Annotated in this window: 51 protein-coding genes and 6 tRNA genes (1 of these 57 only partly in view); 31 read left to right on the top strand and 26 right to left on the bottom strand. The window is 71.1% G+C overall.

Annotated features, from left to right (window positions below):
• Window positions 1-96, bottom strand: partial view of an L-glyceraldehyde 3-phosphate reductase gene (mgrA, locus tag GB864_RS02210; protein ID WP_160422718.1) — the beginning only. 915 nt of this gene lie to the left of the window's left edge; the window shows 96 of its 1,011 coding nt (coding positions 1-96); its start codon is at window positions 94-96; its stop codon lies off the left edge, out of view.
• Window positions 97-113: 17 nt separating this feature from the next.
• Here mgrA and msrA point away from each other — a divergent pair, with 17 nt between their 5' ends.
• The 5 genes from msrA to GB864_RS02185 all read left to right on the top strand — a co-directional run bounded on the left by msrA (window position 114) and on the right by GB864_RS02185 (window position 4,278).
• Window positions 114-638: a peptide-methionine (S)-S-oxide reductase MsrA gene (msrA, locus tag GB864_RS02205; RefSeq protein WP_160422717.1), complete on the top strand. Its 525-nt coding sequence runs from the start codon at window positions 114-116 to the stop codon at window positions 636-638.
• Between the two features lie 194 nt (window positions 639-832).
• Window positions 833-1,408 carry a single-stranded DNA-binding protein gene (locus tag GB864_RS02200; protein WP_160422716.1) on the top strand — a complete coding sequence of 192 codons (576 nt, stop codon included), beginning with the start codon at window positions 833-835 and terminating at the stop codon, window positions 1,406-1,408.
• Between the two features lie 147 nt (window positions 1,409-1,555).
• Window positions 1,556-2,044 (top strand): DUF6993 domain-containing protein, encoded by a 489-nt coding sequence (locus GB864_RS02195; RefSeq protein WP_160422715.1) that lies wholly within the window; start codon window positions 1,556-1,558, stop codon window positions 2,042-2,044.
• A gap of 63 nt (window positions 2,045-2,107) precedes the next feature.
• The gene (gene ettA / locus GB864_RS02190) at window positions 2,108-3,790 is read left to right on the top strand and encodes an energy-dependent translational throttle protein EttA (RefSeq protein ID WP_160422714.1); all 1,683 of its coding nucleotides are present in this window, start codon (window positions 2,108-2,110) and stop codon (window positions 3,788-3,790) included.
• A gap of 8 nt (window positions 3,791-3,798) precedes the next feature.
• Entirely contained in the window at window positions 3,799-4,278 is a 480-nt protein-coding gene (locus GB864_RS02185; protein ID WP_160422713.1) for an acyl-CoA thioesterase, read from the top strand.
• Between the two features lie 46 nt (window positions 4,279-4,324).
• On the opposite strand, the gene GB864_RS02180 is transcribed toward GB864_RS02185, so the two are convergent.
• Together GB864_RS02180 and GB864_RS02175 are read right to left on the bottom strand one after the other, a co-directional pair.
• Window positions 4,325-4,762, bottom strand: a complete 438-nt coding sequence (locus GB864_RS02180) for a Rieske (2Fe-2S) protein (RefSeq protein WP_160422712.1) — start codon at window positions 4,760-4,762, stop codon at window positions 4,325-4,327.
• 38 nt (window positions 4,763-4,800) lie between these two features.
• Window positions 4,801-5,679, bottom strand: coding sequence for an acyl-CoA thioesterase (locus tag GB864_RS02175; RefSeq protein WP_160422711.1), 879 nt, complete (start codon window positions 5,677-5,679; stop codon window positions 4,801-4,803).
• A gap of 78 nt (window positions 5,680-5,757) precedes the next feature.
• Between GB864_RS02175 and GB864_RS02170 the strand changes: the two genes are divergently transcribed.
• Entirely contained in the window at window positions 5,758-6,492 is a 735-nt protein-coding gene (locus GB864_RS02170; RefSeq protein WP_160422710.1) for a DUF8185 domain-containing protein, read from the top strand.
• Window positions 6,493-6,625: 133 nt separating this feature from the next.
• On the opposite strand, the gene GB864_RS02165 is transcribed toward GB864_RS02170, so the two are convergent.
• The 7 genes from GB864_RS02165 to pepN (GB864_RS02135) all read right to left on the bottom strand — a co-directional run bounded on the left by GB864_RS02165 (window position 6,626) and on the right by pepN (GB864_RS02135) (window position 17,334).
• Window positions 6,626-8,305, bottom strand: coding sequence for an FAD-binding dehydrogenase (locus GB864_RS02165; RefSeq protein ID WP_160422709.1), 1,680 nt, complete (start codon window positions 8,303-8,305; stop codon window positions 6,626-6,628).
• Window positions 8,306-8,458: 153 nt separating this feature from the next.
• Window positions 8,459-9,322, bottom strand: a complete 864-nt coding sequence (locus tag GB864_RS02160; protein WP_160422708.1) for an ABC transporter permease subunit — start codon at window positions 9,320-9,322, stop codon at window positions 8,459-8,461.
• On the bottom strand, window positions 9,319-10,227 hold the full coding sequence (locus GB864_RS02155) for an ATP-binding cassette domain-containing protein (protein ID WP_160422707.1): 909 nt from the start codon (window positions 10,225-10,227) through the stop codon (window positions 9,319-9,321). Before GB864_RS02155 ends, GB864_RS02160 begins: the two co-directional genes overlap by 4 nt.
• Before the next feature lie 246 nt (window positions 10,228-10,473).
• The gene (locus tag GB864_RS02150) at window positions 10,474-10,884 is read right to left on the bottom strand and encodes a globin (RefSeq protein WP_160422706.1); all 411 of its coding nucleotides are present in this window, start codon (window positions 10,882-10,884) and stop codon (window positions 10,474-10,476) included.
• On the bottom strand, window positions 10,884-12,164 hold the full coding sequence (locus tag GB864_RS02145) for a mechanosensitive ion channel family protein (RefSeq protein ID WP_160422705.1): 1,281 nt from the start codon (window positions 12,162-12,164) through the stop codon (window positions 10,884-10,886). The genes GB864_RS02150 and GB864_RS02145 overlap by 1 nt, the downstream gene beginning before the upstream one ends.
• Before the next feature lie 26 nt (window positions 12,165-12,190).
• A complete protein-coding gene (gene pepN, locus GB864_RS02140) occupies window positions 12,191-14,791 on the bottom strand; it encodes an aminopeptidase N (protein ID WP_160422704.1) in 2,601 nt (866 codons plus the stop codon).
• Window positions 14,791-17,334, bottom strand: coding sequence for an aminopeptidase N (gene pepN, locus GB864_RS02135; RefSeq protein WP_160422703.1), 2,544 nt, complete (start codon window positions 17,332-17,334; stop codon window positions 14,791-14,793). Before pepN (GB864_RS02135) ends, pepN (GB864_RS02140) begins: the two co-directional genes overlap by 1 nt.
• A 102-nt stretch (window positions 17,335-17,436) precedes the next feature.
• On the opposite strand from pepN (GB864_RS02135), the gene GB864_RS02130 reads away from it, so the two are divergent.
• From GB864_RS02130 to GB864_RS02100, 7 genes are all read left to right on the top strand, one after another.
• Window positions 17,437-17,928: a ribose-5-phosphate isomerase gene (locus GB864_RS02130; RefSeq protein WP_160422702.1), complete on the top strand. Its 492-nt coding sequence runs from the start codon at window positions 17,437-17,439 to the stop codon at window positions 17,926-17,928.
• A gap of 4 nt (window positions 17,929-17,932) precedes the next feature.
• The gene (locus tag GB864_RS02125; RefSeq protein ID WP_160422701.1) at window positions 17,933-18,946 is read left to right on the top strand and encodes an Fpg/Nei family DNA glycosylase; all 1,014 of its coding nucleotides are present in this window, start codon (window positions 17,933-17,935) and stop codon (window positions 18,944-18,946) included.
• 159 nt (window positions 18,947-19,105) lie between these two features.
• Window positions 19,106-19,771 carry an FMN-binding negative transcriptional regulator gene (locus tag GB864_RS02120; RefSeq protein ID WP_160422700.1) on the top strand — a complete coding sequence of 222 codons (666 nt, stop codon included), beginning with the start codon at window positions 19,106-19,108 and terminating at the stop codon, window positions 19,769-19,771.
• On the top strand, window positions 19,768-21,249 hold the full coding sequence (locus GB864_RS02115) for an amidohydrolase family protein (protein WP_160422699.1): 1,482 nt from the start codon (window positions 19,768-19,770) through the stop codon (window positions 21,247-21,249). The genes GB864_RS02120 and GB864_RS02115 overlap by 4 nt, the downstream gene beginning before the upstream one ends.
• 84 nt (window positions 21,250-21,333) lie before the next feature.
• Entirely contained in the window at window positions 21,334-22,884 is a 1,551-nt protein-coding gene (locus GB864_RS02110) for a multicopper oxidase family protein (protein ID WP_160422698.1), read from the top strand.
• Entirely contained in the window at window positions 22,877-24,298 is a 1,422-nt protein-coding gene (locus GB864_RS02105) for a sensor histidine kinase (protein WP_160422697.1), read from the top strand. The genes GB864_RS02110 and GB864_RS02105 overlap by 8 nt, the downstream gene beginning before the upstream one ends.
• The gene (locus tag GB864_RS02100; RefSeq protein ID WP_160422696.1) at window positions 24,295-24,966 is read left to right on the top strand and encodes a response regulator transcription factor; all 672 of its coding nucleotides are present in this window, start codon (window positions 24,295-24,297) and stop codon (window positions 24,964-24,966) included. Before GB864_RS02105 ends, GB864_RS02100 begins: the two co-directional genes overlap by 4 nt.
• A gap of 88 nt (window positions 24,967-25,054) precedes the next feature.
• Here the strand turns inward: GB864_RS02100 and GB864_RS02095 are convergent, their stop codons facing one another.
• The 3 genes from GB864_RS02095 to GB864_RS02085 form a co-directional block, all read right to left on the bottom strand.
• Window positions 25,055-25,534, bottom strand: coding sequence for a Dps family protein (locus tag GB864_RS02095; RefSeq protein WP_160422695.1), 480 nt, complete (start codon window positions 25,532-25,534; stop codon window positions 25,055-25,057).
• 99 nt (window positions 25,535-25,633) lie between these two features.
• On the bottom strand, window positions 25,634-26,743 hold the full coding sequence (locus GB864_RS02090) for a DNA adenine methylase (protein WP_160422694.1): 1,110 nt from the start codon (window positions 26,741-26,743) through the stop codon (window positions 25,634-25,636).
• A gap of 99 nt (window positions 26,744-26,842) precedes the next feature.
• Window positions 26,843-26,916, bottom strand: a tRNA-Gly gene (locus GB864_RS02085).
• 206 nt (window positions 26,917-27,122) lie between these two features.
• On the opposite strand from GB864_RS02085, the gene GB864_RS02080 reads away from it, so the two are divergent.
• The 5 genes from GB864_RS02080 to clpX all read left to right on the top strand — a co-directional run bounded on the left by GB864_RS02080 (window position 27,123) and on the right by clpX (window position 31,640).
• Window positions 27,123-27,196: transfer RNA gene (locus GB864_RS02080), tRNA-Pro, on the top strand.
• A gap of 50 nt (window positions 27,197-27,246) precedes the next feature.
• Window positions 27,247-28,713, top strand: a complete 1,467-nt coding sequence (tig, locus tag GB864_RS02075; RefSeq protein WP_160422693.1) for a trigger factor — start codon at window positions 27,247-27,249, stop codon at window positions 28,711-28,713.
• 169 nt (window positions 28,714-28,882) lie between these two features.
• Window positions 28,883-29,497, top strand: coding sequence for an ATP-dependent Clp protease proteolytic subunit (locus tag GB864_RS02070; protein WP_272898135.1), 615 nt, complete (start codon window positions 28,883-28,885; stop codon window positions 29,495-29,497).
• A 28-nt stretch (window positions 29,498-29,525) separates the two neighbouring features.
• Complete coding sequence (locus GB864_RS02065) at window positions 29,526-30,197, top strand: ATP-dependent Clp protease proteolytic subunit (RefSeq protein ID WP_160422691.1); 672 nt, start codon at window positions 29,526-29,528, stop codon at window positions 30,195-30,197.
• 165 nt (window positions 30,198-30,362) lie between these two features.
• The gene (gene clpX / locus GB864_RS02060; protein WP_160422690.1) at window positions 30,363-31,640 is read left to right on the top strand and encodes an ATP-dependent Clp protease ATP-binding subunit ClpX; all 1,278 of its coding nucleotides are present in this window, start codon (window positions 30,363-30,365) and stop codon (window positions 31,638-31,640) included.
• A gap of 243 nt (window positions 31,641-31,883) precedes the next feature.
• Here clpX and sepH read toward each other — a convergent pair whose 3' ends face one another.
• A complete protein-coding gene (gene sepH, locus GB864_RS02055; protein ID WP_160422689.1) occupies window positions 31,884-33,005 on the bottom strand; it encodes a septation protein SepH in 1,122 nt (373 codons plus the stop codon).
• A 205-nt stretch (window positions 33,006-33,210) separates the two neighbouring features.
• On the opposite strand from sepH, the gene GB864_RS02050 reads away from it, so the two are divergent.
• On the top strand, window positions 33,211-33,507 hold the full coding sequence (locus GB864_RS02050; RefSeq protein ID WP_160422688.1) for a DUF4193 domain-containing protein: 297 nt from the start codon (window positions 33,211-33,213) through the stop codon (window positions 33,505-33,507).
• Window positions 33,508-33,520: 13 nt separating this feature from the next.
• Here GB864_RS02050 and GB864_RS02045 read toward each other — a convergent pair whose 3' ends face one another.
• Window positions 33,521-33,964 (bottom strand): DUF3093 domain-containing protein, encoded by a 444-nt coding sequence (locus GB864_RS02045; protein ID WP_160422687.1) that lies wholly within the window; start codon window positions 33,962-33,964, stop codon window positions 33,521-33,523.
• Between the two features lie 62 nt (window positions 33,965-34,026).
• Here GB864_RS02045 and dut point away from each other — a divergent pair, with 62 nt between their 5' ends.
• The 5 genes from dut to dxs all read left to right on the top strand — a co-directional run bounded on the left by dut (window position 34,027) and on the right by dxs (window position 40,996).
• Entirely contained in the window at window positions 34,027-34,494 is a 468-nt protein-coding gene (dut, locus tag GB864_RS02040; protein WP_160422686.1) for a dUTP diphosphatase, read from the top strand.
• The gene (locus GB864_RS02035; protein WP_336603839.1) at window positions 34,491-35,111 is read left to right on the top strand and encodes a DUF3710 domain-containing protein; all 621 of its coding nucleotides are present in this window, start codon (window positions 34,491-34,493) and stop codon (window positions 35,109-35,111) included. Before dut ends, GB864_RS02035 begins: the two co-directional genes overlap by 4 nt.
• 5 nt (window positions 35,112-35,116) lie before the next feature.
• Window positions 35,117-35,929, top strand: coding sequence for a DUF3159 domain-containing protein (locus GB864_RS02030; RefSeq protein ID WP_160422738.1), 813 nt, complete (start codon window positions 35,117-35,119; stop codon window positions 35,927-35,929).
• Between the two features lie 154 nt (window positions 35,930-36,083).
• Window positions 36,084-38,912 carry an aconitate hydratase AcnA gene (locus GB864_RS02025; RefSeq protein ID WP_160422685.1) on the top strand — a complete coding sequence of 943 codons (2,829 nt, stop codon included), beginning with the start codon at window positions 36,084-36,086 and terminating at the stop codon, window positions 38,910-38,912.
• Window positions 38,913-39,046: 134 nt separating this feature from the next.
• Window positions 39,047-40,996: a 1-deoxy-D-xylulose-5-phosphate synthase gene (gene dxs, locus GB864_RS02020; RefSeq protein WP_160422684.1), complete on the top strand. Its 1,950-nt coding sequence runs from the start codon at window positions 39,047-39,049 to the stop codon at window positions 40,994-40,996.
• A 157-nt stretch (window positions 40,997-41,153) separates the two neighbouring features.
• Here the strand turns inward: dxs and GB864_RS02015 are convergent, their stop codons facing one another.
• The 6 genes from GB864_RS02015 to GB864_RS01990 form a co-directional block, all read right to left on the bottom strand.
• The gene (locus GB864_RS02015; RefSeq protein ID WP_160422683.1) at window positions 41,154-41,585 is read right to left on the bottom strand and encodes a hypothetical protein; all 432 of its coding nucleotides are present in this window, start codon (window positions 41,583-41,585) and stop codon (window positions 41,154-41,156) included.
• 72 nt (window positions 41,586-41,657) lie between these two features.
• On the bottom strand, window positions 41,658-42,245 hold the full coding sequence (locus GB864_RS02010) for a dihydrofolate reductase family protein (RefSeq protein ID WP_160422682.1): 588 nt from the start codon (window positions 42,243-42,245) through the stop codon (window positions 41,658-41,660).
• Window positions 42,246-42,343: 98 nt separating this feature from the next.
• Window positions 42,344-44,485, bottom strand: a complete 2,142-nt coding sequence (locus GB864_RS02005) for a 3-hydroxyacyl-CoA dehydrogenase NAD-binding domain-containing protein (protein WP_160422681.1) — start codon at window positions 44,483-44,485, stop codon at window positions 42,344-42,346.
• A 5-nt stretch (window positions 44,486-44,490) separates the two neighbouring features.
• A complete protein-coding gene (locus GB864_RS02000) occupies window positions 44,491-45,696 on the bottom strand; it encodes an acetyl-CoA C-acyltransferase (protein WP_160422680.1) in 1,206 nt (401 codons plus the stop codon).
• 77 nt (window positions 45,697-45,773) lie between these two features.
• Window positions 45,774-46,970: an HRDC domain-containing protein gene (locus GB864_RS01995; protein ID WP_160422679.1), complete on the bottom strand. Its 1,197-nt coding sequence runs from the start codon at window positions 46,968-46,970 to the stop codon at window positions 45,774-45,776.
• Window positions 46,963-47,550 carry a DUF3000 domain-containing protein gene (locus GB864_RS01990; RefSeq protein WP_160422678.1) on the bottom strand — a complete coding sequence of 196 codons (588 nt, stop codon included), beginning with the start codon at window positions 47,548-47,550 and terminating at the stop codon, window positions 46,963-46,965. Before GB864_RS01990 ends, GB864_RS01995 begins: the two co-directional genes overlap by 8 nt.
• Before the next feature lie 82 nt (window positions 47,551-47,632).
• Between GB864_RS01990 and GB864_RS18890 the strand changes: the two genes are divergently transcribed.
• Entirely contained in the window at window positions 47,633-48,826 is a 1,194-nt protein-coding gene (locus GB864_RS18890) for an alpha/beta fold hydrolase (RefSeq protein ID WP_160422677.1), read from the top strand.
• 60 nt (window positions 48,827-48,886) lie between these two features.
• Here the strand turns inward: GB864_RS18890 and GB864_RS01980 are convergent, their stop codons facing one another.
• Together GB864_RS01980 and GB864_RS01975 are read right to left on the bottom strand one after the other, a co-directional pair.
• On the bottom strand, window positions 48,887-49,327 hold the full coding sequence (locus GB864_RS01980; RefSeq protein ID WP_160422676.1) for a SufE family protein: 441 nt from the start codon (window positions 49,325-49,327) through the stop codon (window positions 48,887-48,889).
• 124 nt (window positions 49,328-49,451) lie between these two features.
• On the bottom strand, window positions 49,452-50,345 hold the full coding sequence (locus GB864_RS01975; protein ID WP_160422675.1) for a sulfurtransferase: 894 nt from the start codon (window positions 50,343-50,345) through the stop codon (window positions 49,452-49,454).
• A 187-nt stretch (window positions 50,346-50,532) separates the two neighbouring features.
• Between GB864_RS01975 and zapE the strand changes: the two genes are divergently transcribed.
• The 3 genes from zapE (at window position 50,533) to GB864_RS01960 (ending at window position 53,657) form a co-directional block, all read left to right on the top strand.
• On the top strand, window positions 50,533-51,588 hold the full coding sequence (zapE, locus tag GB864_RS01970; protein ID WP_160422674.1) for a cell division protein ZapE: 1,056 nt from the start codon (window positions 50,533-50,535) through the stop codon (window positions 51,586-51,588).
• Between the two features lie 249 nt (window positions 51,589-51,837).
• Window positions 51,838-53,061 (top strand): ammonium transporter, encoded by a 1,224-nt coding sequence (locus tag GB864_RS01965; RefSeq protein WP_160422673.1) that lies wholly within the window; start codon window positions 51,838-51,840, stop codon window positions 53,059-53,061.
• Between the two features lie 41 nt (window positions 53,062-53,102).
• A complete protein-coding gene (locus tag GB864_RS01960; RefSeq protein ID WP_336603838.1) occupies window positions 53,103-53,657 on the top strand; it encodes a type II toxin-antitoxin system PemK/MazF family toxin in 555 nt (184 codons plus the stop codon).
• Between the two features lie 75 nt (window positions 53,658-53,732).
• Here GB864_RS01960 and GB864_RS01955 read toward each other — a convergent pair whose 3' ends face one another.
• Both GB864_RS01955 and GB864_RS01950 read right to left on the bottom strand, forming a co-directional pair.
• Entirely contained in the window at window positions 53,733-54,380 is a 648-nt protein-coding gene (locus GB864_RS01955; protein WP_160422672.1) for a PadR family transcriptional regulator, read from the bottom strand.
• Window positions 54,381-54,497: 117 nt separating this feature from the next.
• Window positions 54,498-54,570: transfer RNA gene (locus GB864_RS01950), tRNA-Val, on the bottom strand.
• 467 nt (window positions 54,571-55,037) lie between these two features.
• On the opposite strand from GB864_RS01950, the gene GB864_RS01945 reads away from it, so the two are divergent.
• From GB864_RS01945 to GB864_RS01935, 3 genes are all read left to right on the top strand, one after another.
• Window positions 55,038-55,109 (top strand) — tRNA-Gly (locus GB864_RS01945).
• Between the two features lie 71 nt (window positions 55,110-55,180).
• Window positions 55,181-55,254: transfer RNA gene (locus tag GB864_RS01940), tRNA-Cys, on the top strand.
• Between the two features lie 23 nt (window positions 55,255-55,277).
• Window positions 55,278-55,352: transfer RNA gene (locus tag GB864_RS01935), tRNA-Val, on the top strand.
• A gap of 95 nt (window positions 55,353-55,447) precedes the next feature.
• On the opposite strand, the gene GB864_RS01930 is transcribed toward GB864_RS01935, so the two are convergent.
• Window positions 55,448-56,403 (bottom strand): IS1249 family transposase (locus tag GB864_RS01930; protein ID WP_160422671.1); only part of this gene is annotated, 956 nt, incomplete at its 5' end.

Genomic DNA, 56,403 nt, shown 5'->3' with positions numbered 1-56,403 from the left:
GAGTCCGAGCGAGAGTGCGGGAAGCGTGAGCCCCGAGGCACCGACTCGGCGATAGGGCATACGGGCGTAGCGGGCGTCATCGGCGAGGAAGGGCATGGACGTAGCCTAGAAGGATGGAAACGTTCGTACTGGCCGGCGGCTGCTTCTGGTGTCTCGACGCGGTGTACCGCACGATGCGCGGCGTCACCGAGGTCGTCTCGGGCTACACCGGCGGCGACCTCGACGAGCCGACCTACGAACAGGTCAAGGCCGGTGCGACCGGGCACGCGGAGGTCGTCAAGGTCGTCTTCGACCCAGAGGTGCTCCCGCGCGAGATCGTGCTCGACGCCTACTTCACGCTGCACGACCCGACGCAGCTGAACCGCCAGGGCGAGGACGTCGGCACCCAGTACCGCTCGGCGATGTTCTTCGTCGGCGACGGCCAGCGCGAGTTGTTCGAGGCCGCGCGCGAGCGCGCCGCAGAATGGTGGCCCGGCGACGTCGTCACGACGATCGAGCCGCTCGGCGCCTTCTGGGACGCCGAGGAGTACCACCAGGACTTCTTCGCGAAGAACCCCGAGCAGGGCTACTGCCTCATAGCCGCCGTGCCGAAGGTCAACAAGATCCGCGCGGGCTTCGCCGAGTACGTGCTCGCCTGAGGCGCTGCGCCGCCGCTCCTCCTCCCCGGGGCCCCGGCCGGCCGGATCGGTCACAGATCCGGCGGACGCCCGATCGCGGATGCCCGTGCCGACCGAGGCTGTGCGTGCGGCCCGGGGCGTCGTCCCGGCACGAGGATGCTCCGGGCCGCGGCTCCGCCGGACGGCGGGGTCACCCTTCGGCTGAGGAGCAGCGCATGCACGACATCATCACCATCCGCGGCACCGTGGGCAGCGACCCGCGCGTCTACCGGTCGCCCTCGGGCGTCACGGTCACGACCTTCCGGGTCGCGAGCAACCACCGGGTCCGCGACCGCGAGAGCGGCGAATGGAGCGACGGCACCACCAACTGGTTCACCGTCTCCGCCTTCCGGGCCCTCGGCGACAACGCCGCGAAAAGCCTCCGCAAGGGCCAGCGCGTCGTCGTCCAGGGGCGGCTGAAGATCCGCGACTGGACGGCGGGCGATAAGCACGGAACGAGCGTCGACCTCGAGGCCGACACCGTGGGCCACGACCTCGCCTACGGCACCGCCGACTACGTCCGCGTGTACACCGGTCTGCCGACGGGGCTCGGCGACGACGAGACGGTCGCGGCCGGCGACGCCGAGGGCGACGTCGCTTCGGGCTCCGAGGGGGCCGACCCCGAGGCCGGCACCGCCGGCGACTGGGGCGCGCTCGGCGGCGCGGAGGACGGCGCGGACGTGCTCGCCGCCGTGTTCGGCGACGTCGTCGAACTCGCCGACGAGCGCGCCGAACCGGTCGCGGTCGGCTGAACGGCCCTCGCCGCCCGCGGCCGGCCCGCCCGCACGCCCCCGATGCGGAGCGCGGCCGGCCGACGGGCCGGGGCCCGGTGCGCGTCGTAGACTCGCCAGGTCGGCTCGCCGACGTCCGACGCCCGACCGAGCACCCTCCGGAGAGCCATGACCCGCCGAACCCGCGCCGCGCTCGCTGCGGCCGCAGCGGTGTTCGCGTTCGCCCTCACCGGATGCACCGGGGGAACGGCGCCGAGCCCGACGCCGTCCGCGTCGCCGAGCGAGACGACGCGACCGACGGGAGACGCCGAGCCGACGCAGGCCATCGAGTTCCATCCCGATGGCAGCGCCGAGGACAATCTGCCGTTCTTCGACGAGGTCGCCCTCGGCGTCATCGCCGCGAACGGTTCGGCCGGGGGGCACGACTTCATCGACGCCCTCGTGGCCGGCGGGTTCGACAAGGCGGCGATGCAGGTGACGGGCGACGAGACCACGCTCGGCAAGCCCGCGGACTCGGTGCAGTGGTCGGTGGACTTCGCCGGCGAGTGCCTCATCGGGCAGTACGGTCCCGCGTCCGGCGGCTACCACGGGGTCGTCCGCGACGAGCTGGGCACCGGCGGCTGCCTCGTCGGGGCCACCCGCGCGATCGACTGGTAGACGGACGACCGCCCCGCTCCCGCACCTCGCGCGGGGCCCTCGACCCGTAGACTGTTCCGCGATATGGCGGATTACATCTACTCCATGGTTCGCGCCCGCAAGGCGGTCGGCGACAAGGTCATCCTCGACGACGTCACGATGGCGTTCCTCCCCGGAGCGAAGATCGGCGTGGTCGGCCCGAACGGCGCCGGTAAGTCCACGATCCTGAAGATCATGGCCGGCCTCGACCAACCCTCCAACGGCGAGGCGAAGCTCACGCCGGGTTACTCGGTCGGCATCCTCATGCAGGAGCCCGTGCTCGACGAGTCCAAGACCGTGCTCGAGAACGTCCAGCAGGGCGTCGGCCCGATCAAGGCGAAGCTCGACCGCTTCAACGAGATCTCGGCCGAGATGGCCGACCCCGACGCGGACTTCGACACGCTCCTCGCCGAGATGGGCACGCTCCAGGAAGAGATCGACGCGGCCGACGCGTGGGATCTCGACTCCCAGCTCGAGCAGGCGATGGACGCCCTGCGCTGCCCGCCGGGCGACGAGATCGTCTCCGTGCTCTCCGGTGGTGAAAAGCGCCGCGTCGCCCTCTGCAAGCTCCTACTGCAGAAGCCCGACCTGCTCCTGCTCGACGAGCCCACCAACCACCTCGACGCCGAGAGCGTGCTCTGGCTCGAGCAGCACCTCGCCAAGTACCCCGGCGCCGTGCTCGCCGTCACCCACGACCGGTACTTCCTCGACCACGTCGCCGAGTGGATCTGCGAGGTCGACCGCGGTCGCCTCTACCCGTACGAGGGCAACTATTCGACCTACCTCGAGAAGAAGGCCGAGCGCCTCACCGTTCAGGGCAAGAAGGACCAGAAGCTCCAGAAGCGCCTGAAGGAAGAGCTCGAGTGGGTCCGCTCGAACGCCAAGGGCCGTCAGGCCAAGTCGAAGGCGCGCCTCGCGCGCTACGAGGAGATGGCGTCGGAGGCGGAGCGCACGCGGAAGCTCGACTTCGAGGAGATCCAGATCCCCGCGGGTCCGCGCCTCGGCGACATCGTGCTCGAGGTCAAGAACCTGCAGAAGGGCTTCGGCGAACGCGTCCTCATCGACGGCCTCAGCTTCTCGCTGCCGCGCAACGGCATCGTCGGCATCATCGGCCCGAACGGCGTCGGCAAGACCACGCTCTTCAAGACCATCGTCGGCCTCGAGCCGAGCGACGGCGGCACGGTGAAGATCGGCGAGACGGTCAAGATCTCCTACGTCGACCAGTCGCGCGGCGGCATCGACCCGAACAAGACGTTGTGGGAGGTCGTCAGCGACGGCCTCGACTACATCCAGGTCGGCAAGACCGAGGTGCCGAGCCGCGCCTACGTCTCGACCTTCGGCTTCAAGGGCCCCGACCAGCAGAAGCGCGCCGGCATCCTCTCGGGCGGTGAGCGCAACCGTCTGAACCTCGCGCTCACGCTCAAGCAGGGCGGCAACCTGCTGCTGCTCGACGAGCCGACGAACGACCTCGACGTCGAGACGCTCGGCTCGCTCGAGAACGCGCTGCTCGAGTTCCCCGGCTGCGCCGTGGTCATCACCCACGACCGGTGGTTCCTCGACCGCATCGCGACGCACATCCTCGCCTACGAGGGCACCGAGGAGAACCCGTCGAACTGGCACTGGTTCGAGGGCAACTTCGAGGCGTACGAGGCGAACAAGGTCGACCGGCTCGGCGCCGACGCGGCGAAGCCGCACCGTTCGACCTACCGCAAGCTCACGCGCGACTGAGCCGCACGATGAAGCTCACCGTCCCGATCCAGCTGCGCTGGAGCGACCTGGACGCGTACGCGCACGTCAACAACGCGCGGATGCTGGGCCTCCTGGAGGAGGCCCGCATCAGCGCGTTCTGGCAGCGCGACGACGAGTCGGCGCCGGCGGGCGCGACGACCGCGGTCATCGACACGAGCCCGACGTCGGCCACGCTCACCCTCATCGCGCGGCAGGAGGTCGAGTACCTGGCGCCGATCCCGTATCACCGCGATCCCGTCGAGATCGAGCTGTGGATCGGCCGCCTCGGCGGGGCCTCCATCGAGGTCTGCTACGAGGTGTTCCCGCCCGCCGGGACCGAGCCGCGAACGTGCTACACGCGTGCGGCGACGACGATCGTGCTCGTCGACCGCGAGAGCGGCAAACCGCGCAAGATGACGGCGCGCGAACGCACGGCCTGGGAGCCGTACGTCGAAGCCCCGATCGTCTTCAAGCACAGCCGCGGCTGAGCATCGCGCGATGGGCGCCCGCCGTACGGCGGGCGCCCATCGCCGTTCACCCGGAGACGACCGAGTCGCCGGAGACCGTGACGGCGACCGGGGCGAGCCCCTCGGTCGCCGGTCCCTGGAGCACCGCGCCGTCGGCGAGGGCGAAGCGGGAGCCGTGGCACGGGCACTCGAATTCGCCCGACGAGGGTGCGACCGCGCAGCCCTGGTGCGGGCAGGTCGCCGAGAACGCGACGAACTCGCCCTCGGTCGGCTGGGCGACGACGACCGGCGCGTCGCCGTTCGTCGCCGACACGCCGCCGCCGACCGGGACGTCGGCCGTCGGGACGATCGTGGTGCCGGCCGCACCGCCTCCATCGTCGCCCGAGCCCGAATCCGAACCGGATCCTCCGGGCGAGCAGGCGGCGAGCAGTGCGGCCGTGCCGGCGGCGCCGCCGACGACTCCGGCGACGCGCAGCGCCTCGCGGCGGGTGGGCGAAGCATCCATCTCGGTTCTCCTTCCCTCCGGCGCGCGGTGCGCCCGAGTCATCCGAAGCGGCTCGGGTCGGGGACCCGGACCATGCCTTCCTGTGCGACGCTCGCCACGAGCACGCCGTCGCGCGTGTAGAACCGGCCGTGCGTGAGACCGCGGCCGCCGCCGGCGAACGTGGACTCCTGCACGTAGCAGAGCCAGTCGTCGACGCGCACGTCGCGGTGCCACCACATGCCGTGGTCGAGGCTCGCGATCTTCAGACCCGGGGTCGCCCACGGGATGCCGTGCGCGCGCAGGATCGGCTCGAGGATCGTGTAGTCGCTGACGTAGGCGAGGGCGGCTCGGTGCAGCTCCTGACGGTCGCCGATCTCGCCGCGAGCCCGCAGCCACACGGCCTGGCGCGGGGTGCGCTCGCCGTCGACCGAGAGGTACATCGTGCCCGAGACGTGCCGCATGTCGAACGGGCGGCGCTTGGTCCAGAGGGCGCTCTCGGCGTCGTCGGCGCCCACCGGTGCCTCCGGCTCCGGCAGCGACTCGGGGTCGGGGATGCCCTCGGGCATGGGCGCCTGGTGCTCGAGGCCGGCGTCGGCGATCTGGAACGAGGCGATGAGCGAGAGGATCGGCAGGCCGTTCTGGTAGGCCTGGGTGCGCCGCGTCGAGAACGAGCGGCCGTCGTGGATGCGGTCCACGGCGAAGGTGATCGGCAGGCGCACATCGCCCGGCCGCAGGAAGTAGCCGTGGATCGAGTGCACCTGGCGCTCGGCCTCGACGGTGCGGTCGGCGGCCACGATCGACTGCGCCAGGACCTGGCCGCCGAAGACGCGGCCGTTCGGCGCCCAGTGCGACGGGCCGGTGAAGATGTCCTCGCTCGTGCGGGCGCCGGTGTCGACGAGATCGAGGGTGGCGAGCAATTCGCCGAGCTGGCCGGTCATGCATCCTCCGTGCTTCAGTACGCCGGAAGTCGCCTCACGGCGGGCGTTCGGCGCACTCCGGATAGTCTAGACAGGCCCATGAGCCAGTCCTTCACCCTCGCCGACAGCCTGTCGCTCGGCGACCTGCACACGTATCTGCAGCGCGCCGGCCGCGTCGACGACGGCGCGATCCGTCTCGTCGCCGGGTCGGGCATCCTCGCCGTCTACACCGCGATCCTGTATCCGCGAGGCATCCTCGACGACACGCCCACCGTGCTCGGCCTGCGCACCTTCGCCCTCGACGGCGACGACGAGTTCGACGTCGTCTCGCCGATGCGCTCGCTCGTCGATCGCGTCGTGCGCGCACGCGAGGCGCTGCCGCTCGACTTGGCGGCGCTCGCCGACCCGGATGCCGGGGTCGACGGCGACCTCGACGACGCCCCGGAGACGCCCGTCACGCTGACGCGGCCGCCCGAGGTCTCGACGGTGACCTGGGCGGGCATCTCGCCGCCCCGCGGCGGCTGGCGCCCGATCGGGGAGACCGACGCCGCGACGCTCGAAGCCGCGGCCCGCGCCGGCATCGCCGAGGTCGCCGAGGCGATCCCGACGGGCACGGGCGAGCAGCTCGTGCAGCGCGTGCGCTCCGAGATCTGGAGCCGCGGCATCACCGAGCTCGAGTACGTGCCCGCCGGTGCGGCCTTCGCCGCGCACAGTCTCGGCTTCCTCGCGACCGACGACCCCATCCGACTCTTCGAGACCGGCCCGTGGACGCGTCTGTCGTCGCGCCGGGGCCACGTGCTCGTCAAGCGCAAGGACTGGTCGCTCAAGTCCTGAGCGGCGGTGCTCAGGATGCCTCGCGGCGGCGTTCCCGCAGCGATGCTTCGCCTCCCGCCCGGCATTCTGCCGCGCCACGCCCCGAAGCGCTGACGCGCTTCGGGGCTCCTGCTCCGCCTTTCAGGGCGTGCGATCACTCGCGTCGCTGCGCTCCACGAGCGATCGCACGCCCTGCGTTGCGGCCCGTGAAGAGGCAGCCGCCGAGGAACGTGCCCTCGAGCGCGCGGTACCCGTGCACGCCGCCGCCGCCGAAGCCGGAGGCCTCGCCGACCGCGTACAGCCCGGGGATGGGCGCGCCGTCGGCGCCGAGGGCACGCGACTCGAGGTCGGTCTGGATGCCGCCGAGCGACTTGCGGGTGAGCACGTGCAGCTTGACCGCGATGAGCGGACCGGCCTTCGGGTCCTGGAATTTGTGCGGGGCGGCGACGCGGATGAGCTTGTCGCCGACGTAGTTGCGGGCACCGCGGAGGGCCGTGATCTGGGCGTCCTTGGTGAAGGCGTTGTCGATCTCGCGGTCGCGGGCGACGACCTCGCGCTCGATGTTGTCGATGTCGAGCTCGACGTCGGGCGAAGCGGCCCGCATCCGGTCGAGGAGCTCGCCCAGCGTGTCGGCGACGATGAAGTCGGCACCGTGCTCCTTGAACGCCTCCACGGGGCCGGTGGCGCCCTTGCCGAGGCGCGACTTCGCGAGGAGCTTGACGTCCTTGCCCGTGAGGTCGGGGTTCTGCTCCGAGCCCGAGAGGGCGAACTCCTTCTCGATGACGGCCTGCGTGAGCACGAACCACGAGTGGCCGTGGCCGGTCGACTGGAGGTGGTCGAGGGTGCCGAGGGTGTCGAACCCGGGGAAGAGCGGCGCCGGCAGGCGCGAGCCCGTCGCATCGAACCAGAGCGACGACGGCCCGGGCAGGATGCGGATGCCGTGCTTGGCCCAGATGGGATCCCAGTTCCGGATGCCCTCCACGTAGTGCCACATCCGGTCGCGGTTCACGAGCCGCGCACCCGCGGACTCGGTGATGCCGAGCATCCGGCCGTCGACGTGGGCGGGCACGCCCGAGAGCATTTCGGCCGGGGGAGTGCCGAGTCGTTCCGGCCAGAACTCGCGCACGAGGTCGTGGTTGCCGCCGATGCCGCCCGAGGCGACGATGACGGCGGGCGCGCGCAGCTCGAATACGCCGACCTCGTCGCGATTGGATGCCTCGCCTCGTGCGGCGTCGTCGGGTGCGAGCAGTGCGCCGCGGATGCCGACGACGGCACCGTTCTCGACGACGAGTTCGTCGACGCGGTGCCGGAACCGCAACTGCACGAGACCGGCGGTGACGCCCTCGCGGACGCGCGCGAGGAACGGGGCGACGACACCCGGACCGGTGCCCCACGTGATGTGGAAGCGCGGCACCGAGTTGCCGTGCCCGATCGCCGCGCCGGCGCCGCGCTCGGCCCAGCCGACGACGGGGAAGAACCCGACGCCCTTCGACTTCAGCCACTCGCGCTTCTCGGTCGCGGCGAAGCGCACGTAGGCTTCGGCCCACTTGCGCCCCCAGGCATCCTCGTCGTCGCGGTCGAAGCCCGCGGTGCCGAACCAGTCCTGCATGGCCAGTTCGAGGGAGTCCTTGACGCCGAGGCGGCGCTGCTCGGGGGAGTCGACGAGGAAGAGGCCGCCGAAGGACCAGTGGGCTTGGCCGCCGAGGCTCGCCTCGGGCTCCTGGTCGACGAGGATGACGCGCTTGCCGGCGTCGACGAGTTCTGCGGCGGCGACGAGGCCGGACAGTCCGCCGCCGACGATGATCGCGTCGGCGTTGAAGGCGGTTTCGGGCATGCGTGGCTCCTTCGTCACAGGCATGGGCGCCGGTCGGCGCGGGGTCGGGTGGCGCAACTCTAGCGCCGCGAGGCGTCCCACTTCACACCGAAGCCCCCGGCAGGCGCCCCGGTCGGACCGGGAACGCCCGCCGGGGGCCGGAGTGAATGCGGCTCAGGCGTCGCGACGGCGCAGCAGCACCGCAGCGGGTACGAAGACCGCGGCGAGCCAGCCGAGCAGGACCAGGAGCCCCTGGAGCGGGTCGAGCTGCGGCGGCATCTGGTCGAGCGCCTCCTGCGGAATGCCGGTGAGGTCGGTCGCCGGCGAATAGAGCGTCGCGCCCGCGTTCATCGGCAGGAACGACGTGGCGTTCCGCGCCCAGTCCGCGTCGATGAGCGAGAGCACGATCGGCAGCACGAGCAGCAGCGCGATCGCGCCGAAGATGCCGCCGGCGGTATTGCGCAGGAGCGCACCGAGGCCGAGGCCCAGCAGGCCGGACAGCGTCAGGTAGCCGGCACCGCCGACGAGCATCCGCCACGTCTCGCCATCGCCGAGACCGACCGCGGCGGCATCGCCGACGATCGCCTGAGCGAGCAGCGCGGTCGCGAAGATCGCGACGAAGCCCAGCACGAAGACCGACACGGCGAACACGACCACCTTCGCGGCCAGCACCGTGAGGCGGCGCGGTGCCGCCGTGAAGGTCGCGCGGATCATGCCGGTGCCGTACTCGCGCGTCACCGTGAGGGTGCCGAGCACGACGACGATGAGCTGCGCGAGCGAGATGCCGCCGGTCGCCGCGGACGCGGCGAGGAAGTCGGTGGCGCCGCCCGGGCTCTGCTCGATCCACGAGCGGGCCGAGGAGGCGATGATCGCGCCGATGCCGACGATGGCGACGACGATCGCGATGAGCGTGGTGATCGTCGAGGTCAGGCTGACGAACTTGATCCACTCGGAGTGCAGGATGCCTCCGAAGGTCAGCTTGCCGCGGGCCGGCGCCGTGGTCGGCTGCGCGGCGGTCGCGGGTGCGGCGGCGGTCATCGTGCGGCCTCCATGCGGTATTCGACCTCGTGCTGGGTGAGGGCGAGGTAGGCCTCCTCGAGGGAGGCGGAAACGGGGGTGAGCTCGTGCAGGGAGATGCCCGCGGCACCGGCGCGGTCGCCGATCTCCGCGGCCGTGAGGCCGCGCACCTCGAAGGCGCCGTCGGTGCCGGGGGTCGTCGTGACCTGCGGGCCGGCGAGCAGCGCCGCCAGCTCGGTCGCGCGCGGCGAGCGCACTCGTACGCTCGCGGCGTTCGCACCGAGGAGGTCGCCGATGGGGGCGTCCGCGATGAGGCGTCCGCGGCCGAGCACGAGCACGTGGTCGGCGGTCTGCGCCATCTCGCTCATGAGGTGGCTCGAGAGCAGCACCGTGCGACCCTCGGCGGCGTAATGGCGCGCGAGCTGGCGCACCCACATGACGCCCTCGGGGTCGAGGCCGTTGACGGGCTCGTCGAGGATGAGCGTCGCCGGGTCGCCGAGGAGCGCGACGGCGATGCCGAGACGCTGGCCCATGCCGAGCGAGAACTTGCCCGCCTTGCGGCGCGCGACCGACTCGAGACCGGTGATGGCGATCACCTCGTCGACGCGCTGCTTGCCGATGCCGTGGGTCGCGGCGAGGGAACGGAGGTGGCTCTCGGCGCTGCGGCCGGGGTGGGCCGCCTTCGCGTCGAGGAGGGCGCCCACCTCGTGCATCGGGGCGGCGAGCTTGTCGTAGCGCTTGCCGCCGACGGTGACGGAGCCCGAGGTCGGCCGGTCGAGGCCGACGATCATGCGCATCGTCGTGGACTTACCGGCACCGTTCGGCCCGAGGAAGCCGGTGACCCGGCCGGGCTGCACGGTGGCGGTGAGGGAATCGACCGCGGTTCGGGAGCCGAACCGCTTGGTGAGCTGTTCGATCACGATCATGCCTCGAACGTATCGAGCGGGGGGCGTGCGGCGCATCCGCCGAGAGGATGAGAGCTCCCTCCGTCGGTCGAGGAGCGAAACGTCTCGAGACCCGGTGAGTCGATCCACCCGGTCTCGATACGGCGCTGGCGCGCCGACTCGACCAGCGGGGCGGTGGGTCTCGATACGGCGCTGGCGCCTACTCGATCAGCGGGGCAGTGGGTCTCGATACGCTCCTGCGTCGCTACTCGACCGGCGAGTGCTCGATCAGTCTTCGAAGGTGTTGACCATCGCGTGGGCGGCCCGTTCCAGGTAGTCCCAGAGCATCTCGTGCTCGAGAGGGGGCAGGGCGAGCGAGTCGACGGCGACCCGCATGTGCGCGAGCCAGCGGTCGCGGGCATCCGGGTTGACCTTGAACGGCTGGTGGCGCAGCCGCAGGCGAGGGTGGCCGCGCTCTTCGCTGTAGACGGTGGGGCCGCCCCAGTACTGCTCGAGGAAGAGCTGCAGCCGCCGCTTGGCGGGACCGAGGTCGGCTTCGGGGTACATGGGCTTCAGCACGGGATCGGCGGCGACGCCGTCGTAGAACGCGTCGGCGAGCTTCGCGAACGTCGCGCTGCCGCCGATCTGGTCGTAGAAGGAGGTCTGGGGTTCGCCGCCGGGGCGGGGCTGGAGCTGCATCAGTCGTCCGTCTTCGATTCGTCGGGGGAGGTCGGTTCGGCGGCGCGCTTCGTCGACTCGTCCGGGGACTTCGTGGTCGGCTCCGAGGGCGTCGCCTTCTCGGCCGGAGCCTTCGCCGCGGGCTTGCGCGCCGGCGCGACGATCGGCATCCCGGGGGTCTTCGGGCGGCCGGCGCCCGCGGCATCCGTCGAGAGCACGCCGGGGCGTGCCGCTCGCTTGGTCTTGCGGCCCTTCTTCGCCGGCTCCTCGGGGGGCAGGAGCGGGGTGGGCCGGGTGCGCGGCGGGTGCGCGCCGCGCACGCGCGTGACCGACTCGACGCCGCTCGGCAGCACGGAGGCGATCGCGGCGGAGTCGACGCCCTGCTGCTCGAGGGCGTGCTTGATGCGGCCGCGCAGCTCCTCGGCGACGTCGTCCTTGGCGGCGGGGCGCGTCTTGGCGACGACGCGCAGCACGACGGCATCCGCCGAGATGGACTCGATGCCCCACACCTCGGGGCGCTCGACGAACCGGGTGCGCCACTTGCTCGTCTGGGAGAGGTCGATCGCGGTGTCGAGGAGGGCGCCTTCGACGGCGTCGACGTCGGCGGTGCGCGGCACCGACACGTCGATGATGGCGCGCGCCCAGCCCTGCGAGAGGTTGCCGACGCGGAGGATCTCGCCGTTGCGCACGAACCAGAGCGTGCCGTTGACGTCGCGCACGATCGTGACGCGGATGCGCACCTCCTCGACGACGCCGGTCGCGAAACCGAGGTCGACGATGTCGCCGACGCCGAGCTGGTCCTCGATGACCATGAAGAGGCCGTTGAGCACGTCCTTGACGATGTTCTGGGCGCCGAAACCGAGGCCGGCGCCGAGCGCCGCCGTGAGCAGCGCGAACGAACCGAGGATGTCGGAATTGATCGTCTGCACGATCGCGAGCACCGCGATGATCGTGATCGTCACGTTGACGATGTTCGTCAGCACCGTGCCGAGCGTGCGGGTTCGCTGGACGGTGCGCACGGCCGCGACGGGCGAGGCCATCAGCGCCTGGGTGTCGGTGACGTCCTGCTTGCGCTTGACGCCGCTGACGATCTGGTCGACGACGCGCACGATGACGAAATGCAGCAGCCAGCGCACGAGCAGGGCGACCACCACGATCACGACGATCGCGACGATGGTCCAGAGGACGTCGTCCCATTTCGTCGTCCAGAACACCACGAACTGGTTCCAGAGACCGGAGACCTCATCGCCGGTCTCCGCGGTGACGAACGGAACGAGGGCGGCAGCGGGGGAGCTCTGCATGATGGGGAATTCTACCGAGCGCACCCTCAGCGTTCGGTGGACGCGAGGGCTTCGGCGTCGCGCACCTGGGCCCGCAGGGCCCGTTCGAGCTCCGAGTGCTGCTCGCTCACGAGGCGCACGAGCGGGTCGGGCCCGACGTTCGCCTCGAGCCAGGCGCGGGAGGCCGCGGCGAGCTCGGCGCTCGCGTACGGCGCCGGGTAGAGCGAGCGCGCGATGATCGTGCCGATCGTGAACCCGCGGTTCGCCCACGCCGATTGCAGCGCGTCGAAGTACGCCGCGATGCTCGGGGCGAGCAGGCTCGCCGGGCGCGCGATCCGCCAGCCGGCGGCGACCGCGCGCGCTTCGTCGTTCGTGATGCGCTCGTCGCCGACGACGCGTCGCCACGCGGCATCCTTCGCCTCGCGGGTCGGGCGTGCGGCGCGCGCCGTGTCGGCGAACTGACGGCCCTTCGCGGTGTCGTCGAGGGCGAGGGCCGCGGCGATCGCGTCCTCGTCGGCGGCACCGAGCGAGGCGAGCGCGATGACGAGGTCCCAGCGCAGGTCGGTGTCGACCGGCAGGCCGGGCACGGCGAGGGAGCCGTCGAGGATGCTCTCGAGGAGGTCGGTGTGGCCGGCGGTCGACGCGATGCGCGTGAACGACTTCACGAACTGCAGCTGCGCGTCGGAGCCGGGCTCCGCGAGGCCCGCGAGCGCCCAGAGCGCGTCGCCCGCCTCGGCGGCCACGGCATCGCGATGGCCCGGCGCGAGGTAGCGGCCGAGCACGAGTTCGAGCTGGCCGAGCACGAGGGCGCGCTGGTTCGATTGCGTCTCCCGGCCGACGTTCGCGAGCGCGAGCCGCACGTAGTCGGTCGCAGGCAGTTCGCCGTCGCGGGTGGCATCCCACAGCGAGCCCCACGCGACGGCGCGCGCGAGCGCGGAGTCGATCGAGTCGAGCGAGGCGATGAGCACCGCGGTCGAGGCCTCGTCGAGGCGGATCTTCGCGTAGGTGAGGTCGTCGTCGTTGAGGAGGAGGACGTCGGGGCGCGGCTGCCCGATGAGCTCCGGCACCTCGGTGCGCTCGCCGTCGAGGTCGAACTCGATGCGGAGGACGCGCTCGATCGGCGCGGCGGGGTCGCTCGACCCGTCGACCCGCGAGTAGCCGCCGACCGCGAGGCGGTGCGGGCGGAGCACGGGGTGCGAGTCGGCCGCGGTCTGCAGCACGGCGAAGGAGGTGATGACGCCGTCCGCGTCCGTCTCGAGCTCGGTGCGCAGCGTGTTGACGCCGGCGGTCTCGAGCCAGAGCGCCGACCAGGTCGAGAGGTCGCGGCCCGAGGCATCCTCGAGCTCGGCGAGCAGGTCGGCGAGCGTCGCGTTGCCGTTCGCGTGCTTGCGCAGGTAGGCGCCGACGCCCGCGTGGAACGACTCGAGCCCGACGAAGGCGACGAGCTGCTTGAGCACGGACGCGCCCTTGTCGTACGTGATGGCGTCGAAGTTGACCTCGGTCTGCGCGGTGTCGTCGATGATCGCGACGACCGGATGCGTCGAGGGGAGCTGGTCCTGGGCGGCCGCGTCGGTCTTCTCGTTCGTCGCGAACGTCGCCCACGCATCGGCGAACTCCGTCGTCTCGGAGGCGGCGAGCGTGGACGCCCACGTCGCGAACGACTCGTTGAGCCAGGTGTCGTTCCACCACCGCATGGTGACGAGGTCGCCGAACCACATGTGGGCGAGCTCGTGCAGGATGACCGTCGCGCGGCGCTCCAGGCGGGCCTCTGGCACGCGGGAGCGGAAGAGGTAGCCCTCGTTGAAGGTCACCGCGCCGATGTTCTCCATGGCGCCCCAGTTGTACTCGGGCACGAAGATCTGGTCGTACTTCGCGTAGGGGAAGTCGACGTCGTAGGCATCCTCGTAGAAACGGATGCCCCGGTCGAGCACGCCGAACATGACGTCGGGCTCGCCGTACTGCGCGAGCGAGGCGCGCGTGTAGAGGCCGAGCGGCACCTCGCGGCCCGAGCGGGTGGTCGCGGTGCCGGTCCGCTCCGCGTACTCGCCCGCGGCGAGGGCCACGATGTAGCTCGACATCACGGGGGTCGGCTCGAAGCGGTGGATGCTCGCGTCCGCGGCCGCGCCGGCGCCCTCGACGGGCTCGATCGAGGCGACCGGCGAGTTGGAACGGACGAGCCACGACGAGGGCGCGGTCACCGTCAGGGCGAACCGGGTCTTCAGGTCGGGCTGGTCGAAGACGGCGAACACGTTCTGCGCGAACGCGACCGCGAACTGCGTGTAGAGGTAGACGCGCTCGTCGACGGGGTCGACGAAGCGGTGGAGCCCCTCGCCGGTGTGCGAGTATGCGAAGTCGCCCGCGACGACGAGCACGTTCTCGTCGGCGAGACCGGCGAGCGCGATGCGGGCGCCGTCGACGGCCGCCTCGAGCTCGTGCGGTGCGAAGACACGGCCGTTGAGCTCGACGCGATCCACGCGGGCGTTCGCCTCGATGAAGGTCGAAGCGCCGGCGCGCGCCGCGAAGCGCACGGTCGTCGTGGAGCGGAAGGTCGGCCCCTCACCCGTGACGTCGAGGACGATGTCGGTGCCGTGCACGGTGAGGAGCTCGGCGCGGGCCTCGGCTTCGAGCCGGGTGAGGGGCCGGCGCATCAGGCGGCGTCCCGCGCCTGCGCGGCGAGCGCCCGGTCGACGCCCGCGAGGTTCTCGATCACGATGCGGCGCAGTGCGGCGGGCGCCTCGGGGTTGCCCTCCAGCCACACGCGCGTCGCCTCGGCGAGCTCGACCGAGGCGAGCGAGGACGGGTAGAACCCGTACAGGATCGTCTGGGCGATGTGGTAGCTGCGGTCCTCCCAGATCGTGCCCGCGACGGCGAAGTACTCGCCGACGTAGGGCGCGAGCAGGTCGGCGGCGGCGCGGCCGAAACCGACGCCCGTCGTGCGCACGATCATGTTCGGCGCGGTGTCGACGGCGATCACCGAGTCCCACGCTGCGCGCTTGGCCTCCGCGGTGGGGACGGCGGCGCGAGCGTGCGCGGCCGACTGCTGACCCGTGGCGGTGTTGTCGGACGCGAGGCGCGCGGCGATCTCGTCCTCGCCGGCGCGGCCCGCGGCGACGAGGCCGATGAGCAGCTCCCAGCCGAGGTCGGTGTCGACCGAGAGCCCTTCGAGGGTCACCGAGCCGTCGAAGAGGCCGGCGAGCTCGTCGAGCTTGCCCGAGGTCTCCGCGATGGAGGCGAAGAACTTCACGAACTGGAACTGCGCGTCGCTGCCGGCCCCGGCCTCGGTCGCGAGGGTCCAGAGCGTGTCGGCGAGCGAGCCGAGGGCCGCGGCCTTGCGCTCCGGCGCCGTGTAGGCGGACGCCGCGAGCACGGCCTGCGTCAGCACGATGCGGAGCGTGGTCGACTCGGTCTCGCTCGCGACGTTGCGCTCGACGAGCTCGAGGTAGTCGCGGGCGGGCAGCTCGGCGTCGCGCGTGGCGTCCCACACCGCGCTCCACACGAGGGCGCGCGCGAGCGGGTCGGCGATCTTCGCGAGGTGGGCGGTCGCCGCCGTGAAGGATGCCTCGTCGAGGCGGATCTTCGCGTAGGCGAGGTCGTCGTCGTTCACGAGGACGAGCGCGGGGCGGGTGCGGCCGACGAGTTCGGGCACCTCGGTGCGCGCTCCGTCGACGTCGAGCTCGACGCGGTGCGTGCGCACGAGGGCGTCGCCGTCGAGGTCGTAGAAGCCGACCGCGAGGCGGTGGGGGCGGATGACGTCGTAGTCCGGGTGCGCGGTCTGCGCGATCGCGAACGAGGTGATGACGCCCGAGTCGTCCGTGACGATCTCGGGGCGCAGCGTGTTGACGCCGCTGGTCTCGAGCCAGAGCTTCGACCAGGTCGACAGGTCGCGGCCCGACGCGGTCTCGAGTTCGGCGAGGAGGTCGGCGAGGGTCGTGTTGCCCCACGCGTGCTTCCGGAAGTACGCCGAGACGCCCGCGAAGAACGCGTCGATGCCGACCCACGCGGCCAGCTGCTTGAGCACCGAGCCGCCCTTGGCGTACGTGATGCCGTCGAAGTTGACCTGCACGTCTTCGAGGTCGCGGATCTCCGCGACGATCGGGTGCGTCGAGGGGAGCTGGTCCTGGCGGTACGCCCAGCTCTTCTCCATCGAGTTGAACGTCGTCCACGCCTCGGTCCACTCGGTGGCCTCGGCGGTGGCGATGGTGGAGGCCCACTCGGCGAACGATTCGTTGAGCCACAGGTCGTTCCACCACGTCATGGTGACGAGGTCGCCGAACCACATGTGCGCGAGCTCGTGGAGGATCGTGACGACGCGACGCTCCTTGATCGCGTCGGTCACCTTCGAGCGGAAGACGTAGGTCTCGGTGAAGGTGACGGCGCCCGCGTTCTCCATCGCGCCCGCGTTGAACTCGGGCACGAAGAGCTGGTCGTACTTGTCGAACGGGTAGACGACGCCGAACTTCTCCTCGAAGTAGGCGAAGCCCTGACGGGTCTTCTCGAAGACGTAGTCGGCGTCGAGGTACTCGGCGAGCGAGGCGCGGCTGAAGACGCCGAGCGGGATGACGCGGCCGTCGGCGCTCGTGAGCTCGGAGCGCACGACCTGGTACGGGCCGGCGACGAGCGCCGTGATGTAGGACGAGATGCGCGGGGTCGGCTCGAACGACCACTTCGCGACGCCCTCGCCCACGGGGAGCGGCTCGGGGGTCGGCTGGTTGGAGACGACCTGCCAGCGGTCGGGCGCGATGACCGAGAACGCGAAGGTCGCCTTGAGGTCGGGCTGCTCGAAGACGGCGAACACGCGCCGCGAGTCCGGCACCTCGAACTGGGTGTACAGGTAGACCTCGTCGTCGACGGGGTCGACGAAGCGGTGCAGGCCCTCGCCGGTGTTCGTGTACTCGTGGTCGGCGTCGACGACGAGCACGTTCTCGGCCGCGAGGCCGCTCAGCTGGATGCGGACGCCGTCGGCGACCGCGGCCGGGTCGAGGGAGACGCCGTTCAGGGTCACCGAGTGCACGGTGCGCGTGATGGCGTCGATGAAGGTCGAGGCGCCCTCGCTCGCGCTGAAGGTCACGGTCGACGTCGACCGGAACACCTCGTCGCTGATGGTGAGGTCGAGGGCGACCTCGTAGGACTGCACCGAAACGAGCGCGGCGCGCTCCTGGGCTTCGATACGGGTGAGATTCTCTCCAGGCACGTGGCACTCCTTGGTCGGCGAGGCGGCTCGTGGCCGCGCACAACGCCGACCAGCCTAGTCGCGGGGACGGCGGCCGCCGAGGCCGCGAATAGGATCGGACCCATGCGCATCCACATCGCCACGGACCACGCGGGACTCGAGTTCAGCACGACGCTGCAGCACCACCTGGCCGGCGCCGGCCACGAGGTGATCGACCACGGTCCGAAGGTCTACGACGCGCTCGACGACTACCCCTCGTTCTGCATCGACGCCGCGCTCGCCGTGGTCGCCGACCAGCGCGCCGGCGTCGAGGCGCTCGGCGTCGTCTTCGGCGGGTCGGGCAACGGCGAGCAGATCGCCGCGAACAAGGTGCGGGGCATCCGCGCCGCGCTCGTCTGGAACGAGTCGACGGCGCTGCTCGCCCGTCAGCACAACGACGCCAACGTCATCTCCATCGGCGCCCGCCAGCACTCCGTCGAGGAGGCGATCGGCTTCATCGACGCGTTCATCGCGGAGCCCTTCAGCGACGAGGAGCGCCACATCCGTCGCATCGCGCAGATCGCCGAGTACGAGACGACCGGCGACATCGAGGACCACCCCCTCACGCAGGGCTGAACGGATGCCCGAAGGCCACTCCGTCCATCGCATCGCGCGGCAGTTCGAGCGCAACTTCGTCGGCAGCGCCGTCGCGGCATCCAGCCCCCAGGGCCGCTTCGCCGCGGGCGCGGCCGACCTCGACGGGCGCGTCATGACGGACGCCCGTGCCGTCGGCAAGCAGATGTTCCTCGGCTTCGAGGGCGACCGATGGCTCCGGGTCCACCTGGGTATCTACGGCGCGTGGGACTTCGCGGGAGACATCCGGATGGATGCGACGATCGCGAGCGCGAACGGCCGCATGGGGCAGACGAACCAGCGCGGGACGGACCTCGACGCGGGCGTGCTGGCCGGCCCGAACCCCGACGCGATCTACGACACGGCGGGGGAGAACTCGCTCTCCTCGATCGGTGCGCCGCGCAAGACCCGCCTGCGGATGTCCGAGTCGGAGCAGGGTGCCGACCTCGAGGAGTTCCCGCCGCCGCCGATCGGCGCGGTGCGCGTGCGGCTGCTCACCGACCGCGTCTGCGCCGACCTCCGCGGGCCGACCGCGTGCGAGGTGCTCGACCCCGCGCAGGTCGAGACCGTCATCGCCAGGCTCGGGCCCGACCCGCTGCTCGATCCCGAGGGCGGCGAGGATCGCTTCACCGCCGCGGTGCGCCGGCGCGGGGTGCCCATCGCACTGCTGCTGATGGACCAGAACGTCGTCGCTGGCATCGGCAACGTCTACCGCGCCGAGCTGCTCTACCGCGCCCGCCTCGAACCCCACGTGCCCGGCAGGACGCTGCCCGAGGACGTCGTCCGCGAACTCTGGCGGGACTGGGCGAAGCTGCTCGCGATCGGCGTCGAGACCGGCCAGATGATGACCATGGACGGCCTCTCGCCCGAGGCGTACCGCGCCGCGATGGCCGACCGCGCCGACCGCCACTGGGTCTACAAGCGCGAGGGACTGCCGTGCCGCACCTGCGGCACGAACATCGCCCTCGAAGAGCTCGGCGGCCGCAAGCTCTACTGGTGCCCGTTCTGCCAGCGGGCGTGACCGCTTGCGCGGATCGAGGAGCGGTCAAGCGCTCCTCCTCCGCCGGTCGAGTAGCGGTGAAGCCGCGTATCGAGACCCCGTAAGGTACGTCACCAGGTCTCGATGCGCCCTTCGGGCTCCTCGACCGGCGTTTCCCGTCCCATACCCGGAAAGTCCCCCATGCGCCAGAACCCCGGCTTCGCCCTGACCGACGAAGGGGCCGTCAAGCAGCTCATCCGTGAGCACCCCTGGATGACGATCGTCTCGCACACCGAGGCGGGCCTGGTCGCGAGCCACTACCCGGTCGTCCTCGACGAGGACGCCGAGGGCATCGTGCTGCTTAGCCACGTCGGCCGTCCCGACGAGCAGCTCCACGAGCTCGGCCGGCACGAGATCCTGGTGATCGTGCAAGGTCCCCACGGGTACATCTCGCCCGGCTGGTACGACGACGCGCCGGCCGTGCCCACATGGAACTTCGTCACCGCGCACCTCTTCGGCACTCCCGAGGTCTTCACGGGGCCCGAGAACCTCGACGTGCTCGGCGACCTCGTCGACCGCTTCGAGGACCGGATGCCCGAACCGCGGCGCATGCGCGGCACCCTCGAGAACGCCGCCTACGCGGAGCGCATCGAGTCCGGCACGGTCGGCTTCCGGATGCGCGTGACCCGGTTCACGGCGAAGGACAAGATGAGCCAGAACAAGCCAGCGCACGTCGTCGACCGCGTGATCGCCGAGCTCGAGGGCGACGGCCCGTACGCGCATCCGGGGCTCGCCGAGCGGATGCGCGCCACCCACGCCGAACTCCGTGCGGCCCGCGCCGCCGAGGCCGCGGGCGTCGCCGAGTGAGCGCGGAGCTCATCCTCGCCGGGGCGCGGTTCGCCGGTGCGGACGACCTCGTCGACGTGCACGTCGCCGACGGGCGCATCGCGGCCATCGGGCCGGCCGACTCCCTCGCCGGCGGAGGACACGTCGAGCGTCTCGACCTGGACGGCCGCACCCTCGTCCCGGGCCTCGTCGACGGGCACGTGCACTTCTCGCAGTGGGCGCAGGCCGCCCGCCGCTTCGACGTGTCGGGCGCGACGTCCGCGGCTGAGGCGGTCGCGCTCGCCGGTGCGGCCCGCGACCGTGCGGCGGGCCCCGACCCCGTCGTCGGGTTCGGGTACCGCGACGGGCTCTGGCCGGACGCCCCGAGCGTCGCCGCGCTCGAGGAGCGCACCGCCGGGCATCCGGTGCTGCTCATCTCCGCCGACCTGCACTCCGCCTGGCTGAACCGGGCGGCGCTCACCCGCTTCGGCGCCGATCCCGCCACCGAGGGACTCCTGCGCGAGGACGACGCATTCGCCGTGCTGCGCGCCCTCGAAGCCGTCGAGGACGACGTGCTCGACGGGTGGACGGCCGACGCCGCCCGCACCGCCGCCGCCCGCGGCGTGACCGGCATCACCGACCTCGAGATGCGCTGGAACCTGGACGACTGGCGCCGCAGGGCCGCGCGCTCCCCGCTCGACCTGCGCGTGGCGTTCGGGGTCTACACGCTCGACCTCGATCGCGCCCTCGCGCTGGGGCTCGCGACCGGGCAGGTCGTCGCGGGGACCGACGGGCTCGTGGAGGTCGGCCCGTACAAGGTCATCACCGACGGCTCCCTCAACACGCGCACCGCGTGGTGCTTCGACCCCTACGAGGGGCTCGCGCACGACGCCCATCCGCACGGCCTCTCGACGGTGCCGTTCGACGAGCTCGTCCCGCTGCTCGAGCGGGCGAGCGCGGGCGGGTTCCGCGTCGCCGTGCACGCCATCGGCGACCGGGCGAACGCGGTCGTCCTGGATGCCTTCGCGGCGACGGGCGCGCAGGGCTCGGTCGAGCACGCGCAGCTGCTCCGCCACGAGGATGTCGCCCGCTTCGCGGAACTCGGCGTGGTCGCCTCTGTGCAGCCCGAGCACGCCATGGACGACCGCGACGTCGCCGAGCGTTACTGGGCCGGCCGCACCGACCGCGCGTTCCTGCTCCGCGACCTCGCGGACGCAGGGGTCGAGCTCGCGCTCGGCTCCGATGCGCCGGTGGCTCCGCTCGACCCGTGGATCTCCATCGCCGCCGCGGTCGAACGGAGCCGCGACGGCCGCACCCCGTGGCATCCGGAGCAGTCGATCGAGGCGGCCGTCGCGCTCGCCGCGTCGACCGGCGGTCGCGGCATCCGACCCGCCGTGGGCGAGGCGGCCGACCTCGCGGTGCTCGGCGCCGACCCGCTCCGGGTCGAGCCGGCCGAGCTCCGCACGCTGCCCGTCGCCCTGACGCTCCTCGCGGGCCGCATCACGCACGACGCCCGTTGAGCCTGCCGGGGTGGGGCTGCCCCCACCCCGGAAACGGGCGGCACCCGGCTGCTCCCGGCCGTCGGAGACGGCGAGCCTGGAGGCATGCTCACGAACTCCGCACTGCGGCGGCCCCGCGCCACGGCGGCCACCGCGATCGGGATCGCCGCCCTCGGCGGCGCCATCGCGCTCGCGCTGGCCGGCTGCGGCCTCGTCGGACCGGCCGTGGTCGACACGTCCGGGAAGGTCGAGTTCGACCGCCCGCTGGCGATCCCGCCCCTCGCACCGTCGACGCTCGACGCCGACGGCACGCGCGTCTTCGCACTGACCGCCGAACGCGGCGAGACCGAGTTCGAACCCGGCGTTCCCAGCGAGACCTGGGGCTACGACGACGACCACCTCGGCCCCACCCTCGTCGCCGAGCGAGGCGAGCGCGTCCGCGTCGACGTGCAGAACGACCTCGACGAGGCGACGACGCTGCACTGGCACGGCATGCAGCTGCCCGCGGCCGTCGACGGCGGACCGCATCAGCCGATCGAACCCGGCGCGAGCCGGCATCCCGAGTGGACGATCGACCAGCCCGCCGCGACGCTCTGGTACCACCCGCACCCGCACGAGGAGACCGAGCAGCAGGTCGAGCGGGGCCTCGCCGGCCTCTTCCTCCTCCACGACCCCGCCGAGCGCGCACTCGGCCTGCCGTCGGCGTACGGCGTCGACGACGTGCCGCTCATCGTGCAGGACGTCTCGTTCGACGACGACGGCCGCCGCACCGGCCGTGCGACGTCGTTCGCCGGGGCGCTCGGCGACGAGACGATCGTCAACGGCACGCGCTCGCCGTACTTCGAGGCGACGACCGAACTCGTGCGCCTTCGCCTGCTCAACGCGTCGACCGCCCGCATCCTGGGGTTCGAGCTCGCCGACGGGCGGCCCATGCAGCAGATCGCGAGCGACGGCGGCCTGCTCGCCGCCCCCGTCGAGACGGCGCACGTGCGCCTCTCGCCGGGCGAGCGCGCGGAGGTCGTCGTCCGCCTGACGCCGGGGGAGCGGGTCGTGCTGCGCTCGCGCATGACGTCCGCCGAACTCGGCGGCGACGACGTGCTCGCGGGCCTGAATGGCGGTCGCGACGTGTTCGACGTGCTGGAGCTCCGCGCGGCCGCCGACCTGACGGCATCCGCACCGGTGCCGGCCGCCCTCGCGGACCTGCCCGACCTGCCGGGGCCGGACGAGGTCGCGATCGAGCGCCGCTTCGACCTCCACGGCTTCGACATCAACGACCGCAGCATGGATCCCGACCGCATCGACCTCGTGGCCGAGCGCGGCCGGACCGAGCGCTGGATCGTGCACAACACCTCGAAGCTGCCGCACTCGTTCCATGTGCACGACGCGCAGTTCCGCATCGAGTCGATCGGCGGCGCGCCGCCGCCGCCCGAGCTCGCGGGGTGGAAGGACACCGTCTACGCGGTGCCCGAGACCGAGATCGCGCTGCTCGTTCGCTTCGACGGGCCGGGGGATCCCGAGCACCCGTACATGTACCACTGCCACCTCCTCATGCACGAGGACGCGGGGATGATGGGGCAATTCCTCGTCGTCGAACCCGGGCAGGACGCCGACGAGCACTTCAGAATGGATGACGGGGAAGGACACCGACATGGTTGACACCACTGCGGCACCGGGCGGGGCGGCTGCGGCCGTGCCCGCGGCCGGGCGCGAGCGCCGCGGCTACGCACGCGCCTGGGCCGGCGTGCCGGGGCACCTCGGCTATCTCCTGCCGACGCTGCCGATCGCGGTCGTGTCGGCCGTCGTGATCTGGACGCTCTTCTGGACCGGCTGGGGCCTGTTCGTGCTCTTCATCGGAATCCCCCTCGTCGTCGCGTCGCTGTACACGTCGCGCGGCTTCGGCACGGCCGAGCTCATGCGGCTCGGCTGGACCGACCTGCCGGAGATCCCGCGCCCGCGCTGGTCGAGCACGCCGCCGAATGCGGGCTTCTGGCGCAGCGTCTTCGCGCCGTTCGTCGACCTGCACTACTGGCTCTACTTCCTGCACAGCGCGATCGTCTCGCTCGTGCTGACCATCGTGACGTGGAGCCTCACGATCGCGTGGGTCTCGGTGACCGCCGGCGGGCTGACCTACTGGATCTGGGGTCGCTTCGCCGACGGCGACCGCGGCGGGATCTGGATCAACGAGGTCGTGCTCGACTGGATCATGCCCGGCAACCCGTGGAACCTCGCCAACCCCGTCGCCGAGACCCTCTTCTGGTTCGTCATCGGCCTCCTCTTCGCCCTCGCGCTGCCGTACGTGCTCCGCGCCCTCACGGCGGTGCACTGGGGCGCGGCGCGGCTCATGCTGGGTCGCTGGGAGTCGGAGGAGCTCCGCGAGGAGGTCGTGCGACTGGATGCCTCGCGCGGCGCGGCGATCCGGGCCGAGGACGCCGCACTGCGGCGCCTCGAGCGCGACATCCACGACGGCCCCCAGCAGCGGCTCATCCGCTTGCAGATGGACCTCGCCGCCGTCGAGCGCCGGCTCGAGACCGACCCGGCCGCCGCCCGCACGCTGCTCGGCGAAGCCCGCCTGCAGACGACGGAGGCGCTGGAGGAGTTGCGTGCGCTCTCGCGCGGCGTCGCGCCGCCCCTGCTGCAGGACCGCGGCCTCGCCGTGGCGCTCGACGCCCTCGCCGCCCGTTCGGCCGTGCCGGTGATCGTCGACCAGCGCGCCCGCGCAGCGGCACTGCCGCCGGCGATCGAGCGCAACGCCTACTTCATCGTCGCCGAGCTGCTCACGAACGCGGGCAAACATTCCGTGGCGAGCGGCGTGCGGCTCACGACGGCGACGCGCACCGACGAGTTCGGCCGCAGCTGGCTCGACCTCTGGGTCGGCGACAACGGCGACGGCGGCGCGACGAGCGTGCCCGGGCACGGGCTCGACGGCCTGTCGGAGCGGGTCGCGGGCCTCGGCGGCGTCCTCGTCGTCGACTCGCCGATCGGCGGCCCGACGAACATCGGCGCCCACCTGCCGATCGCCGTGGCGGGCGCGACGGGCGCCGGGTCGGCGTCTGGGAGCATGGGGGCATGAGCGAAGAGAGTGCTGCCGCCCCGCTGCGCGTCGTGCTCGCCGAGGATTCCGTGCTGCTCCGCGAGGGGCTCGTGCGCCTGTTCGAGGAGGCCGGGTTCGACACCGTCGGCGCCTACGGCGATGCCGACGCCCTGCTCGCCGACCTGGAATCGGCGCGCCCCGAGCTCGCCGTGCTCGACGTGCGGATGCCGCCGACCTTCCGCGACGAGGGCGTGCGGGCCGCGATCGAGCTGCGTCGCCGCGACCCGCGCATCGGCGTGCTGCTGCTCAGCCAGTACGTCGAGGTCACCTACGCGAGCGAACTGCTCGCGGCCGGCCGCGGCGGCGTCGGCTACCTGCTGAAAGACCGCGTGTCCTCGCTCGACGAGCTGCGCGACGCGGTCGAGCGGGTGAGCGCGGGCGGCACCGTGCTCGATCCGCAGGTCGTCGCCGAGCTCTTCGCACGCCGCACCGACCCGCTCGAACGGCTCACTGAGCGCGAGCGCGACGTGCTCGGGCAGATGGCGGAGGGCCGCACGAACCAGGCGATCGCCGCGCGCCTGTTCATCGGCGTCGGCGCCGTCGAGAAGCACGTCACGTCGATCTTCCAGAAGCTCGGCCTGGAGGACTCCGGCTCCGACCACCGCCGCGTGCTCGCCGTCATCGCCTGGCTCCAGCGCGGCTCCTGAGCCCGCTCGCTTCCGGAGACGCGGAACGGCCCGCCCCATCGGGGCGGGCCGTTCGTCGATCAGGATGCCGAGTGCGGCATCCGTTCGATCACTTCGCGATGTGCGAGAACAGGAACCAGCGGTCCTTGTCGAGACCGCGGCGGATCTCGATGGCCACGTCCTGGCTCGTCGGGTCGGCGCTCTCGAGCCCCTCGATCGCCTCGTTGACCTTCGCCGTGGCGAGGTCGATCTGCGCGATCACGTCGGCGATGGTCGCTTCGGCCGTCTGGAAACCCGTGTGCGGCTCGACCGGCTCGGCCTTCGCGACGTCGGAGACCCGCGCCGCGACGGGCGTGCCGAGGGCGACGATGCGCTCCGCGGCGGTGTCGGCGAAGTCCTGCGCGTGGTCGACGACCACGTCGAGGAACTCGTGCACCGCGACGAAGTTCGCGCCGCGCACGTGCCAGTGCGCCTGCTTGCCGTTGACGGCGAGCGCGACGAGCTGCTGCACGACGGGCTCCAGGTACTTCGCGGTGGCCTCCGCGGCTTCGGCGTAGCTGCCGGCCTTGGGCGTGATGATGTCGGTCATTCGGGTCCCCTTCCCTTGTCCGGATGTCTGTACCTCTACAACGTTAGGGATGCCCGCGAGTATTTCAAGCGAGGGAAGGCTGGGCTGACCTGGCGTTCCTCACGCGATGGCGGAGGGTTCCGCGCGTCGCAGACGCAGCGCCGACGTCGTCGCGGGCGTGGCCGCGGCCGCCGCCACGGCTGTTTCGACGCGCTCCCGGGAACCCGCGATGAAGAGGTATTCGGTATTGCGCAGGTGCGAGACGGTGCCGACCTTCTCGCCCGCCTGATTGTGGATGCCGATCTGCGCGCCCACGTAGCGCTTGGCGTCGAACTCGAGCAGCTCGACGTGCTCGTGGCCGGCGTCCAGCAATGCGCGTCGCAGGTCGTCGGCGCCGACCCAGGACTCGTCGTTGTACGAGAGCACGACCGTGTCGGCACGGGCATCCAGGATGACTCGGCGGAGCGCCCCCGGCATCTGCCGTTTGCGGTTGAACACCGACGCGGTCGACGGGTCGCGGGCGTCCAGGCGCTTGCGCGCGACGCCGTAGGGCTCGGGGGCGTCCCAGCGCACGAGGGTCTCCCACACGTGGTAGTTCGTGAAGTAGCGGTGCTGGTTGTACGGCGGGTCGAGGTAGAGCAGGTCGGTGCGGGGGAGTGCGGCCGCGAGCTCGGTCGCGTCGCCCTGGATCGCGACGCCCGCGCCGGGCAGCAGTTCGGGCATCCGCAGCTCGAGGTCGCGCGCCGATCGCGGCGCCCACTGCTTGAGGTACGCCATCTGCACGCCGGTCGTCGAGTCGACGCGGTCGGCGGCGAGCAGCAGGGCGCTGAGCAGCACCGGATGCAGCGCCGTGCCCGCGTACACGGCCTCGATGCGGTCGCGCACGGCGTCGATGCGGCGGGCGTTCTGCGGCTGGAAGAAGCGGGCGTCCTCGCTGAAGTGCGCCGTGACGTAGCCCGCACGGCCCGGCAGCGCGTTGAGCTCGTCGAGCGCCGATGCCACTTCGTCGAGGTCGACGTCGGCGGCGTCGAGGGCGATGAAGCACTCCGCGAGCACCCGGCTGTAGCTCGCGACATCCACGGCGGTGACCTCGAGCCCGCGGCGCTTGAACTCCTGCGCGACCCGGGTCGTGCCGGTGAAGAGGTCCACCGCGCTCCGCGCCTCGACCGCCTCGGCGATGCGGCCGAGCACCGGCACCATGGTGCGCTTGGACCCCAGGTACTTGATCATCGGATCGTCGCCCTCGGTGCCGCGGTCATGACTCGAACCTAGCCCAGGGGGCGTCGGCGACGATCGGAACGGCTTGGAATGCACGCCGCGACGGGCTCGTGGAGGGGATGACGGGAATCGAACCCGCGTGATCAGTTTGGAAGACTGAGGCTCTACCATTGAGCTACATCCCCGTCGGCCCGGTTTCTCGGGCCTCGGCAATCCTACAAGATGCCGAGGGGCGATCCGTGCACGCGGGCTCGAAGTCGCGCTCCGGTCATCCTGGATGACCCCCACGAACGCCCCCGGGCGCGTGCAGTAGACTGGCGGACGGTCCGCCGTCGGTTCGCGCGCCCTGCGCGCGGTGCCGGCATTGCGGTCCACGAGTTGAGGCACGGCTCGGGGCGTAGCTCAGCTTGGTAGAGCGCCCGCTTTGGGAGCGGGAGGTCGCAGGTTCGAATCCTGTCGCCCCGACGAGTCGTGCGACTCGACACGTACTTCCACGAACCAGGAGAACTTCAGACATGCCGACCACTTCGGTTGAGAAGCTGAGCCCCACTCGCGCCAAGCTCACCATCACGGTGACGCCGGACGAGCTGAAGCCCAGCATCAAGCACGCCTACGAGCACATCGCCGAGCAGGTCAGCGTGCCCGGCTTCCGCAAGGGCAAGGTGCCGCCGCCCATCATCGACCAGCGCGTCGGTCGTGGCGCCGTCATCGAGCACGCCGTCAACGAGGGCCTCGACGGCTTCTACCAGGCCGCCGTCGCCGAGGCGGGCGTGCGCCCCCTCGGCCGTCCCGCCGCCGACATCGTCGAGTGGCCGAACGAGGCCGACTTCTCGGGCGACCTCCTCCTCGCCATCGAGGTCGACGTCCGCCCCGAGATCGAGCTGCCGAAGTACGACGGCCTCGAGATCGAGGTCGCCGACGCCGTCGCCGCCGACGACGAGGTGCAGGCCGAACTCGACCGCATCCGCAGCCGTTTCGGCACGCTCATCTCGGTCGACCGCCCCGCCAAGACCGGCGACTTCGTGACCCTCGACCTCGTCGCCAAGATCGGCGACGAAGAGGTCGACACCGCCGCTGGCATCTCCTACGAGGTCGGCTCGGGCGAGCTGCTCGCGGGCATCGACGAGGCGCTCGACGCCCTCTCGGCCGGCGAGACCACGACCTTCGAGTCGAAGCTGCTCGGCGGCGAGCACGAGGGCGAGACCGCCGAGATCACCGTGTCGATCGAGGCCGTAAAGGAGCGCGAGCTCCCCGAGGCCGACGACGACTTCGCGCAGATCGCGAGCGAGTTCGACACCTACGAGGAGTTCGCCGCGTCGGTCGCCGACCAGGTCGCCAAGTCGAAGGTCTTCGGCCAGGGCTCTGAGGCGCGCGACAAGCTCGTCGAGGTCCTCCTCGAGGCCGTCGAGATCCCGATCGCCGAGTCCGTCATCGAGGACGAGGTGCACCGTCACCTCGAGTCCGAAGGCCGTCTCGAAGACGACGAGCACCGCGCCGAGGTCACCGAGGCGAGCCAGAAGGCGTTCCGCACGCAGATCCTGCTCGACGCGATCGCCGAGGCCGAAGAGGTCAAGGTCTCGCAGGAGGAGCTCACGCAGTACCTCATCCAGGGTGCCGCGCAGTACGGCATGCAGCCGGGCGAGTTCATCCAGGCGCTGAGCGAGCAGGGCCAGATCCCCGCCATGGTCGGCGAGGTCGCGCGCAACAAGGCGCTCGCCGTCGCGCTCGGCAAGGCCGTCGTGAAGGACGCCTCGGGCAACCCGGTCGACCTCGGTGAGTTCGTCGCGATCGCCGACGACGAGGACGAGGCCGAGGAGGCCCCGGCCGAGAAGCCGGCCGCCAAGAAGGCTCCGGCCAAGAAGGCGCCCGCCAAGAAGGCCGCCGCGAAGCCGGCCGCCGACGAGGCCGAGACGCCCGCCGAAGCGCCCGCCAAGAAGGCTCCGGCCCGCAAGGCGCCTGCCAAGAAGGCCGACGCCGAGTAATCGGACGAACGCACGCACGAAGGGATCGGACGCACTGTCCGGTCCCTTCGTCGTTCCCCGGGGAACGACGCTCCGAGGCATCCGAACCCCGCTCGGGATGCCCCGTCGCCGCGGTTCATCCGCCTACGGCGAACAGCGGGGAGCGGCCGCGTTCCAACGGATAGATTCGATGCAACGCGACAACGAAACGGAGCGAGGAATGGCCGAACCGTCACTGTCCCCCAGTGTTTTCGATCGACTGCTGAAGGACCGCATCATCTGGCTCGGTTCGGAGGTGCGCGACGACAACGCGAACGAGATCGCCGCGAAGCTCCTGCTGCTGGCAGCGGAAGACCCGAAGAAGGACATCTACCTCTACATCAACTCGCCTGGCGGCTCCATCACGGCCGGCATGGCGATCTACGACACGATGCAGTTCGTGCCCAACGACATCGTCACGGTCGGCATCGGCATGGCGGCCTCGATGGGGCAGCTGCTGCTGACCGCCGGCACCAAGGGCAAGCGCTACATCACGCCGAACGCGCGCGTGCTGCTGCACCAGCCCCACGGCGGATTCGGCGGCACCGCGAGCGACATCCAGACCCAGGCGGCGCTGATCCTCGACATGAAGAAGCGTCTCGCCGAGATCACCGCGGCGCAGACCGGCAAGTCGGTCGAGCAGATCAACGCCGACGGCGACCGCGACCGCTGGTTCACCGCGCAGCAGGCGCTGGAGTACGGCTTCGTCGACCACATCCGCGAGTCCGCGCTCGACGTGGCCGGCGGCGGCGGAACGAACGCGTAAGGGCATCGAGGAAGAGAGAGAACGACACATGGAAATCCCCGCCTTCGGCAGTACCGCGCACGGCGGCCTGCAGGCGCCCGGTTCGCGCTACATCCTGCCGAGCTTCGAAGAGCGCACCGCCTACGGCTACAAGCGCCAGGACCCCTACGCGAAGCTGTTCGAGGACCGCATCATCTTCCTGGGCGTCCAGGTGGACGACGCGTCGGCAGACGACATCATGGCGCAGCTCCTCGTGCTCGAGTCGATGGACCCCGACCGCGACATCATGATGTACATCAACTCGCCCGGCGGCTCGTTCACGGCCATGACGGCGATCTACGACACGATGCAGTACATCCGTCCGCAGATCATGACGGTCGTGCTCGGCCAGGCGGCCTCGGCCGCGGCGGTCATCGCCGCCGCCGGCACCCCCGGCAAGCGACTCGCCCTGCCGAACGCCCGCGTGCTGATCCACCAGCCCGCGGTCGGCGAGGCCGGCCACGGCCAGGCCTCCGACATCGAGATCCAGGCAGCCGAGATCATGCGCATGCGCACGTGGCTCGAGGAGACGCTCTCGAAGCACTCGAACCGCTCGATCGCGGAAGTCAACAAGGACATCGACCGCGACAAGATCCTCTCCGCGGCCGAGGCCAAGGACTACGGGCTCATCGACCAGGTCCTCACGACCCGCAAGGTGCAGGCGCCGGCGATCGGCCGCTGACCTCCACGACGCGCTGACAGGCGCCCGGCTCCGGCCGGGCGCCTGTTCGCGTTCACGGAGGGCGAACGGTTCGCCGGGCGGCGCGCCCGTCCCCGTTTCGCCGGGTTCCGCCCCGAGGGCCCGGATGCGGGTTAGGCTCGAACCACGGTCCGGAGGGAGGCTGGGATGGCACGTATCGGAGAGAGCGCCGATCTGCTCAAGTGCAATTTCTGCGGCAAGAGCCAGAAGCAGGTCCAGCAGCTCATCGCCGGTCCCGGCGTGTACATCTGCGACGAGTGCGTCGAGCTCTGCAACGAGATCATCGAAGAGCGGCTCGCCGAGAACGGCGCGGAGACCGCCGGCGAGTTCGAACTGCCGAAGCCGAAGGAGATCTTCTCCTTCCTCGAGGAGTACGTCATCGGCCAGGACGCGGCGAAGCGTTCGCTGGCCGTCGCGGTCTACAACCACTACAAGCGCATCCGCGCCCACCAGGCGCTCACCCCGGCCGAGCAGAAGCGCGACGAGGTCGAGATCGCCAAGTCGAACATCCTGCTGATCGGCCCCACGGGCTGCGGCAAGACCTACCTCGCGCAGACGCTCGCGAAGCGCCTCAACGTGCCGTTCGCGGTCGCCGACGCCACGGCGCTCACCGAGGCCGGCTACGTCGGCGAGGACGTCGAGAACATCCTCCTGAAGCTCATCCAGGCCGCCGACTACGACGTCAAGCGGGCCGAGACGGGCATCATCTACATCGACGAGGTCGACAAGATCGCCCGCAAGGCCGAGAACCCGTCGATCACGCGCGACGTCTCCGGCGAGGGCGTGCAGCAGGCGCTGCTGAAGATCCTCGAGGGCACGGTCGCCTCGGTGCCGCCGCAGGGCGGCCGCAAGCACCCGCACCAGGAGTTCATCCAGATCGACACGACGAACGTGCTGTTCATCGTGGCCGGCGCCTTCGCGGGCCTGGAGGACATCATCTCGGCGCGCGCCGGCAAGCGCGGCATCGGGTTCGGCGCCCACCTGCACGACAAGGCGGCCGAGGCCGACCTGTTCAGCGAGGTGCTCCCCGAAGACCTGCACAAGTTCGGGCTCATCCCCGAGTTCATCGGCCGTCTGCCCGTCGTGACGACCGTCTCGCCGCTCGACCGCGATGCGCTCATGGAGATCCTCACGGAGCCGCGCAACGCGCTCGTGAAGCAGTACCAGCGCATGTTCGAGATCGACGGCGTCGCCCTCGACTTCGAACAGGAGGCGCTCGAGGCGATCGCCGACCTCGCGGTGCTCCGCCAGACCGGCGCACGCGGGCTCCGGGCGATCATGGAGGAAGTGCTCGGCCCGATCATGTTCGAGGTGCCCTCGGCCACCGGCGTCGCCCGTGTGGTCGTCACCCGTGCAGCCGTCCTCGACAACGCGGCCCCGACGATCGTGCCGGCCAAGCCGCGCCGCCAGGAGAAGTCGGCCTAGTCGGCCCTCCGGGTGAGCGGTCGGCGGAAGCGCCGGCGATCGCCTTCGGGATGCTTGGGCGCGGGTGCGCCTCGAGGCCGATTCGGTCCGTGCCGCACCGCTGGTCGGGCCGACCGTGTCCGCCGTCCTTCGTGCGGGGGAGTCACCTCGGCGGACTGCCGGAGACGCGCTGCATCACCGGCTCGCAGCAGCGCTCCTGCTCCGGCGTTCGTGAGCGGCGCGTCGCTGCGCGGCCGCGCCCGCTCAGGCCAGGTCGTCGTCCGTGCGCGCGCCGAAGACGATCTCGTCCCAACTCGGCATCGACGCGCGGCCCTTCTTCTGCGCCCGGGCGGGCTCGGCAGGCGCACTCGTCGCGACGCCCTTGCCGCCCCACAGGGAGCGTGCGGCGGCGTTGCCGACGCGCTGGCGCTCCTGCTTGACGTCGTCCTGGGCGTCGGCCTCGACCTCGACGAGAGGCTGGGGCTCGGCGACGGGTGCAGGCGTCTCGGCCTCGGCGACGGGCTCCTGGCGCGGCACCCCCGACGACGGCGACGCGGGCTGCTGCTGCGCCTCGCGCTCGCCCCGGCGGCGCCGGAGCGCCTCGAGGAGGTCGGCCGTGTCGCCGAGCTGCGCTTGCGGCTCGTCGGCGCGCTTGATCGCGGCGCGGGTGGCCGCGGGGCTCGACGTGGAGCGGGCCTGGGGCGCGTCGCTCGCCTGCGGCTCGACGTCGCCGGCCTCGATGGCGAAGGCGCCCGAGTCGAAGCGCGATTCGTCGCCGGGCTCCACGGCGACGGCGCGCAGGCGCGGGATGAGCGCGGCGGGGCGCGGCTCGTGCTGCTGCGAGAGGGTCGTGGCCTCGGGGTTCGCCGGAACGAGCGACTGACGGCGCGCGTCGAAGCTCCAGCGGGCATCCCGGTCGACGCCGTCGACGGTGAACTCGAGCTTGACCATCCAGCCCGTCTCCTCGTCCTTCCAGCTCGCCCAGCGCTCGCCGCTCGCACCGAAGCCGGCGAGGCGTTCGCGGATGGCGGTGCCGAACGTGGTGGGTTCGTCGATCGGGTCGAACGGGCCGATGGTCTGCACCGGCACGGCCAGCGCGGTCGTGACGATGTGCTCGCGTTCGGCGAGCACCGGTCGTTCGAACCGGCGGATGTAGTCGAGGTCGGCACCGGTCACCCGGGCGACGTCCTCCGCTGAGAGTCCACTGCGAATCCTCGCCTGCACTTCGCGCGGCGAGAGCTTCACGCTCCCCGGAGGGATGGGTGCCGAAGGCGTGCGCAGGCGCGACAAGAGCACCTCGTCGACCGCGATCCGGAACCGTTCCCCGTCGTCCGAGGCGGCCACGATCGCGCCCCCTTCCACGCCGATCACCGTGAGTTCCTGCATGGCGAGCCCTTCCGTGCGGTGTTGCTGACGCCTAGAATGCCACGGGCCTCTGGTCACGTTCGGGAATAGACGGGGCGTGCCGGAAGTTCAGGGGGAATGACGAGAAACGCGCGGCGGCGGGGGTGTTTGCCATGCCACGTGTTTTATTGCAGACTATGGCCGCCGATCGAGGCGATCGGTCGGCGCTAGACGGAAATGGATGGGAATGGCAACGGATTACGACGCCCCTCGCAAGACCGACGACGACGGTTCGGAGTCGATCGAGGCGCTGAAGGAGCGGGTTCCCGACAAGATGTCGGGGGTCGTGGATGTCGACGACGCCGACAACCCCGGTGGGTTCGACCTCTCCGGTGCGGACCTCTCGGACGTCGAGCTCGACGTCGTGGTGCTGCCGCCGCAGGCCGACGAGTTCACCTGCATGAGCTGCTTCCTCGTGAAGCACCGCTCGCAGATCGATCACGACACCAAGCTCGGACCGATCTGCAAGGAGTGCGCCGCCTAAGGCAGCTCCACGCTCAGGAAGGCCGTCGCGATCCGTTGATCGCGGCGGCCGTTTCGTTGGGCCGACGGGTCGAGACGAGCCAGTACGGCACCGGGTCGGCCTCGTCGACGACGGGAATGCGCACCACGGGGTGCACCCAGCCGCGCAGCACGAGGTACGCCCGCGCGTCGAGGCCGGTGCCTTTCTCGCGGATCGCCGCGGCGCCGTCGAAGCCGGCGACCTCGCCGACGTGCGCCAGTTCGATGCGCGCTGCGCCGGCGCGGAGCATCCCGTCGCCCACCTCGATCACGGGCGACGTCGCCCACAGCGCGACCGCCGTGATCACGTACACGAGGATGCCGATCACGATGCCGAGCCACAGGGCGATCGGCGTGAAGATCAGGATGCACGCGGGGATCAGCAGTGCGGTGGCGATGAAGATCCAGGGCGTCGGGACGAGTTTCTCGCGGTACGGCATGGGTCTATTGCATCATCCCGCGATGGGGCGGACGCCCGCCCGGCCTGCACTACCCTCATGGGGTGACCGAATCCGTCGAAGTGCTCATCGCCGCGGGTGCCGAGGGCGCCGTCCCCCAGTACGCCCACCCCGGCGACGCGGGCGCCGATCTGCACGCGAGCGAGTCGCTCGTGCTCGAGCCGGGCGAACGCGCCTCGGTCGGCACCGGCGTCGCGATCGCGCTGCCCGACGGGTACGTCGGGTTCGTCGTGCCCCGATCCGGCCTCGCCTTCAAGCACGGCATCACCATCGTCAACGCACCCGGCACCATCGACGCGGGCTACCGCGGCGAGATCCGGGTGGCGCTGCTCAACACGGATGCCCGCGAGCCGCACCGCATCGACGCGGGCGACCGCATCGCCCAGCTCATCGTGATGCCCGTCAGCCGCGCCAGGTTCATCCCCGTCGACCGGCTGCCCGGCAGCGAGCGCGGCGAGGGCGGCTTCGGCTCGACGGGGTTCGGCAGCGAGAAATCAGGAGTGAACGCGTGAGCGACAACGAGAACGTCGACGTCCCGGTCGACCAGCCCAAGTCCGCGCCCGAGGACCGCGCCGAGAACGGCCCCCTCGACGAGTCGGAGGCGAACCCGGTCCGCCCCTACGTCGACCTCGGCGGCGTGAAGATCCTGCCGCGCGACGGCCTGCACGTCCGCCTCGAGATCGAGGAGGGGTCGAAGCGCGTCGTCGCCATCGGCCTCGACTTCGCGAACTCGACGCTGCAGGTGCAGCCGTTCGCGGCACCGCGCAATTCGGGCCTCTGGCACGAGATCCGCGCGCAGATCTCCGAGCAGATCGCCCGCCAGGGCGGCACGACGACGCAGCGCGAGGGGGCGTTCGGTCCCGAACTGCTCGCGCAGATCCCCGTCGTCGCCGGACAGGGCGGCACCCCGCAGTTCCGCCTCGCACGCTTCATCGGCGTCGACGGCCCGCGCTGGTTCCTCCGCGGCGTGATCGCCGGCGAGGCCGCGGTCGACCCGTCGGCGGCCGCGCAGGTGGAAGACTTGTTCCGCTCGATCGTCGTCGTCCGCGGCAACGCCCCGATGCCGCCGCGCGACCTCATCCCGCTGCGGATGCCCGCGCAGGCGTCGGGCGCCCCGACCCCGAAGTGAGCGCCATGTCGGATGCCTCGGGGCGCGACGAGCGCGAGGAGACGACGGACGCCGCGCCGGCGTCCCCGGCGGAGTCCGGCGGGGACGCCGCGTCGGAGCCGAGCACGGGGGAGGCGTTCCGCGAGCAGCTCGCGGCCGCCGCCGAGCGCTCCGGCCTCGGCTCGCTCGCCCGCGACGAGAAGCTCGACGGCCGCGAGGTCCTCAAGGCGATCGGCGGCGTGCGCGGCATCCTCGAGGCGCTCGTGCCGGGCCTCGTCTTCCTCATCGTCTACACGGTGCTCACGAGCTTCCTCGGCCAGGAGTCGGGGGAGGCGCTCGTGCCGTCGCTCGTGGCATCCGTCGGGCTCGCCGTGGTGTTCACAGTGGTGCGACTGGCGACGAAGAGCCAGCCGACGCAGGCCATCGGCGGTCTCCTCGGCGTCGTGCTCTCCGCGGCGCTCGCGCTCTGGACGGGCGACGCGCGCGACAACTACGTGCTCGGCTTCTGGACGAACAGCGCCTATGTCCTCGGGCTGCTGATCTCGCTCTTCGTGCGCTGGCCGGCCCTCGGCCTCATCGTGGGTGCCCTCATGGGCGACGGTGTCGCCTGGCGCACCCGCCCGCGTCAGTACCGCCTCGCGCAGGGGCTCACCCTGCTGTGGATCGGCCTCTTCGGCGCCCGGCTCCTCGTGCAGGTCCCGCTCTACCTCGCCGACAACGTGCAGGCGCTCGGCGCGATGCGCCTGTTGATGGGCGTGCCGCTCTATGCGCTCGTGCTGGTCTTCACCTGGCTCATCGTCCGGGCCGCGTGGTCGGCCGAGCCGAAGCCGGCGCGGTGATACAGTTATCTCGACATCGAGATAAATAGTCGGCACTCCCTGGGCCGCACTCGATGGGCGGAATCGTGAGGCTTGCCTTACTGGTGGCGACGATTCCGTTGCAAGACAATTGAGTTTGCGCCGCTCCGTCGCGGCGAGGCCAGAGGAGGGCAGCGTGTCTGCAGTCAACAGTTTCGGAGCGAAGTCGACGCTCCAGGTCGGTGAGGAGACCTACGAGGTCTTCCGAATCGACACCGTCCCGGGCTACGAGAAGCTGCCCTTCAGCCTGAAGGTGCTCCTCGAGAACCTCCTCCGCACGGAGGACGGCGCCAACGTCACCAAGGAGCAGATCGAGGCGCTCGGCAGCTGGGTGCCCTCGGCCGATCCCGACACCGAGATCCAGTTCACGCCGGCCCGCGTGGTCATGCAGGACTTCACCGGCGTGCCCTGCATCGTCGACCTCGCCACCATGCGCGAGGCGGTCACCGCCCTCGGCGGCGACCCCGCCAAGATCAACCCGCTCTCGCCGGCCGAGATGGTCATCGACCACTCGGTCATCGCCGACCTCTTCGGCACCGAGAACGCCCTCGAGCGCAACGTCGAGATCGAGTACGAGCGCAACGGCGAGCGCTACCAGTTCCTCCGCTGGGGCCAGACGGCCTTCGACGACTTCAAGGTCGTCCCGCCGGGCACCGGCATCGTCCACCAGGTCAACATCGAGCACCTGGCCAAGGTCATCTACGACCGCACCGTCGACGGCGTCCTCCGCGCCTACCCCGACACCTGCGTCGGCACCGACTCGCACACGACGATGGTCAACGGCCTCGGCGTGCTCGGCTGGGGCGTCGGCGGCATCGAGGCCGAGGCCGCGATGCTCGGCCAGCCCGTGTCGATGCTCATCCCGCGCGTCGTCGGCTTCAAGCTCACCGGCGCTATCCCCGCCGGCGTCACCGCGACCGACGTCGTGCTCACGATCACCGACATGCTGCGCAAGCACGGCGTCGTCGGCAAGTTCGTCGAGTTCTACGGCGCCGGCGTCGCCTCGGTGCCCCTCGCGAACCGCGCCACGATCGGCAACATGAGCCCGGAGTTCGGCTCGACCGCCGCGATCTTCCCGATCGACGACGTCACGCTCGACTACCTCCGCCTCACCGGCCGCGACGAGAAGGCCGTCGCCCTCGTCGAGGAGTACGCCAAGCTCCAGACGCTCTGGCACGACGCCGACAGCGAGCCGGCCTTCAGCGAGTACCTCGAGCTCGACCTCGGCACCGTCGTCCCCTCGATCGCCGGCCCGAAGCGTCCGCAGGACCGCATCCTGCTCTCGAACGCCAAGGAGCAGTTCAACGTCGACCTGACGAACTACGCCGACGACGACCACGACCTCGTCGACCTGACGATCTCCGAGTCGTTCCCGGCCTCCGACCCGCCCGGCCTGTCGCCGGAGGACGAGTACAGCCACCACGAGCACCACCACCACTCGCACGCGCCCCACTCGGTCTCCAAGCCGACGAAGGTCACGCTCGCCGACGGCCCGAGCTTCACGCTGAACCACGGCTCCGTCGCCCTCGCCGCGATCACGTCGTGCACGAACACGTCGAACCCCTCGGTCATGATCGCCGCGGGCCTGCTCGCGAAGAAGGCGCTCGACAAGGGCCTGAAGTCGAAGCCGTGGGTCAAGACCACCCTCGGCCCGGGCTCGAAGGTCGTCACCGACTACTACGAGAAGTCCGGGCTCGACAAGGCGCTCGAAGGCCTCGGTTTCTACACCGTCGGCTACGGCTGCACCATCTGCATCGGCAACTCGGGCCCGCTGATCGAAGAGGTCTCCTCGGCGATCAACGACAACGACCTCGCCGTCACCGCGGTGCTCTCGGGCAACCGCAACTTCGAGGGCCGCATCAGCCCCGACGTGAAGATGAACTACCTCGCCTCCCCGCCGCTCGTCGTGGCGTACGCCCTCGCCGGGACGATGAACTTCGACTTCGAGAGCGACGCGCTCGGCACGGACGCGAACGGCGACGCCGTCTTCCTCAAGGACATCTGGCCCGCGCCCGACGAGGTGCAGGAGATCATCGACGCCTCGATCTCGCGCGAGCAGTTCATCAAGCAGTACGCCACCGTCTTCGACGGCGACGAGCGCTGGACGAGCCTGCCCACCCCGACCGGTCCGATCTTCGAATGGGACGCCGACTCGACCTACGTCCGCAAGGCCCCGTACTTCGAGGGCATGCAGATGGACCTGACCCCGGTCGCCGACATCTCCGGCGCCCGCGTCATGGCGACCCTCGGCGACTCGGTCACGACCGACCACATCAGCCCGGCCGGCAGCATCAAGGGCGGCACGCCCGCTGCGCAGTACCTCCGGGAGCACGGCGTCGCGCAGAAGGACTTCAACTCCTACGGCTCGCGCCGCGGCAACCACGAGGTCATGATCCGCGGCACGTTCGCGAACATCCGCCTGAAGAACGAGCTCGTCGCCGCGGTCAACGACGGCCAGATCGTGGAGGGCGGCTACACCCGCGACTTCACCCAGGCCGAGGCGCCGCAGTCCTACATCTACGACGCCTGCAAGAACTACGAGGCGCAGGGCACCCCGCTCGTCGTGTTCGGCGGCAAGGAGTACGGCTCCGGCTCGTCGCGCGACTGGGCGGCCAAGGGCACGAGCCTCCTCGGCGTGAAGGCCGTCATCACCGAGAGCTTCGAGCGCATCCACCGCTCGAACCTCATCGGCATGGGCGTCGTCCCGCTGCAGTTCCCGGCCGGCGAGAGCTGGAAGTCGCTCGGCCTCGACGGCACCGAGGTCGTCTCGATCACGGGCCTCGAGCAGCTCAACGAGGGCGTCACGCCGAAGACCGTGCGCGTCGTCGCCGCGCCCAGCGAGCACTCCGCCGCGGGCAAGGAGACGGTCGAGTTCGACGCGGTCGTCCGCATCGACACGCCCGGTGAAGCCGACTACTACCGCAACGGCGGCATCCTGCAGTACGTGCTCCGCAGCCTCGTCTGACGAAGCGCATCCAGGGGGCGGGCGATCCGGACGGATCGCCCGCCCCCTCCTTGTTCGCCGAGCCGTCGGTGCGCCCGGCGTAGACTCGAACCCGTTCCGCGGCCGTGCGCCGCACCATCCCGGAGGCAACGCGAATGACCCTGCTCGAGCACATCAACAGTCCGCGGGACCTGGACGGTCTCTCGACTGCGGAGGTCGAGCAGCTCGCCGGCGAGATCCGGCAGTTCCTCGTGCGCGAGGTGTCGAAGACGGGCGGCCACCTCGGTCCGAACCTCGGCGTCGTCGAGCTGACCCTGGCCATCCACCGGGTGTTCGAGTCGCCCCGCGACGCGATCGTGTTCGACACCGGCCACCAGTCGTACGTGCACAAGCTCCTCACCGGCCGCAAGGACTTCTCGCGCCTGCGCCTCGCGGGCGGCCTCGCCGGCTACCCGCAGCGCTCCGAGTCCGAGCACGACATCGTCGAGTCCTCGCACGCGTCGAGCTCCCTGTCCTGGGCCGACGGCATCTCGAAGGCGTTCGAGATGACCGGTCAGCGCGATCGCCATGTCATCGCCGTCGTCGGCGACGGCGCCCTCACGGGCGGCATGACGTGGGAGGCGCTCAACAACATCTCCGACGACAACACGCGCAAGCTCATCGTCGTCGTCAACGACAACGGCCGCTCCTACGCCCCGACGATCGGCGGCATGGCCCGGTTCCTGAACTCGGTGCGCACCAAGCAGGGCTACCGCGAGCTGCACCTCTCGAGCCGCCGCGCGTTCGATCGCCTCGGCAGCCCCGCGAGCTCGTTCTACCGCGGCGTGCGCGGCGGCCTGCACGGCTTCCTCAGCCGCTTCACCGACAACGAGGCGCTCTACTCGAACCTCGACATCAAGTACGTCGGTCCCATCGACGGCCACGACGAGCAGGCGATGGAGGAGGCGCTGCGCCAGGCGAAGGACTACGGCGCGCCCGTCATCGTCCACGCGATCACCGAGAAGGGCCGCGGCTACGAGCCCGCCCGCCGGGACATCGCCGATCAGTTCCACGCCGTCGGGCAGATCGACCCCGAGACGGGCGAACCGCTGGACTCCTCGTCCAAGCCGTCCTGGACGGGCGTGTTCGCCGACGAACTCGCCTCGCTCGCCGCCGCCCGACCGAACCTCGTGGGCATCACGGCCGCGATGCTGCGGCCGACCGGGCTGCACAAGATGGCGGAGCGCTTCCCGAGCCGCGTCTTCGACGTCGGCATCGCCGAGCAGCATGCCGCGGCGTCGGCGGCCGGCCTCGCGTTCGGCGGCCTGCACCCGGTCGTCGCCGTCTACGCCACGTTCATCAACCGCGCTTTCGACCAGGTGCTCATGGACGTCGCCCTCCACAAGGCCGGCGTCACGTTCGTGCTCGACCGCGCCGGCGTGACCGGCCCCGACGGTCCGAGCCACCACGGCGTGTGGGACCTGGCGATCCTCCAGGTCGTCCCCGGCATCCGCATCGCGGCGCCGCGCGACGCGGAACGGCTCGTCGAAGAACTGCGCGAGGCCGTCGTCGTGGATGACGCGCCCACGGTCATCCGCTTCCCGAAGGGCTCCGTCAGCGCCCCGATCGACGCGGTCCGCCGCACCGCGGACGGCGTCGACGTGCTCGCCGAGACGTCGCAGCAGGACGTGCTGATCGTCACCGTCGGCCCGATGGCCGAGACCGGCCTCGCGGTCGCCGAGCGCCTCGAGGCGCAGGGCATCGGCGCAACCGTCGTCGACCCGCGCTGGGTCGTGCCCGTTCCCGAGAGCGTCATCGAGCTCTCGCGCGAGCACCGCCTTGTCGTGAGCCTTGAGGACGGCATCCGAGTCGGCGGCGTCGGCACGCGCATCCGTCAGGATCTGCGACGGGCCGGCGTCGACACGGCCGTGACGGAGCTCGGCCTGCCGGACGAGTTCCTCGACCACGCGACCCGCGCCGAGATCCTCGAGCGCGCGGGCCTCAGCGCCCAGCAGATCGCCCGCGACGTCACCGACATGGTGCTCGGCTCGAAGCTGCCGCACGCGCGGCCGGCGACGGGGGAGACCGGGGCGACGCCGATCATCGCGACGCGCGCCGACCGCTGATCCGAACGGGGCGCCGATCCGGCGCGTCCACCCCGGCCGCGCCGTCGCCGCCGGTCGGCCGGAGGCGCGCCGCGCCGGTCGCTCGACGCCGCAACCGCAAAAGCCGACGGGGCGGCGGCGAGTCTCCTCGCCGCCGCCCCGTCGCTGCCGGATCAGCTCACTCGGCGTCGCACGCCACGGTGACCGCGGTCGCGGACTTGCTGACCGCCTCGGACTGCTCGGTGGTGTCGGGCGTCTCCGAGTCCTCGGTCGGCGTCGGCAGCGCCTCGACGGTCGTCTGGGCCTCGGTGAGGGCGGTCTCGAGGTCGTCGAGCTTGGCCACGACCTCGTCGGACTCGGCGTCGGCCTTGAGCTCGTCGACCCGGGTGATGAGATCGCCGAGGTACTCGCCGTCGGCCGCCGGGTCGGTGACCATGGCGAGCTTGTTCTGCGCGCCGTTGCTGATGTCGCGAACCTGGACGCGGATGACCTCGCAGGAGCCTGCGGCGGCGGTGGTCTCGGCGGGCTCCGAGCTGGTCGAGCAGCCGGCGAGCGTGAGCGCGGCGGCGACGGCGATGGCGGACAGGGCGGCGAACTGGATGCGTTGCATGATCTGGTGTTTCTCCCCCGAGTAGTGCTGATGTGTGATGCGGGCCGACCCCTCTCGACCCGAGCGTCAAGCCTACTCGTCGCCTCGGACGGCGTCTGCGTCCGGCCTGCCGGCCGGAGCGGAGCCGGTGGCTGCGATGCGATAGCGCAGTTCGACGGCCCCGCTCGGGAACGTCGTGGTGCCGGTCAGCTCGAGGCTCCGGTTCGTCGCGAGCGGCAGGAGCGGCGCGCCGGCGCCGAGCACGACGGGCATGACGCTCACGATCAGTTCGTCGAGCATGCCGGCCGCCGCGAACTCCGCGACGAGGCCGCCGCCGCCGACCAGCCAGACGTCGCGGCCGCCCGCGGCCGCCTCGAGCTCGTCGCGCAACTCGGCGGGGGAGGCGGCCCGGAAGCGGATGTCGCGCCCGGGCACGCCCTCCGCGACGCGGTTCGTGAGCACCCAGGCCGGCACCACGTAGTCCCAGGCGGCCGGCCCTTCGCCGTGCACGAAGTCGTAGGTCGAACGGCCCATGACGATGGCCCCGACCTCGGCGATGAAGGCGCGGTAGCCGGCTGCGAACTCGTCCATGCCGAACGCCAGCAGCCAGTCGAGCGAGCCGTCGCGGTCGGCGATGAAGCCGTCGAGGCTCGAGGCGACGTAGTAGCGGTAGCGGGTCATCCTGCGACGCTAACGCCGCCCTCGGACATCCTCGGCCGAATGCGGACGGCCCCGCCCCGCACGAGGCGGGACGGGGCCGTTCGGTCGAGGATGCCGGCTTACGCGGAGAGGCCGACGATCTTCGGGTGGTGGAACGTGTCGCCGAAGGCGCGCTCCGAGGCGCCGACCCGGTCGAGGTACGGCGTCGCGCCGCCGGCCTGGAAGGGCCAGCCGGCGCCGAGGATGAGGCAGAGGTCGATGTCCTCGGCCGCGGCCACGACGCCCTCGTCGAGCATGAGCTTGATCTCGCCCGCGAGCTCGTCCTCGACGCGACGCAGGATCGTCGCGGCGTCGACGGGGCTCTTGCCGACCGTGATGGCCTTCTTGGCCTCCTTGGTGAGGTCGGTGACCTTGCCGTGCTTGTCCTTCTCGACGACGGGGCCGCCGAGCTTGGAGAGGGCATGCAAGTTCTCCGAGGAGTAGAAGCGCTCGGGGAACTCGCGCACCATCGTGTCCTGCACGTGGGCCGCGACCGCCCAGCCGACGAGGTCGATGAGCTCGAACGGGCCCATCGGGAGGCCGATCGGCGCGAGCGCCTGCTCGACGACCGGCACCGGGGTGCCTTCGTCGACGGCACGGGCCGCCTCGCCCATGACCTTGGCGAGGAGGCGGTTGACCACGAAGCCGGGGGCGTCCGCCGTGAGGACGGCGTTCTTCTTCAACTTCGCGGCCGTCGCGAACGCGGTCGCGAGCGTCGCGTCATCCGTCTGCGGCGTCTTCACGATCTCGATCAGCGGCATGATCGCCACCGGGTTGAAGAAGTGGAAGCCGACGAGGCGCTCGGGGTGAGCGAGGTTCGCGCCGATCTGCTCCACCGAGAGCGAGGAGGTGTTCGTCGCGATGATCGCCGTCTCGGCCAGGAACGGCTCGACCTCGGCGAAGACCTGCTGCTTGACGGCGAGGTCCTCGAAGACGGCTTCGATGACCCAGTCGCAGTCCGCGAAATCGGACTTGTCGGTCGTGCCCGAGACCAGCGCGCGGAGGCGGTTGGCCTCGTCGGAGGAGACGCGCCCCTTCTCCTGGAGCTTGCCGATCTCGTCGCGGATGTACGCGAGGCCCTTGTCGACGCGGGCCTGGTCGAGGTCCGTGATGACGACGGGCACCTGCAGGCGGCGCACGAACAGCAGCGCGAACTGGCTCGCCATGAGGCCGGCGCCGATGATGCCGACCTTGTTGACCTTGCGGGCCAGCGACTTGTCGGGGGCGCCCGCGGGGCGCTTCGCACGCTTCTGCACGAGGTTGAACGCGTAGATCGACGCGTGGAACTGGTCGCCGGCGATGAGGTCGGCGAGCATCTCGTCCTCGCGGGCGAAGCCCTCGGCCTTGGTGCCGGACTTGGCGGCCTTCAGGAGCTCGAGCGCAGCGAACGGCGACTTGGCGGTCGTGCCGATCTTGCCCTCGATGGCCTTCTTGGCGATGCCGATCGCGATGTCCCACTTGGCGAGTCGCTCGAGCTTGCCGGGCTGGTTCGGGCGCTTGACGGCGATCTTGCCGCCGAGCACGCCGTCGGCCCACTTGATCGAGTCCTCGAGGAAGTTCACCGGGGCGAGCACGACGTCGGCGATGCCGAGCTCGGCGGCGTCCTTGGCCTTCAGCATCCGGTTGTTCTTCATCGGGTTCTCGACGATCACCTTGAGGGCGTTCTCGATGCCGATGAGGTTGGGCAGCAGGTAGGCGCCGCCCCAGCCGGGGATGATGCCGAGGAAGACCTCGGGCAGGCCGACGGCGGGCGCGGCCGCGTCGATCGTGCGGTAGTCGCAGTTCAGCGCGATCTCGACGCCGCCGCCGAGGGCGAGGCCGTTGATGAAGCAGAACGAGGGCACGCCGAGATCGCCGAGCTTGCCGAGCACGTAGTGGCCGAGCTGGCCGAGCTTCAGGGCCGCCTCGCGGCTCGGGATCTCGCTGACCTTGGACAGGTCGGCGCCCGCGGCGAGGAAGTACGGCTTGCCCGTGATCGCGACGGCGTCGATCTCGCCGGCGGCCGCGCGGACCTTCAGCTCCTCGAGGCGGTCGTTCAGCTCCAGGAGGGTCACCGGGCCGAGCGTCGACGGACGCGTGTGGTCGCGGCCGTTGTCGAGCGTGATGAGCGCCAGCGTCTTGCCGGAGGCAAGGGGGATGTCGCGCACGTAGCTGTGCGTGACGACCTCGTCGTCGGAGACGGCGGTCAGCTCGGAGAAGTCGATCTTCGAGTAGTCGGTCATCGCGTTCAGCGGCCCTTTCCGTAGTGCTTGTGGTGGGGGTTCTCCCAGATCACGCTGCCGCCCTGGCCGAGGCCCACGCACATCGCCGTGAGGCCGTAGCGCACCTCGGGGTGCAGCTCGAACTGGCGGGCGAGCTGGATCATGAGGCGCACGCCGGACGCGGCGAGCGGGTGGCCGATGGCGATCGCGCCGCCCCACGGGTTGACGCGGGGGTCCTCGTCGTCGATGCCGAAGTGGTCGAGGAAGCTCAGCACCTGCACGGCGAAGGCCTCGTTCAGCTCGAAGAGGCCGATGTCCTCGATCGTCAGGCCCGCGTTCTTCAGTGCGCGCTCGGTCGAGGGGATCGGGCCGATGCCCATGACCTCGGGCTCGACGCCGGCGAAGCCGAAGCTCACCATGCGCATCTTGACCGAGAGACCGAGCTCCTTGGCGGTCTTCGCGTTCGCGAGGATCGCCGCGGTGGCGCCGTCGGTGAGGGGCGAGGCGTTGCCCGCCGACACGCGGCCGTGGGGGCGGAACGGCGTCTTGAGCTGCGCCAGACCCTCCATCGTGGTGCCGGGACGACGTCCCTCGTCCTCGGTCGCGAGGCCCCAGCCCTGCTCCGAGCGGATCGCCACGGGCACGAGGTCGGGCTGGAGGTGGCCGGCCTCGTAGGCCGCCTGCACCTTCTGCTGGCTGCGCATGCCGAAACGGTCGGAGCGCTCCTTGGTCAGCTCGGGGAAGCGGTCGTGGAGACGCTCGGCGGTGTTGCCCATGTTGAGCGCATCGCCGGCCACGAGCCCCTCGGTGAGGAAGCGGGGGTTCGGGTCCGCGTCCAGGCCCATGGGGTGACGCCCCATGTGCTCCACGCCGCCCGCGATGACGACGTCGTACTGGCCGAAGCCGATACCGGCGCCGGTCGTGGTGACCGCCGTCATGGCGCCGGCGCACATGCGGTCGATCGCGAAGCCCGGGACCGACATGGGCAGGCCCGCGAGGATCGCCGCCGTCCGGCCGAGGGTCAGGCCCTGGTCGCCCTGCTGCGTCGTCGCAGCGATCGCCACATCGTCGACCCGGTCCTTGGGAAGGGAAGGGTTCCGCTCGAGCAGTCCCGTGATGGCCTTGACGACGAGGTCGTCCGCCCGGGTTCCCCAGTACATGCCCTTTTCACCGGCTCGACCGAACGGGGTACGGACCCCGTCGACGAACACGACATCAGCTCGTTCAGCCACGCTGCCGCCGCCTTTCAATTCGGATTCATCGCATCCTACGAACGCACTCCGAACGGCAGCCGAGCGGTTGCCGGAACCTACGAAGGGTCGGACTCGGCGTCCATGAGGGCTTGTTCCGCCTCGACAAACGAGGCGGCGATGATCTGTGCAGTCGCCGCAATCTGCCAGTCCCGGGCGCCGAGGGCGGCCAGCGCCGCGCCGATGTGCTCGGCGTCCGCGGGCTGCGGGGGCTGCCACGCGACGCGGCGCAGGTGGTCGGGCGTCAACAGGTTCTCGGTCGGCATGCCGAGTACGTCGGCGGCGGCCTGCACGGCCGGACGCGCGGTGCGCAGCCGGGCATCCGCGTCGGGATGCCGGTGGGCCCAGCCGCGGTGCGGCGGCGGACCCTCGCTCGGCACGCGCATCGGCGGCAATTGCGTCTCGGCGATGCCGCGCTGCACGGCGGCCCACCAGCGGTCGAGCTCGCTGCGGCTCGCCCGGCCCGTGAAGGCCCGGAGGTCGGCGAGCTCGCGGCGCGCTCGGGGCTGGGCCTTGGCCGCGGCGAGGAGCGAGGAGTCGGGCACGAGGCGGCCCGGCGCCAGGTCGAGTTCGACGGCGAGGCGGTCGCGTTCGAGCCACAGCTCGCGGGCGATCGCCAACTGCCGGGGCGAACGGATGCTCGAGAGGCCGGAAAGCCGTCGCCACGGGTCGGCGGCGGCGGGCTTCGGCTCCTTGCGGAGCACCGCCTCGAACTCGGCCCCGGCGATCCCGGTCTTGCGGGCCGCGACGAGCCGCTTGGCCATCGCATCGCGCACGTCGACGAGGAGTTCGACGTCGAGGGCGGCGTACTCGAGCCACGCCTGGGGGAGGGGCCGGGTGGACCAGTCGGCCGCCGAGTGCTCCTTCTTCAGGTGCACGCCGAGCAATTCCTCGACGACGGGGCCGAGGCCGACGCGCGGCAGCCCGAGCAGCCGGGCCGCGAGCTCAGTGTCGAAGATGCGTGCCGGGTCGAGGCCGACCTCCCGGAGGCAGGCGAGGTCCTGGCTCGCGGCGTGGAGCACCCACTCCTCCTCGCCGATCGCGGCCTGGAGCGACGCGAAGCCGCCGATGGCGGGCGGGTCGAAGAGGAAGACGCCGGCGCCGCGGCGGAAGACCTGGATCAGATAGGCGCGCTGCGAATACCGGAAGCCGCTCGCGCGCTCCGCGTCGACGGCCACGGGGCCCTCGCCCGCGGCGATCGCGGCGACCGCCTGCTCGAACTCACCGGCGCCATCGATGACCCGGTACTCACCCACGTCGCGACCTCCGCCTCGGAAGAACCGTCACCCCCTCTGCGCGCGGGGGCAACCCGGCGAGCATACACAACAGCTCGCCCCAGCCCTCCACGTGGGCGGTGACGTCGGAGTCGAGCGGGCTCCACGATGCGCGCAGTTCGATGCGGGCGCCGTCGCCCTGGCGCGCGAGCTCGCCGAAGCCGGTCGAGAGGATCTTGGTCGCGGTGCCCGAGGCGGCGACGTAGCGCGCGCCGCGGGCGTCCAACGCATCCACGAGCCACGACCAGGCGACGTCGGCGAGGAACGGGTCGATGCCGATCTCGGGTTCCAACGGCGCCTCGGCGAAGCAGACGATGCGGAACCGGCTGCCCCAGGCCTCCGGCTCGTCGGGGTCGTACAGAAGGACGAAGCGCCCCGTGCCGAGTTCGGAATCGATGCCGTGCGTCGGCGGGGCGACATCGGCCGACAATGCCGTCGCATACGGCGCGAGCGAACCCGGCGCAGGGATTTCGGACACGACGAGATCATCGCGATGACGGGCCCGACGCAAGGCGTCGAGGGCGGCCGCGAACTCAGGGGGGTGCTCGGCGGACTCGGACACGTGTGCAGACTAGAGTCTGCGCAGGGGCGGACGACGACGGCACGCCGACCGTCCGCCGTCGCCCCGCGGAAGGGAGCACGCGGTGGCGGGAACGGTTCGGAACGCGTCGGGGAACGGGCGCGTCGCACTCGGGATGCTGGCCGGAGCGGCCGTCGTGGGCGGCTCGATCGCCCTCGGTGCGGGAGCCCTCGCAGTCGCGCTCGCACGCCGGGTGCTCACGCCGCCGTCGAAGCGCGACGAGCCCGAGCGCATCGTCTCGGTCGACCTCGCCAACCACGAGATCGTGCTGGCGGCGACCGACGAGTCCCGCATGCGCGGGCGCTACAGCTTCTGGTTCAACCAGGAATCCGGGCACGCGCGCCTCGGCGACGTGCTCGACGAGGGCGTGACCACGGTGCGCCGCCGCATCGAGTCGGTCGACTTCGGCCGCCTCGAACGGGCCCGCGCCGGACGCTTCGCCGGCTGGTGGCACCTCGGACCCTGGGAACTCGGCCACGACTACACGAACGTCGTCATCGACACCCCGCTCGGGCCGGCGCCCGCCTGGCACATCCCCGCCGACGAGCCCGACGGGCGCTGGATCGTCATGGTCCACGGCCGCGGCACGCGACGGCAGGAGGGACTGCGAGCCGTCGACGCCGTGCGGGCAGCCGGCTGGGACAGCCTGCTCGTCTCCTGGCGCAACGACGGCGAGGCCCCCGAGAGCGCCGACCGTCGCTACGGGCTCGGCGGGACCGAGTGGCCGGACGTCGACGCGGCGATCGCCTACGCCCGGGCCCACGGCGCTCGGCGGATCGTGCTGCTCGGGTGGTCCATGGGCGGGGCGATCTCGGTGCAGACGGTGCTGCACTCCGCCGAGGCGCGGGACACCGTCGAGGGGCTCATCCTGGACTCGCCCGCCGTCGACTGGAGCGACATCCTGCGCTTCCAGGGCGGGGAGATCGGTCTGCCCGAGCGCTTCGCCGGCGTCGTCGGCGACGTGCTGCGGAGCTCGCGGCTGCTCGGTCTGACGGGCGCCGAGGCGCCCATCGATCTCGATGCCCTGGATGCCGCAGCGGCCGCGGACGGGCTCGTGGCCCCGGTACTCGTGCTGCATTCCGTCGACGACGGGTTCGTGCCGATCGACGGCTCGCGGCGTCTCGCGGCGGCCCGCCCCGACCTCGTCCGCCTCGACGAGTGGGCGGGTGCGCGCCACACGAAGCTCTGGAACCAGGACCCCGAGCGCTGGGAGCGCGAGGTCGTCGGCTGGCTCGACGCGCTGCCGCCGCGCGACTGACGTCGCCCGGCGCCGATCGGGCGGCTCCGCGCTCGGACGACCGGGCCGTCGTCGGGTGGCTCAGCCGGCCGCGGCGAGCCGTTCGCCGAGTTGACGCTGCGCGCGGGCCAGCATGCCGGTCATGCCGCGCACGCGCAGCGGCGAGACGGCCGCGGCGAGCCCGAGCGACTGCGGGTAGTCGCCGGGGATCGCGAGCACCTCGTCGGGGGACAGGCCGTCGATGCCCTGCGCGAGGATCGACGCGAACCCCCGGGTGGTCGGCGCCTCGGCCGGCGCGGTCGCGTAGAGGTGCACGCCGTGCTCGTCGACCTCGACGAAGAGGAAGACCGGCGACTGGCACTCGAGTACGCGCTCGAAGAGGTCGGGGTGGTCGCGGTAGCGCTCGGGCAGCTCCGGGAGCTCGTTCGAGTACTCGAGGAGCAGCTGCAGGCGCTCGCGCACCTCCAGGGCGAGGAACTCGTCGCGGATCTCGGCGAGGGGCGCCGGCAGGTTCTCGGTCATCGTGTCCTTTCTGGCACGGTCATTCTCCCACCGGGGCGCCGTCGCCGTTCCGGTGCGGGTGCGCTCGGCGCACGGCCGCGGGGCGGGGCATCCTCGTTCGGATGCCCCGCCCCGCGGTGGACGGTCAGAGCGAGCCGGGCTCGGCGCCGGTCACGATCGGCACGCGCACGCTCGAGCCCCACTCGGTCCACGAGCCGTCGTAGTTGCGGACGTTCGGGTACCCGAGCAGGTGCGTGAGCACGAACCAGGTGTGGCTCGAGCGCTCGCCGATGCGGCAGTACGCGATGACGCGGTCGGCCTCGCCGAGTCCGGCCTCGTCGCGGTAGATGGCGTCGAGCTCGTCGCGGGACTTGAAGGTCGCATCGGGGGCCGCGGCGCGCGCCCACGGCACGGAGGCGGCGGTCGGGATGTGGCCGCCGCGCAGGGCGGACTCCTCCGGGTAGGCGGGCATATGGGTGCGCTCGCCGGTGTACTCCTCGGGGGAACGGACGTCGATGAGCGGCTCGGTGCCGATCGCGGCGAGCACGTCCTCCTTGTAGGCGCGGATGGGGGCGTCGTCGCGCTCGACGACGGGGTACTCGACGGGCTCGACCACAGTGGCCTCGGTCGTGAGCTCGCGGCCCTCGGCGATCCAGAGGTCGCGACCGCCGTCGAGGAGACGGACGTCCTCGTGGCCGAAGAGCGTGAACACCCAGAGCGCGTAGGCGGCCCACCAGTTGTTCTTGTCGCCGTAGATGACGATCGTGTCGTCACGGGCGATGCCCTTCGACGAGAGCAGCTTCGCGAAGCCCTCGCCGTCGACGTAGTCGCGCACGACGGGGTCGTTGAGGTCGGTGTGCCAGTCGATCTTGACCGAACCGGGGATGTGGCCCGTCTCGTAGAGCAGGACGTCCTCGTCGGACTCCACGATGCGGACGGCCGGGTCCTCCAGGTGCGCGGCGAGCCACTCCGTCGACACGAGGCGGTGGGGGTTGGCGTAGGCGGCGAACTTCTCGGCGGGATCGAGCTCGGCGGGCATGGTTCCTCCTGTGGAACGAACGGGATGCCGGCCGCGCGGCGGCCGGTTCGCGGGCAATGACGACTCGGGGACGGCGGCTAGGCTTGGGCTCCGTCCGCCCCTGAATGTACGCGCCGCACCGCGCCGCGGAACCCTCCCGCGTCATCCGGGGCAATCCGAAGCAACACTTCCGAGCGAACGGTTCTCCATGACGCTTCCGCCCACCGCCGCCGCCGTGCGCATCGTCGACCGCGTCCCCACGATCGACGCCGTCGAGATGGCCGCCTCGCTCGTGCCGCCGCCGCAGTTCGCGGATGCCTCGTTCGAGTCGTACCGGCCCGATGCGGACTTCGCCTCCCAGCAGGCGGCACTGGAGAAGCTGCAGTCGTTCGCCGGCGCCTGGTCGGCGCCGGTCAAGTCCGGCGGTCTCTTCTCCTTCGGGCGCAAGCCGAAGGCGGCCCCGGAACTGCCGGGCGTCTACCTCGACGGCGGCTTCGGCGTCGGCAAGACCCACCTGCTCGCGGCGCTCTGGCACCGTGCGCCGGGGCCGAAGTACTTCGGCACGTTCATCGAGTACACGGCGCTCGTCGGCGCGCTCGGATACGCGGCCGCGGTGCAGCTCCTCCAGGGCGCCAAGCTCATCTGCATCGACGAGTTCGAGCTCGACGACCCGGGCGACACGATGCTCATGACGCGTTTCCTCGGCGAGCTCATGGCCGGCGGCACGCGCGTCGCGGCGACCTCGAACACGCCGCCGAACGCCCTCGGCGAGGGCCGCTTCGCGGCGGCCGACTTCCTCCGCGAGATCCACGCGCTCTCCTCCAACTTCGAGACCCTGCGCATCGACGGGCACGACTACCGCCGCCGCGCGATCGAGGGGCATGCGCCGGTGCGCGACGAGGCATCCTTCGACGCCCTCGTCGCCGGACTCGCCGATGCCGGCCGGGTCGTCTCGGTCGACGATTTCGACGGACTCATCTCGCACCTCGCCTCGGTGCATCCGTCGAAGTACGTCAAGCTGCTCGCCGGCCTCGACGTCATCGCGATCCGCGGCGTGCACGAGTTGCACGATCAGAACGCCGCGCTTCGGCTCGTCGCGTTCTTCGACCGCGTCTACGACGCGGAGATCCCCGTGGTCTCCTCCGGGCTCGCGCTCGACGAGGCGTTCGACCAGGAGATGCTCGGCGGCGGCTACCGCAAGAAGTACCTGCGCGCGATGAGCCGCATGATCGCGCTCGCCTCCGCCGACCCGTCGGGCGCGTAGGGCGCAGCGACGCCCCGGGCGGCGGCCTGCCGCCTCGCCGGGCGGATCCACGTCGAACGCTCGGCGTCGGGTCGGCTCGTCGAAACACGCTGTTTACACGGCAAGTTTCTTCGTAACCGTTGCGAAACACCCGCCGACGGTCCGCGAAACCTCCTCCTCGCATTCTGAGTACGCAATCCCCACCCGCGACAGGCAGCCGAGCCGCTCCGGAGCGGGTCCCCTGCAAACTCGAAGAGGTGTGAGGAATCTATGGACGCGGGAAATCTCGCATGGTCCGTCGCAGCGACGGCGCTCGTGCTGTTCATGACGCCCGGTGTGGCGTTCTTCTACGGCGGTCTGGTCAAGGCCAAGTCCGTCGTGAGCATGATGATGATGAGCTTCGGGGCCCTCGGCCTCGTCAGCGTGCTCTGGGTGCTCTACGGCTTCAACATGAGCGCGGTCGACAGCACGTGGGCCTTCGCCGGCAACCCGTTCAGCGACTTCGGCCTCGGTTCGGCTGACAGCGACACGCTGGTCGGCGCGACGTACGGCGCCACGTTCGCGATCATCACCGTCGCGCTCATCTCCGGCGCCATCGCCGACCGTGCCAAGTTCTGGTCCTGGATGCTCTTCGCGGGCGTCTGGGCGACCGTCGTCTACTTCCCCGTCGCCGCGTGGGTCTGGGGCGGCGGCTGGATCATGGGCCTCGGCGACACCTTCGGCTTCGACGCCTCGGTGATCGACTATGCGGGCGGCACGGCGGTCCACATCAACGCCGGTGCGGCGGCCCTCGCCCTCGCGATCGTCCTCGGCAAGCGCGTCGGCTTCCAGAAGGGCATCAACAAGCCCCACAACGTGCCGCTCGTGATGCTCGGCGCCTCGATCCTCTGGTTCGGCTGGTTCGGCTTCAACGCCGGCGCCGAGGGCACCTTCAACCTCCTCGGCACCGAGGACTCGTCGGTCGGCCTCATCATCGTCAACACGCTGGGCGCGACCGCCGCCGCCATCATCGGCTGGATCGTCGTCGAGAAGATCAAGGACGGCAAGTCCACCTCGATCGGCGCCGCTTCCGGTGCCGTCGCGGGCCTCGTCGCCATCACCCCCTCCTGCGCCAACCTGACCCCGGGCTGGTCGCTCGTCCTCGGCGTCGTCGCCGGTGCCGTCTGCGCCCTGGCGATCGAGCTCAAGTGGAAGCTCGGCTTCGACGACTCGCTCGACGTGGTCGGCGTGCACCTCGTCGGCGGCCTCATCGGTACCCTCTACCTCGGCTTCTTCGCCACGGGCACCGGCCTCTTCGTCGGCGGCAACTACGAGCAGCTCGTCCTGCAGCTCGTCGCGGCCCTCGGCGTGCTGATCTACTCGTTCGTCGTCGCCCTGGTCCTGGGCTTCGCGATCGAGAAGACCATCGGCTTCCGCATCAAGAACGAGGACGAGATCGCCGGCGTCGACACCGCCGTGCACGGCGAAGAGGGCTACGCGCTCGCCGACGCGTGATCTCCGATCCACCGCGAGGGCGGTGGGGTACGGTGACGGGTGTGACGAACACCCGGCGCCGCCCCACCGCCCTCGGGCGTTTCCTGGAGATACTCTTCGGCTCCGGCAGCACCCCGCCCGCCGCCCCCGCTCCCACGACCGGGGTGCCGGCGGGTTTCCGCGCTCCAGCGGAGTCGCCCGGGCGCAGCGGGCCGTCGGCGACGCGCGAGATCGATCCGCGCTCCCTCGAGGGCGTCCGCGTCGCCTACGCGCCGGATGACGACGAAGCGCCGGATCCCGGCGAGATCGTCTGGACCTGGGTGCCCTACGAGGAAGCGGACGGCCGGGGCAAGGATCGACCCGTGGTCGTCGTCGCGGCGGACGGCCGAGGCGGCTTCCTCGCCCTGCAGCTGACGAGCAAGGCGCACGCCGGCGAAGCCGAGTACCTCGCCATCGGCAGCGGGGCCTGGGATGCCTCGGGCCGCGGCAGCTGGGTCGACCTCGGTCGCGTGTTCCTGGTGCGCGCCGAGGGGATGCGTCGTGAGGCCGCCGCGCTCGACGCGGCCGCGTACGGCCGGATTGCCGACGCGGTGCGCGCCCGCTACGGCTGGGCCTGATCGGGCCGGTGGCCGGGGCGGTCGATCCGACCCGGTGACCGGCTCCGGGGCCAGGGTGAGCGACGCTCGTCCGGCTCAGGCCGCGGTCGACGAGGCCTTGCGGGGGCGGCCCCGCCGCGGCGACTCGCCGTGGATCGGCAGCGGCGCCGGAGCGTGGCCGTCGGCCGCGGACCGAAGTCGCACCTCGAGTCGATCGAGCCACTCCAGCACGCCTTCCAGGCGGGCGACGCGGGCGTCCGCGACGACGAGCGCGGCGAGGCCCTCGGTCTCGTTCGGGTCGACGACGCCGTCCCGGGATGACCGAGCGCCGGCGAGCGCCGTCTCGACGGCGACGCGGTGGCGGTCCAGCAGTCGGCCGCGGTCGACCCCCACGAGGGTGAGCGCGAGCGCGAGCTTCTCGGCGAGGCCGTCGAGCATTTCCTCGCCGTTCGACGTTTCGCCGGCCAGCCAGTCGGCGGCCTCGCGGCGCCCCGCCGGTGTGGCGACGAAGAAGGCGCGCCCTTCGGGGTCGGCGTCGCTGCGTTCCACGAGCCCGTCGCGCTCCAGCCGTTCGAGCGTGGCGTAGACCTGTCCGACGTTCAGGCGGCGTCCGCCGCCGGTCCGTCGTTCGAACTCCGACTTGAGCTGATAGCCGTAGCACGCGCCTTGGGACAGGATCGCGAGCAACGAATTCCGCACCGACATCTTCGCCTCCGTCGCGCCCGTGGGGGAGCGGGCGCTCATCACGATCGTGGCGGAATCCTGCGGATTGCCGGAGGAGCGGGCCTGGCGTGTCGGGTGCGAGGCAAGCCCGGAAACGACGGAACCCCCGCCGAGGCGGGGGTTCCTGAGGTAATTCCGTGGGCGATGCCGGGCTCGAACCGACGACCTCTTCCGTGTGAAGGAAGCGCGCTACCAGCTGCGCCAATCGCCCAAGTACGACCCCGAACGCGCCGGAACCGCGAGGTAGATACTAGCCGACGATTCGGTGACTCTGCACATCGACGCGACGGCCCGGGCGCGCCGCGGCTCGCCGCGGTGCACCGACGGGGACCACGGGGAGGCCGGCGGTCCCGTTGGCGGCCGGTGGAAGACGCGGCCGGCGCCAGCCGCGCCGCAACGGCGAGCACCGGTCATGATTCCCGTCGACGGAGTGTCTGCCCGTCGCCCAATCGGTCGGAAGGGCCGTGGTGGCGGACCGTTCTCGGACTCCCGGACGGGGTGGGCGAACCTGCCCGCAGGGCCCCGTTCCGTGAACATCCGCGGAATCCTGCGGAACACGCCGCTCAGCTTCGCTCGATTTGCGAGGCCGGAAACCCTGGGCTATGGTTTTACCTGTTCGCAGCAACGCGGACGAGCTAGCCGAGGCAGCGAGTCGAGAGACCCGAAGCCGACGCGATTGCGGATGTGGCGCAGTGGTAGCGCATCACCTTGCCAAGGTGAGGGTCGCGAGTTCGAATCTCGTCATCCGCTCGAATGGGAGCCGAGTCGAAAGACTCGGTTTCATTCTGAGGTGGTGAACCCGATGGTGAACCCAGGCTCACGGTGGATTGGCCGAGAGGCGAGGCAGCGGCCTGCAAAGCCGTATACACGGGTTCGAATCCCGTATCCACCTCCAAGCTGATACCTTGTATCAGCCTTGGGCGATTGGCGCAGCGGTAGCGCGCTTCCCTGACACGGAAGAGGTCACTGGTTCGATCCCAGTATCGCCCACCAGAGAAAACCCCCGGTTCGCCGGGGGTTTTCGTGTTTTCCGGGTTCGTTTCGGGGTTGTGGGTTATCGGCCAGAAAGAGTGGATGTCTCGGGCGTGTCAGCTGCGTCCGGCCCAGCCTTTCCTGGTCCAGAGGCCTTCTTCGTCGCTGAGTCCGGTGTCGTAGGGCGAGGCGTGTTCGGGTGGCGTCGCCTTGTTCGTCGGGCTCGGGGGCGTGGTTTTGGCCAGTGCGAGGGCCTGCTCGAGTGGCAGTTCGTGGAGGGTCAGGAACCACTCGACGGCGCGTCTGCGGTGTTCTTCGCTCATGCCTCGGTGGCGTCGGAGCAGGTCACGGATCTGGCTGTTGATCCCGCCTTCCAGCGGTGAGGTCGTGCGCGGGTTGCCGTAGAGCAGGTACGTGAACACGGTTTGTCTGGCCACGACGGTGCGGATCAGGAACCAGGCCTTGCGGAGCCGGTCGTGGGTGAAGCCGAAGTGTCCGTTGCGCAGCAGGGTGCGTTCGCGGGTGAGGTGGCCGAAGGCCTGCCACCACTGATCGAGGCGTTGCTGCCAGACGATGGCGTCCTCGATGCTCCAGATGCCGCTGAGTTGCATGGCCAGGCCGCGCAGGGCGCGGCCGGCCTCGGTGCGCGGGGTGCGAGTCAGGTGCCGGGTGATGTTCATCTGCAGGTGGAACAGGCAGCGCTGGTGCTTCGTTTCGGGCCAGCAGGTGTGCAGCGCCGTCGGCAGCCCGGTCCCGCCGTCGCTGACGAGGACGCCAGGTGCGGGGATCCGCTCGAACAGGGCCGTCCATGCCGCTACGGATTCCCCGCCGCACCATTGCCAGGCCAGGACGCGGCCGGTGTCGCTGAGCGCGATCAGCAGACACCAGGTGCCGACCCAGATGCCGTCGACGAGGACGGCGTGGTGGATCGTTTCGCACGGGCCCAGGCTCGGCTGCACGTCCCAGCACCACGCGATCTGGCGCCGGAACGAGCGGCCGGTCGCGGTGCCATCCAGTTCGGCTTGCGTGTGCTTGCCGGTGACCCAGGTCACGAACTTCCGCAGCTGTTCCC

Origin of the sequence: Agromyces seonyuensis, assembly GCF_009789225.1 — a bacterium.
Taxonomy (GTDB): domain Bacteria; phylum Actinomycetota; class Actinomycetes; order Actinomycetales; family Microbacteriaceae; genus Agromyces; species Agromyces seonyuensis.
The sequence above is the reverse complement of the archived record's forward strand: the minus strand, read 5'-3'. Positions and strand labels throughout refer to the sequence as shown.

Coding starts and splice junctions, on each gene's coding strand:
- msrA (WP_160422717.1), top strand. CDS start 114: ATGGAAACGTTCGTACTGGCCGGCGGCTGCTTCTGGTGTCTCGACGCG.
- GB864_RS02200 (WP_160422716.1), top strand. CDS start 833: ATGCACGACATCATCACCATCCGCGGCACCGTGGGCAGCGACCCGCGC.
- GB864_RS02195 (WP_160422715.1), top strand. CDS start 1,556: ATGACCCGCCGAACCCGCGCCGCGCTCGCTGCGGCCGCAGCGGTGTTC.
- ettA (WP_160422714.1), top strand. CDS start 2,108: ATGGCGGATTACATCTACTCCATGGTTCGCGCCCGCAAGGCGGTCGGC.
- GB864_RS02185 (WP_160422713.1), top strand. CDS start 3,799: ATGAAGCTCACCGTCCCGATCCAGCTGCGCTGGAGCGACCTGGACGCG.
- GB864_RS02180 (WP_160422712.1), bottom strand. CDS start 4,762: ATGGATGCTTCGCCCACCCGCCGCGAGGCGCTGCGCGTCGCCGGAGTC.
- GB864_RS02175 (WP_160422711.1), bottom strand. CDS start 5,679: ATGACCGGCCAGCTCGGCGAATTGCTCGCCACCCTCGATCTCGTCGAC.
- GB864_RS02170 (WP_160422710.1), top strand. CDS start 5,758: ATGAGCCAGTCCTTCACCCTCGCCGACAGCCTGTCGCTCGGCGACCTG.
- GB864_RS02165 (WP_160422709.1), bottom strand. CDS start 8,305: ATGCCCGAAACCGCCTTCAACGCCGACGCGATCATCGTCGGCGGCGGA.
- GB864_RS02160 (WP_160422708.1), bottom strand. CDS start 9,322: ATGACCGCCGCCGCACCCGCGACCGCCGCGCAGCCGACCACGGCGCCG.
- GB864_RS02155 (WP_160422707.1), bottom strand. CDS start 10,227: ATGATCGTGATCGAACAGCTCACCAAGCGGTTCGGCTCCCGAACCGCG.
- GB864_RS02150 (WP_160422706.1), bottom strand. CDS start 10,884: ATGCAGCTCCAGCCCCGCCCCGGCGGCGAACCCCAGACCTCCTTCTAC.
- GB864_RS02145 (WP_160422705.1), bottom strand. CDS start 12,164: ATGCAGAGCTCCCCCGCTGCCGCCCTCGTTCCGTTCGTCACCGCGGAG.
- pepN (WP_160422704.1), bottom strand. CDS start 14,791: ATGCGCCGGCCCCTCACCCGGCTCGAAGCCGAGGCCCGCGCCGAGCTC.
- GB864_RS02130 (WP_160422702.1), top strand. CDS start 17,437: ATGCGCATCCACATCGCCACGGACCACGCGGGACTCGAGTTCAGCACG.
- GB864_RS02125 (WP_160422701.1), top strand. CDS start 17,933: ATGCCCGAAGGCCACTCCGTCCATCGCATCGCGCGGCAGTTCGAGCGC.
- GB864_RS02120 (WP_160422700.1), top strand. CDS start 19,106: ATGCGCCAGAACCCCGGCTTCGCCCTGACCGACGAAGGGGCCGTCAAG.
- GB864_RS02110 (WP_160422698.1), top strand. CDS start 21,334: ATGCTCACGAACTCCGCACTGCGGCGGCCCCGCGCCACGGCGGCCACC.
- GB864_RS02105 (WP_160422697.1), top strand. CDS start 22,877: ATGGTTGACACCACTGCGGCACCGGGCGGGGCGGCTGCGGCCGTGCCC.
- GB864_RS02100 (WP_160422696.1), top strand. CDS start 24,295: ATGAGCGAAGAGAGTGCTGCCGCCCCGCTGCGCGTCGTGCTCGCCGAG.
- GB864_RS02095 (WP_160422695.1), bottom strand. CDS start 25,534: ATGACCGACATCATCACGCCCAAGGCCGGCAGCTACGCCGAAGCCGCG.
- GB864_RS02090 (WP_160422694.1), bottom strand. CDS start 26,743: ATGATCAAGTACCTGGGGTCCAAGCGCACCATGGTGCCGGTGCTCGGC.
- tig (WP_160422693.1), top strand. CDS start 27,247: ATGCCGACCACTTCGGTTGAGAAGCTGAGCCCCACTCGCGCCAAGCTC.
- GB864_RS02070 (WP_272898135.1), top strand. CDS start 28,883: ATGCAACGCGACAACGAAACGGAGCGAGGAATGGCCGAACCGTCACTG.
- GB864_RS02065 (WP_160422691.1), top strand. CDS start 29,526: ATGGAAATCCCCGCCTTCGGCAGTACCGCGCACGGCGGCCTGCAGGCG.
- clpX (WP_160422690.1), top strand. CDS start 30,363: ATGGCACGTATCGGAGAGAGCGCCGATCTGCTCAAGTGCAATTTCTGC.
- sepH (WP_160422689.1), bottom strand. CDS start 33,005: ATGCAGGAACTCACGGTGATCGGCGTGGAAGGGGGCGCGATCGTGGCC.
- GB864_RS02050 (WP_160422688.1), top strand. CDS start 33,211: ATGGCAACGGATTACGACGCCCCTCGCAAGACCGACGACGACGGTTCG.
- GB864_RS02045 (WP_160422687.1), bottom strand. CDS start 33,964: ATGCCGTACCGCGAGAAACTCGTCCCGACGCCCTGGATCTTCATCGCC.
- GB864_RS02030 (WP_160422738.1), top strand. CDS start 35,117: ATGTCGGATGCCTCGGGGCGCGACGAGCGCGAGGAGACGACGGACGCC.
- dxs (WP_160422684.1), top strand. CDS start 39,047: ATGACCCTGCTCGAGCACATCAACAGTCCGCGGGACCTGGACGGTCTC.
- GB864_RS02015 (WP_160422683.1), bottom strand. CDS start 41,585: ATGCAACGCATCCAGTTCGCCGCCCTGTCCGCCATCGCCGTCGCCGCC.
- GB864_RS02010 (WP_160422682.1), bottom strand. CDS start 42,245: ATGACCCGCTACCGCTACTACGTCGCCTCGAGCCTCGACGGCTTCATC.
- GB864_RS02005 (WP_160422681.1), bottom strand. CDS start 44,485: ATGACCGACTACTCGAAGATCGACTTCTCCGAGCTGACCGCCGTCTCC.
- GB864_RS01980 (WP_160422676.1), bottom strand. CDS start 49,327: ATGACCGAGAACCTGCCGGCGCCCCTCGCCGAGATCCGCGACGAGTTC.
- GB864_RS01975 (WP_160422675.1), bottom strand. CDS start 50,345: ATGCCCGCCGAGCTCGATCCCGCCGAGAAGTTCGCCGCCTACGCCAAC.
- zapE (WP_160422674.1), top strand. CDS start 50,533: ATGACGCTTCCGCCCACCGCCGCCGCCGTGCGCATCGTCGACCGCGTC.
- GB864_RS01965 (WP_160422673.1), top strand. CDS start 51,838: ATGGACGCGGGAAATCTCGCATGGTCCGTCGCAGCGACGGCGCTCGTG.
- GB864_RS01955 (WP_160422672.1), bottom strand. CDS start 54,380: ATGAGCGCCCGCTCCCCCACGGGCGCGACGGAGGCGAAGATGTCGGTG.